The sequence below is a fragment of the Haladaptatus caseinilyticus genome, assembly GCF_026248685.1.
GTDB lineage: Archaea > Halobacteriota > Halobacteria > Halobacteriales > Haladaptataceae > Haladaptatus > Haladaptatus caseinilyticus.
The window spans coordinates 603,596-659,165 of record NZ_CP111036.1 but is presented as its reverse complement, the minus strand read 5'-3'; the positions used below and the strand labels follow the sequence as shown (position 1 = coordinate 659,165).

Genomic DNA, 55,570 nt, shown 5'->3' with positions numbered 1-55,570 from the left:
GCCGATGCTTCGCAGTTCCTTCACGCTGTGTTGGGTCGGTTTCGTCTTCTGCTCGCCGTTTTTCGAGTACGGGACGAGCGTGACGTGAGTCAGCAGGAAATCGTTCTCGTCCTGCTCCGTGGCGAACTGGCGCAGCGCTTCGAGGAACGGCATGCTCTCGATGTCGCCCACCGTGCCACCGACCTCGACGATACACACGTCGTGGCCTTCTGCAGCCTCACGAATTCGCCGCTTGATCTCGTCCGTGATGTGCGGGATGATCTGGACGGTCTTTCCGAGGTAGTCGCCCGCACGCTCCTTCTCGATGACGTGTTGGTACGCTTTTCCGGTGGTGACGTTGTGGTCGAACGTCATGTCGATGTCGAGGAATCGCTCGTAGTTGCCCAGATCGAGGTCAACCTCGCCACCGTCCTTCAGTACGTACACTTCACCATGCTGGTAGGGATTCATCGTCCCCGCGTCCACGTTCAGATACGGGTCGATTTTCACGGCGGTCACGTCGAACCCGGCGTTCGCGAGCAGTCGGCCAGTGCTCGCGGCGGTAATACCTTTGCCAAGTCCGGACATGACGCCCCCTGTGACGAAAATGAACTTCTTCCCCATCTCGGGGTCGTAGCCTGTCTCGGGGTCAGTCGGCATACTGACTTTCTGCAACGGTTGCTCAAAACCATTTCGGAGGGAAGTCGGTTCGGCAGAGGGTGGCATAGGTTGGCTGTGGTAGAGTTCGGTTTCGGGAGTGACTAGAACGTGGAGAAGTAGCCACGTCTCACTGGCGTTATCCGTCTCCCGTACCACTTGCACTGCTTCTTTTCAACGAGCGGGGGAAATCCCGTACCCATCGTAAATCCGCCGAACGAATCCTCGTTCCCGAATCAAAGCCGTTCGACGAAGAAATCGCCCAATCGCCGAGCGACCTTCTGCTCCTGCCCGACGAAGAAGTGGTCGGCACTGAACGCCTCCGTCTCGAATCCCAATTCCTCCGCGCGCTCCACCAGCGGTTTCCAGTTCGCGGTGTCGTCGCGCGTGGCGTAAAGAACTTTGAACGGAACGCCGATCGTCTCCAGAACCGCGACTGCGTCCAAATCGTCCGTCAGTCGTGAGGCGGGTGCGAGTATCCCGATTACGTCCGCGCCCTCGTCCGCCCCAGCAAGCGCCGCAACGCCGCCACCGAAACTGAAGCCGAAGATACCGACCGAATCGTATCGCTTTTTCGCCCAGCGAAGGGCGTTCCGGGCGTCCTCGCGCTCGCCGTAGCCCTCGTCCCAGTCGCCATAATCGAATCGCAAGCAGGCGATGCCGTGGTCGGTGAGGTGCTCGCCGAGGGCGACGAGTCGGTTGTCGTTTCGGTTGCCGTTGAACTGGGGATGTGGCGGACAGGCCACTACAATCCTGTTCGTTTTTCCCGCTGGAGCGTCCAGCGTGGCGCGAACGTCCCGTGTGCCGGGGACGACGACTTTGTTCGACTGCATGACGGCGTGTTAGCTTGGTGAGGATTTTAAGGGTCGGGTTCTGAATGTAGGAGTATGGGAGTACTTTCACGCATGTCGTACGTCATCCGCTCGAAGATAAACGCCGTCCTCAACAGGGCCGAAGACCCGACCGAGACGCTCGATTACTCCTACGAGCAGATGCGCGACGAACTGCAGGACGTGAAAAAGGGGATCGCCGACCTGACCACCCAGAAAAAACGCCTCGAAATCCAGAAGCGCAACCTCGAGGAGAACGTCGAGAAGCACAACGGGCAGGCGCGGGAAGCCGTCAAGCAGGGCCGCGAGGATCTGGCTCGACGCGCGTTGGAGAAGAAAAAACAGAAGATGAACCAGATGGAGGATTTGGAGGGTCAAATCGCGCAACTCCAGAACACGCAGGACAACCTCATCGAGAAGAAGGACACGCTTCAGAACCGTATCGAGGAGTTCCGAACGAAAAAGGAGAGCATGAAAGCCCGCTACGAGGCCGCCGAAGCCAACAGTCGTGTTTCAGAAGCCATGACGGGCGTCGGCGACGAGATGGAGGATGTCTCTCGCTCCATCGAGAACGCCGAACAGCGCACCGAGGAGATGGAAGCGCGCGCGGAAGCGATGGACGAACTCCACGACACGGGTGCGTTCGACGACGCGCTCTCGGACAAGGACCAACTCGACCGCGAACTCGAGGAGATGCGAACCGGCGGCGAAGTCGATTCCGAACTCGACACGTTGAAAGCCGAGATGGGTATCGAGGACGAATCCGAACCGGAAGCCGAAACAGAGTCCGACTCCAGTGAGGAGGAAATCGACCTCGCCGACCTCGAAGCAGAAGTCGCGGCGGACGAGGCCGAAGCCGAGTCGGACGCTGAAACCGAACAGGCTACCGAAGAGAACAACTCGTAACTCACTCCGGCAACAGCCTATTTGAAGCCGCTCTCCCTTTCGGCTACTATGAGCGATTCAGGTGGGAGTTCCCAACCCGGCGATACGATGCGGGAACGAATCGACGAGAGTCGGACGAAACTGTGGATTTTGATGGAAGCCAACCGGTGGGCCGTCGCCGGTGGTGTTTTGCTCGCCTTCTTTCTCTCCCTGCTGATTCTCGGTATCCTCGATCCGTCGCCGCTCCAGCAGTACATCGGCCCGAGCGATGACGCCGTTGACACCGTCTTTCAGGGATTCATCGGCGCGATTATCACCGGCGTGACGCTCGTCGTGACGCTGAACCAACTCGTGCTGTCACAGGAACTCGGACCGGTCGGCGACCAGCGAAATCGAATGAGAGGTGCGATGGAGTTTCGACAGGACGTCGAGGAGTTGCTCGACGTTCCGACCGCCCCGCCGGAACCGGCCTCGTTCATGCAAGCGTTGATGAACGAAACCGAAGACCGTGCCGAGGCGCTCGCGGACGCGGTCGAGGAGAGTCGCGACGAGGACCTCAAGGACGAGATTCGAAGCTACGTCGATGGATTGAGCGGAAATGCGAACGAAGTGAGCGAGACGCTCGAAGAGTCGCAGTTCGGGACGTTCGACTTGCTTTCGGCCATCCTCAACTTCAACTACTCGTGGAAGATCTTCCTCGCCCGCAAGATTCGCAACGAACACGCGGACGCGCTCACCGACGAAGTTGACGAAGCGTTCGACGACATCATCGAATCGCTGGAGTTCTTCGGCCCATCGCGGGAACATTTCAAAACGCTGTACTTCCAGTGGGAACTCGTCAACCTCTCGCGGGCGATGCTGTACACCGCGGTTCCCGCGCTCGTCGTCACCATTTCGATGATTATCTACTTCGACGCGAAGGCGGTTCCGGGCTACACGCTCGGCATCAGCAACGACGTACTGGTAGTGAGTTTGGCGTGTACGATTGCGGTTGTTCCGTTCGTCATCCTGCTTTCCTACATCCTCCGAATCGCGACGGTCGCAAAGCGGACGCTCTCCATCGGTCCGTTCATTCTGCGGGAGACGAAGCGGAGCGACGAGTTGGATTGAGAGAACGGAACGGAAAAACGGATGGATTTCCGATGGCTTCGACGGGTTGATAAATCGAGTGTTCAGTCGAGGAAGTCCGGTTCCGTGCGCTTCTCGTCGCGCTCGGATTCCAAGTGTTCGCGGAACGATTCGAGCGAGATGTCCTTCTCCTCGCGCTCTTTTCGGTCACGAACCGAAATCGTACCCGCCTCTTCCTCGTCGCCACCGACGACGATCATGTAGGGCACGCGGTCGTCGTGGGCCTGCTGAATCTTGCGCCCGACCGTCCACGAGCGGTCTTCGACTTCGACGCGGAAGTCGCCGAGTTCGTTTTTGATTCGGTGGGCGTAGCCGAGGTTGTCGTCGCTGACCGGAAGGATGCGAACCTGTTCGGGCGAGAGCCAGAGCGGGAACTTCCCGTTGAAGTGCTCGATGAGCACCATAAAGAAGCGCTCGTAGCTTCCGTACAGGGCGCGGTGAATCATCACCGGGCGCTCGCGCTCGTTGTCCTCGGTGACGTATTCCAGGTCGAAGCGCTCGGGCATGTTGAAGTCGAGTTGCACCGTCGGGCCGTCCCAAACGCGCCCGAGGGCGTCCTCGAATCCGAAGTCGATTTTCGGGCCGTAGAACGCGCCGTCGCCCGGTTCGATGTCGTAGTCCATCGAGGAGGATTCGAGGACGGATTCGAGTTGCGATTCCGCGTGCTCCCACAGTTCGTCGCTGCCGACGGATTTTTCGGGACGGGTCGCGAGCGCGACTTCCACGTCCAAATCGAACGTCTCGATGACTTCGAAGATGAGGTCCATGACCTGCCGAATCTCGCGTTCGATCTGGTCCGGCCGGACGAACAGGTGGCCGTCGTCGATGGTGAACGACCAGACGCGCGACAAGCCGGAGAGTTCGCCGCGCTGTTCCTTACGGTAGACTTTCCCGTTCTCGAAGTACCGAACCGGAAGGTCGCGGTAGCTCCACGAATCTTGGTCGAAGATGGTCGCGTGGCCGGGGCAGTTCATCGGCTTCAGGCCGTACTCCTCGTCGTTCACGTCGAGGAGGAACATGTCGTCCACGTAGTTGTCGTAGTGGCCCGATTTCTTCCATAGTTCGGTACGGAACAGGTGGGGGGTCTCGACTTCGTCGTAGCCCGCCTCGCGATTGAGTTCGCCCGCGAAGTCGGAGAGTTCACGCAGGATGGTTTTTCCGTTGGGGTGATACAGTGGTAGCCCCGGACCGGTCGTCTCGTCGATGGAGAACAGGCCCATCTCGCTCCCCAGTTTGCGGTGGTCGCGCTCTTCCGCTTCCTCCATGCGCTCCAGATAATCGTGGAGTTCGCCCTCGCTGGCGAAGGCGGTTCCGTAGACGCGGGTCAGCGTGTCGTTTTCCTCGTCGCCGCGCCAGTAGGCCGCCGAGGTTTCGATGATTTTGAAGCCGCCGATTTCGCCGGTCGATTCGACGTGGGGGCCCTTACAGAGGTCGACGAACTCGCCCTGTTCGTAGAACGAGAGTGGGTCCTCGTCCGCCGCCTCGGTGTCGAGCACGTCTTGCTTGTACGGGTTGTCCTCGTAGAGGTCGAACGCTTCCTCGCGCGACTTCTCGACGCGCTCGATGTCGAGGTCCTCCTCGATGATATCGTGCGCAACGTCTTCGATTTCGGCCAGATCGTCGCTGTCGAGTTCGACCCCGGCGATGTCGTAGTAGAACCCTTCGTCGGTCCATGGACCGATGGCGAGTTTCGCTTCGGGGTGAACTCGCTGGAGGGCCTGTGCGAACACGTGGGCCGCGGAGTGACGGAGGACGTCCACGTATTCGTCACTCTGGTCGGTGACGATGACGAGTCGGCAGTCCTCGGAGAGTGGTGTCGCCTTGTCGACGAGTTCACCGTCCACGACACCTGCGACCGTGTCCTTGCCGAGTCCCGGGCCGATTTCGTAGGCCACGTCTTCCACGGTTGATCCGTCCTCCATCTGGAGTTCGGAACCATCCGGGAGCGTGACGACGATTTCGCTCATGGGCGCAGATACGGGACAGGTGCAAGATAAGTGTGTTGAGACGGAAGCGATGACGGGGTTTGGTGGTCGTTTGAATCGCGAACTTTCTCGCGGAGTTCCTCGCTCCGAGGTCCGATTTGACGACGATCGTTCTGGCGCGTTTCGACAGGTCGAGATTGTATCATACAGTTCGCACGTACGGTCCTTTGTACGTGTGCCGACTGGTCAGAGCTGTTCATCACGGAACATCCGTCGGTTAGCTTCCGCGCGAGGTTCTGATATCGACGAACGTCATCCCAAAACCCTGGCCACCACACATCCGTTTCGGCGGATAACCTGATAACCAACTGAGTCGTATGGGGCCCATGCGACAAACGCCAATCGAAGACGACGAGGGCAAACCAGTGTTCAACGTGGACGACCAGAAGGTCGGCGTCGTCACGGATGTCGAAAACGGAATCGCGTACGTCGATCCACATCCGAGCCTTCTGAACGAATACAAGATGCTTCTCGGTTGGAAAGACGAGGCCAAGGACATCTACCCGCTTCCCGAGAGGGCGATCGTGGAAATTACGGATAGGGAACTTCGCTTGCGAATCCACGACTCGGAGCACGCAAAAAAGTGAGTTTCTCGCGTCCGGCTACCCCTGCACGCGGAAATCCACAGTCTCAAATACTACCCCTGCGTGACAACAGTTGTCAATGCGTGTCGAGACCGTCGGTGATGGGACACCGGAACTCGCCGTCGTCGCGTGTCTCCACGGGAACGAACCCTGCGGAAAGACGGCTATCGAGCGCGTGCTGGCCGAAAACCCCGCTTTCGAACGACCTGTTCGGTTCATCATCGCAAATGAGGAGGCAGTAAAGGAACACGTCCGCTCTATCGACGAGGATTTGAACCGGTCGTTTCCGGGCGACCCGGACGGAAGCACACACGAATCCCGACTCGCGGCGGAACTGCTTTCGCAGGTGCACGGCTGTGACGTGCTCGACCTCCATTCGACGCGGTCCCATCCGGAACCCTTTGCGCTGGTCTCACGGCTGAACGAGAGAACGAAACGACTCGCGCGGGCGACGGGCGCCGCCCGCGTGGTGGATGTCAGCTACATCGCGGGCGGCCTTATCGACCAGTCAAACGGGGTCGCAGTCGAGTGTGGATTTCGCGGAACACGACGGGCGGAACGAAACGCCGAACGAGTCCTCCGAAACTTCCTCGGCGTGATGGGCGCACTCGATACGCTTTCGGAGGAGGGAGATCCCGAACTCTACCGGATTTTTGACGTGGTAGAGGGATCGGGATACGAATTCATCGGAGAGAACTTCGTCCGCGTCGAGACGGGCGAAACCTTCGCCAGGCGGGATGGCGAAGTGCTCCGTGCCGAGCGACCGTTCTATCCGATACTGATGTCTACCGATGGTTACGAGGACATCCTCGGGTTTCAGGCCGAACGCGTTGGAAAACTCTAACGTCGTATCTATTTTCGCACGCCGGTTCCTGACCGTCCGGTTTCGAGATCGATGACTCCGTTCGGCATCGGGACACCCTCGTACTCGTCCTCGGCGAGCAGGAGCGAACCGTCCAGATCGGCGTAATCGAGTAAGGGGGCGAGATGGCACGCGGCGGCGATGCTCGCGTTGCTCTCTATCATACACCCGAGCATGACTTCCATCCCGTGGGCTTTCGCGGTGTGAATCATCCGCATCGCTTCACGGAGGCCGCCACATTTCATCAGCTTCAGGTTTGCGATATCCGCTTTTCCGGCGATCTGCGGGATGTCTTCGAGCGTCACACAGGATTCGTCCGCCGCAATGGGCAGCGCGGAGCGTTCTCGAACGAATCGCATCCCTTCGGGATTCTCGGCGGGGACGGGCTGTTCGACGAACTCCACATCGTACGTCACGAGCTCCTCGATTTTCCGCACCGCTTCGCGGGGGCTCCACGCCTGGTTCGCATCCACGCGAATCGTCGCGTCGGGGGCTTCGTCACGAATCGCCCCGACGATTTCCCCATCGCGGTCGGTGCCGACTTTCACTTTCAGCGTTTCGTATCCGGCTTCGACCGCTTCCGCAGTTTTTTCGCGCATTACGTCCGTCGTATCGATCCCGATGGTGAACGACGTTTCGAGCGTGTCTTCGGGGTCGAGTCCCCAATAGCGATAGAGTGGCAGGTCGGCGCGTTTCGCCACGAGGTCGTGGAGGGCAATGCTCACGGCACAACGCGCGGACGGGTTTCGGTTCACCGTTTCTCGCATCTCGCGCTCGATTTTGGCGAGTACGTGAGGATCGTCCACTGCCTCGACGACGCTCAGAAGGTTCGGCATGACCGCTTCCACCGTGTCCGCCGTCTCCCCGTAATGTTCGGACGGTGCGGCCCCACCGATACCGACGTTCCCTTCGTCGTCCTCGATTCGGACGATGACGTTTTCGGCGGTCGTCTGCGTGCTTCGGGAGATCGTAAAGGCGTGTTCGAGTGGGAGCGAGAGTCGCTCGTAGTCGGTCGAGAGGCTCATAGAATCGCCTCCAAAACCTCGTCTGCGTCGAATCGAACCGGGTCGGTTGCGGGTGCGCCGAGTTCGGATTCGTACGATTCGACCGCTCCTCGGGCCGATCCGTCCCCCTCGATTCCCGATGTGTTGATCGCCCCGGCGACGATTTCGGCCTCGTGAACCGGTCGGGCGAGGTTCTCGTAGAGCGAGACGTACTCCTCGATGGACGGGAGCGAGAACGATTCGTACCCGTGGATCGCTTCCTTTCCTGCCTCGTGACAGAGGACGAGTTTGTCGGCCATCGACCCGTGCAGAATGCCACAGGTCACGGCGGAGTAAGCTGGATGGACGATGCTTCCCTGTCCCTCGACGAAGAGGTAGTCGTAGTCGTCGCCACGCTCTAGAATCATCTCTTCGACCGCTCCGGCCGTGAAATCGCTCACCACGCGGTCGATGGGGTTCCCCCAACCGTCTATCATGATTCCCGTCTGGCCGGTCGGAATGAACCCGGCGCTTGCGCCCTGCTCTTTGGCTGCTTCGAGCAGTTCCAGCGTTGCGGTCATCTTCCCGACCGAACAATCGGTGCCGACGGTGAGCACGATTTCGGCGTCCACGTCCGTTGCCACGCCGTGGCTGACAGTGAGGTCGTCGTGGGGTTTTCGCACGTCCCAGATATCACAGTCGTTTTCCTCCGCGAGGCGGGTGAATTCGTCGTCGTCTTCGAGAAAGTAGTGGAGTCCGGAAATCACGTCACAGCCGCGTTCGAGCGCGGTTCGAACGTCCGAGCGCCACGATTCATCGAAGCCACCTCCGATCGGGGCAATCCCGATAACCAGCGCGTCTACGTCCGGAACGTCGTCCATTTCGGAGACGATCGGTGCGTCTTGTACGTCCGACAAGTAATCACTCACGCGCTCGCCGGATCGGTCACGGTCGAGAATCGCTTCGACCTCGTAGTCGGCGTAGCGCAGGATTCCGACCGCCGTCTTTGCACGGCCGGGGAACTTCTCGTGTGCGAGTATAGCCACCTGCATGCGTGTGCGGTGGTGACAGGGCGGCTTAAAGCCCCCCTTCCCGGTAACGAAATTTCAACGTGTTGTCCGTTTCTCGGCCGGAACGGTGGCGGTAACCGTCGTCGTCACTCGGCGCGTCGGATCGAAATAAAACAAATTTGAGAGGCGAATCGATTCGACCTTACAGTTCGTTGAGCTTTCGGAGCAGTTGGCCTTCGTACTCGCGGTCGCTCTGGAGTCCTTTCAGTTCGAGGACGTTGCGCTCAAGCGTATCTCGGGCGACGTTGAAAGCCTGTTCGGCACCGTAGCCTTCGCCAGATCCGGCGACCTGTCCGCGGTTGGTGCGGAGGCGAATCTTACATTGGATGAGGGGCGTCCCGCGAAGCTTTTCTTTGTGTTCATGGAACCGTACGTGCGCGTGGCGCACCTGCATGTCCTGATATTTGTCCGTTATCTCCTGAATGCTTTCTCTGATGGTCTGACGGGAGATGGTGTCGAGGAGGTTGATGTTCGTGATCTGCACGTCGAGGTGATCCTCTTCCGTGTACGTCAGTGCACGAAGCACGTCGGTTTTCGTGACGACGCCACCGACCACGCGGTCGTCGTCTTCGGGAGTGACCACGAGACCGGCGTAGTTTTTGTCGAACATCATTCTGACGGCGTCCTCGACGCTTGCGTCGAGCGAGATGGTTTCGACGGGACTGCTCATCACGTCGTACACCGGCAGGTCCAACATCCGGTCGCTGTCACCCATGCGTTCGCCCGTCGTCGGCTTGTCCATGTTCCGTGTCACGAAGTCCACGATATCGTGGGTCGTCACCATTCCCGTGAGAAAACCGTCCTCGTTCACGACCGGCAGGCGCGAAACGCTGTGTTCGCGCATGAGATTGATGACGCGCCCGAGCGTGGCATCTTCGGGAATCGTGACCGCGTTCTCGGTGTAAATCTGCTCGACGACGAGCGCATCGAGATTGTCGAGGACACCTTCGAGAATCATGTCCTCGTCGATAATGCCCCAGACTTTACCATCTTCAAACACAGGGGCGACCTTACTCCCGCCTTCGACGAGGGCGCGAGCGACTTCGCGCACGTCGTCGTTTCGGGCGATTTTCGGTGCGGGTTTGGTCAGCGTTGCCACCTTCGTTTGGTCCTCGATATGTGACTGTAAGAGCTGTTTCTGGGTGATAACGCCGTCGTACTCTCCCGCTTTGGTGACCACGATGCCCTTCGGGTTCTCCTCTTCGAATATCGATCGAGCCTGCCCGAGTCGCTCTTCCGCTTCGATCTCGAAGTAGTCGGTGGTCGCAATGTTAGAGATATCCATCGGCAGTTTGAGTGACGCGGGCATTGGTCTTGAACTTTGTCGCAGAACGGGCATTTCTGAGGGGTTTTTGACCTCACATCACGTTCCGTTTTAGTGTGTTACCTGACATCGGTGCGGTGTTCGGTTCGTACACCTATCTGGCCAGTGAACTGGTTTTCGGGTTGGTTGCGCTCTGGCTACTTCTCCGGGCGAACGCCCTCACACGCGCCGGAAAAACGATTCTCGTCCTCTATCCACTCGCCTACATCTGGGATTGGTATACGCTTTCCATCGGTGTGTTTTCGATCCCGCTCCGAACCGGTATCGAGATCGTCGGGATACCACTCGAAGAGCACATCTTCATTATCGTCGTTCCGGCCCTCGTCATCGGTGTTCACGAAAATCTGTACCACCTGGTGGAACGAGGTGAAACTAGCTAGTAATGGGTGGTTACCGCCAGAATGCGGCACGATATGAATCATCTGTCGTTTTCCGTAACCACTCGTTTACGGTTGGTAAATGGTGAATAACAAAGAACAAACCCGGTAATGTTTGAATCCATGCTGGGTTACGAGCAAGGGGTGGCAAGGTAATGAGCACAATCGGTGACTCCTCTGGCACGGGGAGCAACAACACCGAGAATCAATCGAGTGAGTCGGACTCAACGGTCGCCGAACACGTTTCAGACATACTCGAATCGAACGCGTCGCGGGAGCAACAGGAGACGCCTCTTTCCCGCGATATGGTCTTCGACGTATTGAAGAACCAACGACGACGGTACGCTCTCCACTATCTGAAACAGGCCGAGGAAACCGTTCAGTTGAGCGACCTTGCGGAGCAGGTCGCCGCGTGGGAAAACGATACCACCGTGGATGCTATTTCCGCCGCCGAGCGAAAACGAGTCTACACCGCTCTTTACCAGTCACACCTCCCGAAACTTGACGATGCAGGAATCGTGGAATACAATCAAAACCGGGGAATCGTCGAACTCGCCACCGCCGCCGAACAACTCGACCCCTATCTCGAAACGAACACACGGGACGACATCTCGTGGTGTAAACGATACCTCGGTCTCGCAGTCGCTGGCTTTGCCGTGCTTACCGGAGCATGGCTCGAACTTCCGCTTCTCGCCGGAATCGCCGATATCGCCCTCGCCTTGCTCGTGGTCGTTGCGTTCACGCTCGTCGCGGTTGCCCATACCTACGACGCGCGACATGCGCCCTCGACAGGTGAACAAGCACCGGATATTTCGAGCGAATAGCGTCCCGTTCTCTTTTTGATCGGACGACCTTCGGAACGCCGTCGGCACGGAGGAACGAATCCTCCCCTAACTTGCCGACAGGTGAGCAAAACAACCATCGAGTGCGTTCTCATCCGTGAAAACGGACGAGCGGGGCGGAAACGAGCGAGTAGTGGTGAAGATGGTACCTCGTTCCGTCTGTTACACGTCGTCTGTTTGCTTGCCGACGGTGGGAAGTGGAAACCGAGAAGTTTCGAGACGTGGGTTTGACCTGGCGTGAACAACGGTCGGTTCGTTCGTGTCGCACCCTGCTTCGAACTGCGAATATCGACAACGTTAGGACTCCAAAAAACGACTCCGTGAGAATTGAAGTGGGTTTGGGCAGATTTGAACTGCCGGCCTCCTCCATGTCAAGGAGGTGTCATAACCAACTAGACCACAAACCCAGTCGGCCTCCGTCGTACGCATTCCTTCGTTGGCCGCTTGGGTAATTGAAGGTTTCGAAATCGAACGCCGTAACTAGGTTTATTCCGTCCGAGACGGGCGACAGCTTTAAGTCATTGTACGAATTTGTACATTGTAACACGAATTCGTTCATTGGTGTTCCACTATGCAGGATTACATCGAACACGTCACCACCGGACACGACCTCACACTCACACAGGCCCGCGATGCGGCGAGCGCCGTTTTCGGCGGCGCGACCGACGCACAAATCGGCGCGCTGCTCACGGGACTGCGCGCGAAAGGGGAAACCGAAACGGAGATCGCCGGGTTCGCGCAGGGGATGCGCGACGCCGCGCGAACGATTTCCCCGGACCGAACCCCGCTGGTCGATACCTGTGGGACCGGCGGTGACGACTACGACACCATCAACGTCTCCACGACGTCGGCCATCGTCGCCAGCGGCGCGGGCGTTCCGGTGGCAAAGCACGGAAACTATTCGGTCTCCTCGTCTTCGGGCAGTGCCGACGTGCTCGAAGAAGTCGGCGTCGTGGTTGATTCGAAACCGCCAGCAGTGGAACGCACGATCGAAGAGCAGGGAATTGGATTCATGCTCGCGCCCGTGTTCCACCCCGCGATGAAGGCGGTTATCGGTCCCCGCCGTGAACTCGGGATTCGAACGCTGTTCAACGTCTTAGGGCCGCTGACAAACCCGGCCGGTGCCGACGCGCAGGTCGTCGGCGTCTACGACCCCGACCTCGTGCCCGTGTTGGCCCGCGCACTCGCCCACATGGACGTTTCCCACGCACTCGTGGTTCACGGGTCGGGTATGGACGAAATCGCCGTCCACGACGAAACCACGGTCGCGGAGGTCGACGGAAACGATATTCGGGAGTTTACGCTCGCACCCGAAGACCTCGGCGTCGGCCGCTACGACGTGTCCGCCGTCGCCGGTGGAACACCGAAACAGAACGCCCGTGACCTCCGCGGAATCGTGGAAGGCGACGTCGGCAGCGCAAAGCGCGATATTGTTTTGGCGAACGCCGGAGCTGCGGTGTACGTTTCCGGCCAGGCGACGTCCCTGCAGGACGGTGTCGAGCAAGCCAGACGAGCGATCGACTCCGGCCGCGCGGAAGCGCAACTGAACGCGATGACGAGGGCGGTCTCGGCATGACGCGCGTGAAAATCTGCGGGCTTACCCGGGAGGACGACCTGCACGCTGCTATCTCGGCAGGCGCGGATGCCATCGGTCTACTCGTGGACGTGCCCGTCGATTCGCCGCGAGAAATCGACCCACTGCGGGCCGCCGAACTGGCTCGAGTGGTGCCGCCGTTCGTGACGACGGTTCTCGTGACGATGCCGGAAACACCAGAGCGTGCGGTCGAACTCGCCGACACCATCGACCCCGACGCCGTGCAGGTACACGGAATGGGCGTCGGTGACCTCGCGTACCTCTCGTCCAGCATCGACGGGAACGTCATCCGCGCCATCGATGCGTCCACGGAGAATCCGGACCGCTACGATGCGGTTGCCGATGCACTCTTGCTCGATTCCGGAACGACGGGTGGAACCGGAGAAACGCACGACTGGGAGCGTGCACAGGAGGTAGCGAGCACGCTCGAGTCTCCCGTTATCCTCGCGGGCGGATTGACTCCCGAAAACGTCGAAGCGGCGGTCACGACGGTCGAACCGTTCGCCGTGGACGTCGCGAGCGGCGTCGAATCGAACGGGGGACAGAAAGATCACACTGCTGTTGAATCGTTCATCGTGGATGCGAAAGCGGCCTCGGAGGAAGGGAGGAAGACGAAATCGGGACCTGCTCTGCAACGATGAATCGGAACGAGTTCGAAGTCCTCGCCGAGAGCGACCGGCGGGTCGTCGTCCACATGAAGATCGATCTCGACGTGGAAATCGACCCCCTGACTGCCTATTCGGCCCTCGGAGGAAACGAGTACGATTTCCTCCTCGAAAGCGCCGAGAAGGTCGCATCCTCAGACCCGGATGGCGCGTTTAACCCCACGAGAACGGACGACCGTCGAGCGCGCTATTCGTTCGTCGGGTACGACCCGAAGGCGGTGGTATCGATTCAGTCGGACGAGACGGCCGTTCGAGTGTTGGACGATAGGTGGGACGAAGCGTTCGCCAGCAACCGAGATGACGGGGGTGACGTGCTCGATACGCTTCGGAACTCGCTTCCCGACGTGGAGCGACGAGGATTCCCGAACGAGGACGGGTTTTCGGGCGGACTGGTCGGCTTCCTCGCATACGAGGCGGTGTACGACCTCTGGTTAGAGGAGCAGGGAATAGAGCATCCCGAGACGGAACTACCCGACGCGCAGTTCGTTCTCAACACGAAGACGCTCGTATTCGACCACGTCGAAGAAACCCTATCGCTGGTGTTTACGCCCCTCGTTTCACCGGATGACGACCCGGGGAACATGTACGACCGACTGGCCACCGAGGCGGAGCGTGTGACCGACGTACTCGAATCGGCAACGAGGCCGAACTTCGGTGGGTATCGGCCGGAAGACGAGACGTCGGGGTCGCGGAGCGAGTACGAGAACGCGGTACGTCGGGCAAAAGAACACGTCTCCGCCGGTGATATCTATCAGGGAGTCATTTCCCGAAAAAGAGAGGTTTCGGGAACTGTCGATCCGTTGGGACTGTACGCCGCCCTGCGCGACGTGAACCCTTCACCCTACATGTATCTCCTCGGCTACGAGGACAGAACCATCGTGGGCGCGAGCCCGGAGACGTTGGTATCGGTACGTAGGGACGAAATCGTTTCGAACCCCATCGCTGGAACCTGCGCGCGCGGTGGAAATCCGATGGACGACCGTCGGCTGGCGGGCGAGCTCCTCGCGGACGAAAAGGAGCGGTCGGAACACGCAATGCTCGTGGATTTGGCTCGAAACGATGTTCGCCGAGTGTCCGAGTCCGGAAGTATCCGCGTCGAGGAGTTCATGAACGTCATCAAATACAGCCACGTTCAGCACATCGAAAGCACGGTGACCGGAACCATGGCGTCGGACCATGACGCGTTCGATGCGGTGCGTGTCACGTTCCCTGCCGGGACGCTCACCGGCGCGCCAAAAATTCGAGCGATGGAGATAATTCACGACCTCGAAGAAACCCCACGAGGCGTCTACGGCGGCGGCGTCGGCTACTTCTCGTGGACGGGCGATGCGGACTTCGCTATCGTCATCAGAACGGCAACCATCGAGCACGGAAACACGGACGAACGAAACAGCGCGGACACGATTACCGTGCAGGCTGGCGCGGGTATCGTCGCGGACAGCGATCCGACTGCCGAGTTCGAGGAGACCGAACAGAAGATGGGCGGCGTGCTGTCCGCACTGGAGACGATGGCGCGTGAATCGGACCACGACGACGAACCCGATCGTGACCACGAACCCATGGAGGCGTCCGGATGATTCCTCCGGAGGGTATCTAATGACCCGCGTGCTGTTCGTGGATAACTTCGATTCGTTCACCTACAACCTCGTGGAGTACGCCGAGGAAGCCCTTCGAGCGCAGAAGTCGAACTCCGCGGCCGTCGAAACCGAGGTGGTGAAAAACACCGTCTCGCTCGAAACGATTCGTCGAATGAATCCGGACGTGATCATCATCAGTCCCGGTCCGGGTCATCCCGAAAACGACCGCGACGTCGGCGTTACGAACGACGTGCTCCGCGAACTCTCGCCCGAAATCCCGACGCTCGGGGTATGCCTGGGGTTGGAAGCCGCAGTGCACGTTTACGGCGGAAAGATCGGGCGCGCACCGGAACCGATTCACGGAAAGTCGTTTCCGGTCGAACACGACGGAATCGGCGTGTTCGACGGTATCGAGCAGGGATTTCAGGCTGGCCGATATCACTCGCTCGTTTCGACGACGGTACCTGACTGCTTCGACGTGAGTGCGACGACGACCCACGATGGCGACGAACTGGTGATGGGTGTTCGCCACCGCGAACATCCTATCGAGTGTGTGCAGTTCCATCCGGAGAGCGTGCTCACGGCGTGCGGTCGGGAGATTCTCGAAAACTTCCTCTCACGTCACACCAATACGCCTGCCGCGTAGAGTGTAGCGACGACGAGAAGGGCGAGGACACCGAGACGCCAGACGAGTTTGACGGCGAAACGAACGGCGAAAATGAGCAGAATGATCGCAATGACGACGGCAACGAGTCCGATCGGTTCGATGGCGAGCGGTATCATACCCGAAATGACTGCGTACTGAGTGGTAAACGTATCGGTGATGTCGGATTCTCCGTTCGCTAAAAATCGATGACGGCGGTCGAGTAATGGGTCATTACCGGAAGAAAGCTCCTTATATCGGTCACTTTCGCTCCGGTCTGAACACTCTTATAGTCCCCGAGGTATTACTGTAGGGTAGGAAGGGAACGTTTTCCAGAGGCGTCACTATACAAACAAACTTGCGCTAAAGAAAGTAAACTTAATTGGGGTTGGGTCAAATGCATTCTTCGTCACGAATGAAACGGGTCTACACACGAAACGAAAGACGAATCGCTACACAGAGCACGGGAACAGCGGTGGTGGCGTCAGTATGAGCGGCGCGCACGAAACCGACGCCGACGAGGTCACGCTCCCCGTCAAGCGAACCGAGGGCGACACCCTCGAAGACAGGATGACGGGGAACGCATATCAGAACATCCTCCCGGCACGCTATCTCCGCAAGGACGCCGACGGCAACCTCGTCGAGACGCAGGAGGATTTGTTCCCGCGCGTCGCGAAGAACATCGCGCTCGCCGAGGTCGTCTACGAGGCTGAAAAACGGGGCGTCGAAATCACCGTCACGCCGGAACAGTTGAAACCCGGTCACCCGCGACACGACGAACTCGCTGCGGAGGTGTTCGGCAAAGGGACGACGACCGAAGACGACGCCGAGACGGAACTCACCGTCTACAACGTCAACAAATTCGCTTACGAGACGGTCGTTCCGGAACTCCCCGAGGATATCCGTGAACATGTCGAATCCGTTCGGGACGAGTTCCGCGAGATGATGGAAGGGCTGTCGTTCATCCCGAACTCGCCCACGCTGATGAACGCTGGCGACGAACTCCAACAGTTGTCCGCTTGTTTCGTTGACTCCCCGGGCGACGACATCACGGACATCCACCAGACCGCGAAGGAGGCCGCCGAGGTCTTCCAGTCCGGCGGTGGGATGGGCTATGCGTTCTGGAAACTCCGCCCCTACGGTGACGCAGTCGGTTCGACCGGCGGCATCGCCTCCGGCCCGATTACGTTCATGCGCACCTACGACCAGATGTGCGAAACCATCGCGCAGGGTGGTGCACGGCGCGGCGCACAGATGGGCGTCATGCGTGTTTCTCATCCCGACGTCATCCAGTTTATCCACGCGAAAAACAAGGACGTCAGCCTCGCCAACACGCTTCGCCTGAACGACCCCGACGACTACACGCACACGTCGTTCAAGGACGCACTCGAAGAGGCTCGCGAACTCATCGACGAGGACGGACGCGTCCCGAAACACCTCCGAAACGCCGCCGAAGGCCATCTCTCGAATTTCAACATCTCGGTCGGCGTCACGGACGACTTCATGGACGCCCTCTACAACGACGAGGAGTTCGTCTTCACCAACCCGCGTACGGAAGAACCCCACGTCGCCACCGAACACACCGAGGAGCTCTACGATATGTTCGGCCTCGGCGAGTATGTCACGGCTGGCGAAGTGCTCTCCATCCCGGCCGACGTCATCTGGAACCGCATCGTGGAAGGCGCATGGGAGAACGGCGAACCCGGCGTTATCTACCTCGAACGAGTGAACAAACAGCACTCCTTCGACGTGGAAAAACACCCCGACCACCGGATTCTCGCGACGAACCCGTGCGGCGAACAACCGCTCGAAGAGTACGAGGCGTGTAACCTCGGACACATCAACCTCTCGACGCTCGCGGACGGCGAGGCTCCCGACTGGCGTGTCTGGTACGAACAGAACGGCGACAGCTACGGTTCCCTGTCGGAAGCCGTCGATGCGTTCCTCCGGAACGCCATCGATTGGGACGAGTTCGACTACCGTATCGAATACGGCACTCGGTTCCTCGAAAACGTCGTCACGATGTCCGACTTCCCGGTCGAAAAGATCGAACAGAAGGTTCGAGACATGCGAAAGATCGGGCTCGGAATCATGGGACTCGCCCAGTTGTACATCCAACTCGGCGTCCGCTATGGAAGCGAGGAGGGCAACGAAATCGCCCAGCAGTTGATGACCCACATCAACCACGAGTCGAAGTGGGCCTCCCACGAACTCGCCGAGGAGCGCGGGTCGTTCAACGACTGGACCGATTCCAAGTTCGCGACCCCGACCGACTATCCGGAGTGGTTCGAACATCAAACCGGTCTCGACGCCGAAAAGTGGAAAGACGGGTTCTCGGTTCGAAACCACAACACGACGACCATCGCGCCGACCGGCACTACCTCAATGGTCGGCAACACCACGGGTGGCTGTGAGCCGATTTACAACGTCGCCTACTACAAGAACGTCTCCGACGACGTGCAGGGGGACGAGATGCTCGTGGAGTTCGACGACTACTTCCTCCGCACGTTGGAGGCGAACGAAATCGACGTGGACGCGGTCAAGGAGGAAGCCCAGGAGCAGATGGCGAACAACGAGTTCTCGGGCGTCGAGGGACTCGACACCGTCCCGGACGCCATCGGCGAACTGTTCGTCGTGACGGGCGACCTCACCGGCAAGCAACACGCCGCGGTGCAGTGTGCCTGCCAGCAGGGTGTCGACTCGGCCATCTCGAAGACCTGTAACTTCCCGAACTCCGCCAGCAAGGAGGACATGGACGAGGTGTACCGGTACATCTACGACCACGGCGGCAAGGGCGTCACGGTCTACCGCGACGGTACGCGCTCGAAACAGGTACTCACCACACGCGCCGACAACGCCGAGTTCGCGGACGAGGACGAGGCGGCGGAAACCATCGCGGAACAGATCGAGGAGGTCTTCGGCGGCATCGAGAGTTTCATCGAGAACGACGAAGTACAGACCGTTCTCGGCGACGAACTCTCCAGTCTACTCGACGAGGGTGTGACCGGCGGTGCCTACGCCAAAGAGCGTCCGCGTCCGGACGTTCTCCACGGTGTGACCCAGCGCATCGATACCGGGTACGGCAAGATGTACGTCAACATCAACGAGGACGAGTCCGGCGAACCGTTCGAACTGTTCGCCACCATCGGCAACTCCGGTGGCTTCACGAACTCCTTCACCGAGGCACTAGCGAAGGTCATCAGCTATGCGCTTCGGAGCGGCGTCGATCCGAACGAAATCGCGTCCGACCTACAGGGTATCCGTAGCCCGAAAGTCGCGTGGGATAAGGGTGAACAGATCAACTCCATTCCGGACGCCATCGGTGTGGCGATGCGGCGTTACCTCGACGGCGAAATCGAGAAGGCCTACCCACAGCAGGTGACGCTCGAGGAGACGACGGACGAGAGCGAGACCGACGTCGGAGCGGTCGACGACGAAACGGACGCCTCCCAGTCGCTCATCGACGCGGGCGAGAGTCCCGAATGTCCCGAGTGTGGGTCGCTCTCGCTGTACTTCTCGGAAGGGTGTAAGACCTGCGAGTCATGTGGTTGGAGCGAATGCTCGTAATCGGTCCATAGCGGTTCGACCGAGGGTTCGTCGTTTTTTCATTTTCGTCGAATGGCCGGAACTGACAAGTAGGGAGACATCCTCTCAGAGAGGGAGTTACTGGTGGTCAAGGAATGCCGAAACGGGGGTTATGGAGCAAAGGTGGAATCGGGAGGATGATGCATGGTTTCCTGGGGTGATACGACGCGACGCGGACTTCTCCTCGTTGTTGCAGGCGTGTTGCTCGTCGGTGTAACCTTCGGCGCGAGTTGGGCGTTCGCGCCGAACACGAGCGTAACGCCCGGTGACGAGACGAACACGACGACACTCGTCGGTGTCCAGGGCCCCGGATGGGGTGGAAGCGTCGTCGAACTCGACAGTAACGGAACGACGATGTGGAGTGTCGGGAACGCCATCAGCTATCAGGACGTTACGCAGTTGGACAACGGAACCGTTCTCGCGACGTACGCGGACAAATACAGGGCGTGCGGGCCGTACAAACCGCCGTGTAAGCGAACGGGCGTTCGCTTCATCGATCCGCAACCCAACGCGAAGGTTACCGGCGAATGGAGCTATCCGGTTCGGACCCGAAAGGACAGCGAGGTTCACGACGCGGAAATGCTCCCGTCGGGAGAACTGCTCGTCGCGGACATGGAGTACGAGAGCATCTACACGTACAACTTTTCGACCGGGAAGCCCTCGTGGACGTGGAACGCGAGTCAGTACTACGACACACCGTCTGACCCCACGAAAACCGACTGGCTCCACATCAACGACGTGGACCGAATCGGCGACGGACGATACCTCGTCTCCGTTCGAAACACGAATCAATTGATCATCATCGAGCGTGGAAAAGGGGTCGTCGAAGTGATAAACAAGGATCGCGACCCGTCGATACTGGATAAGCAGCACAACCCGCACTGGCTCGGGGACGGTGCCGTGGTCGTAGCGGATTCGGAAAATCATCGGGTGGTCGAACTTCACCGAAACGAATCGACGGGGAAATGGGAGGAAGCGTGGACCGTCTACGAAGTGGACGGAATCCATCTCGATTGGCCGCGTGATGCCGACCGCCTTCCGAACGGAAATACGCTCATCACCGACAGCCGAAACAACCGCGTGGTGGAAATAACACGAAACGGAAGCGTGGTTTCCAGCTACGATGTTCCCGACCTCCCCTACGAAGCGGACCGCGTTCCGTTCGGAGAGGCGTACGGACAACCGTACGGAACTGAGGGGGATTACAACGTCCTCGGTGAACGGAGCGTGAACATCCCGGTACTGTCCACGCTTCTCATCGGGGCTCGTCACGTCGTCTCGCTCCCGTTCTGGGTCTCTGAACTCCACGTCCTCGTCATCCTCGTCGCGGTCGGCCTCTGGATCGTCGGTGGCGTACTGCTGCTGAAAGGCCGATATTCCTGAGGACGGAGAAACAATCAAACGGGTCGAATTCGGTAGTATCGGTATGGATGAAGAACCGAGCGGGCGGCCCTGTCCGCTCTGTGGTGAGTCGATGTATCACCGCCACTGTAAGTACGTCTGCCCGCGACACGGCGTCGTCTACGACTGTTCCGATACGTTCTACTGAGGGTGCCTAGCCGTTTTCCCGCTCCCCCGCGAAATGTCGATACGCCGGTCCTGCTATCAGAAAGAGCGCCGCAACTCCGGCGACCGCGACGAGCATCCAGTTCTTCCCGAGTTTTTCTATCGACAGCGAATCGAATGAGCTTCCGGCCACCACCGCCGCGACCATCCACGGTATTTCGCCGATGGCCGTTCCGAGTACGAACGCCCGGAGCGGAACGCTCGACAAACCTGCGGCCGCCGAGACGGCGTCCGAGGGGGCGGGTGCGAGCCGTGACGCGACCATTCCGCGAACGTTTCCGGTCGTGTCGAAAAACCGGTCCCCCGAATCACCGAGACGGCCGAAAATACCAGTCCCAACGTTGAAATGACGCGCCGCGGTGAACGGGACACAGGCACTCGTGGTCGCTCCCGCGAGTGCGATGGGAAATCCGACGATCGGTCCGTACACGTAGCCAACTGCGGCGGCCACCACGGTCGTCGGCCACGCGAAAAACGGGCGAACGAGGTAGATGAAGACGAATAAACCGGCGGCCAGCAACGGATTTTCGGTCACGCGTCCGACCTGTCGAAAGACGAATCGTGGTGAGATGAGAACGCCCGCGACGGCCACCAGTGCAACGACCGCAAACCCGGCGACGTGCCGTCGGTTCTGCATGAAACCCATTCTCTCACAGAGAGTCGTGGGAGGAGCTAAATTCTTTCCACCCGACCGCGCAACGTTTAATCCGCTCCGTGTGGGACACGTAGTCGATGGACGAGGACGATGCCGTCGCGCTGGGGGTGGAACTGTTGAGTAAACTGGAGCACCCCGAACTGTCGGTTGCGGAGGCGGTAGACCGCATCGAGACCATCACGACCAACCCGTCGGTGACGCGGAAGATTCTCGACGTAGCGGAAAAACGCGGCGTCATCGAACGTGAAAACGGAATCATCCGACCGAAAGGAGGTGGGTTCGTGCGGTTCGAAAGTGACGTCGTGACGAAGGAGGGGGATTTCACCTGTCGTCGTTGTGGGACCGGCATCTCGACGGGATACTTCATGAAACTCGACGTTGGCGAACACGGACCGTTCGGGTCGTCGTGTATCCGAAAGGTGACCGGCCGCGAGTGAGTTGGAAACTTCCGACGAGAAGCGATCCTCACCGACCACGACCGAGTTCTTCGATGAGTCGCTCGATGGTGCGTTGTTGTTGTTCCAGAAGGTCGTTCTGCCGTTCGACGACTTCGGTGAGTGCAGCGAGTTGTGCCTCCATCGGGTCGTCTAAATTTTCACTCGCGGATTCGAAACCCGAGTCGGCAAAGCCGGTGGCCGTGTTGGACTCGGACGATCGTGCTTCGACAGTTTCGGACCTTGCCGTCTTTCCTTCGACCGCATCGGATTCGGTGTTCCGTCGTTCCGTCGTCGTCCGTTCGGTGGTCGCGTTACTGGCCGTCTGCTCGGTGGTTGCCGAGTCGGCAGTCGCTCGTTCGACTCCGTTTTCGTCGAGTGGGTCGGTGGATGGGTCCTCGGCGATTTGGCCGCGATCGTCGAGTTCGGGGGGATTCGCGTTGAGTGGTTCGACGCCACTGCCAAACACGTCGTCGTCATCGGCGAGTGAGATGGTTTCCTCGGCCGCGGGTTCCGAGTCGTCGGGTACGACTGACCGTTCGAACTCCTCGTAGCTACCGGCGTCGTGGTACGCGAGGAGCGATTGTTCGATCCGTTCGCGGACTTCACGGGTTCGGTCGCTCGGCGTTTTGATCCGCTGTGGGCGCCCGTTGACTTCGATGATGATTTGTGAGGAGACGGTGCCCTCTTCGACATCGAGGCGAGTTACGTCGGCGAAGTGAAACTGCTCGAAATCATCGTCCCAAATCGCTTCCCCGACGTGTTTCACGACGCGTGCGCTGGTGAGGACGAGGGTAGGTTCGCTGAACTGGTACGTCTGGATGACCTGTTCGTTCGCGTCGGTGACCCCCGCGCCGTTCAGTACTCCCGCGATAACGGGGTGAAGGGCGTCGTGGAGTCGCTTCGACGGAATCTTGAACTCCTTTGCCCCGTCGATGCCGTAATCGAGGGTGATGGTCGATTTTCGCCGCCCGTCGGAGACGGCGATTCGTTCTGCATCGTGTGAATACTCGTCGACGGATTCGTCGCTCAACAGGCCATCGGCTCGATAGATGAGTGTTCGTGTCGGTGTCACGAAAAGGACATCTTCGCCTCCGAGCGATACTTCTGCGGCAACATGTTCGTCTTCAAGACTGGACTGGACGATTCCCGGAACGCTCATGCAGGGAATGGTTAGGCCCGTATCTTAAAACCGCCGGGTGAACACGACACGGACAAGACTGGTCATTTTGATTCGATTGTCAAATAATTGTCTGACGAAACTCCGTCCGCTGGCCATCCGGGCTGGAAGACGGCGTCGCCGTCGTGCTATGTAGCCGTGTGTCATCCGTCGTCGGAGATGAGAACTTTAAAGAGTACCACATCCCTACCCGTAATCGAGCCCGGGTGGCTTAGCTGGACATAGCGCCGCACTCATAGGGTTCTGAGATTTGGCGCTCAGGCCTTGGAAGCCTCCCCATGTGCCCGTGAGGCCCCGCCAGGCCTCGAACCTGGGACATGCGGAGATCGAGGGTTCGGAGCCCTCCCCGGGCATTCTCTACACGTTTTGGAATACGGATGAATCCCTGACGCGTGAAACTATCCGTCTACTTCATGATGCGCTCGTCGAAGACAGCGAAAGTCGATTTTCCACGGCGACTCGCCGACACGAGATGTCCGTATTGTGGCCAGTACTGAAATGTACTGGCGGCTGTCTCATATGGTGGATATAATGGAATCCGACACGAACTACTGGGCGACAGTAGAACAATCTGATATCTGATACGTTCGAAACATAAATATTCGAAAACATCTCCAAATTCGGTTTTAAAAGGTCTAAACGTTTTTGAGGGCGTTGTAAAATGTCGGAGAACCGAGTGAGAATCATAAAAACGCGTAAATTTCCCTGTATGCTCACCTCGTTATATGACCCCTCCAGTCGTAGCAAGAGATACATCCCAGAGTAATCATGTCGAGTCCTCCAACGATACAGAACGACCGCGCATCGGAATTCGAGCCCCCTGCCCCCCGGAACGTCGCCGAGGCTGCGGCACAAAAGCTCTTCACGCCGGTTCAGTTCCTGAGTTTCTGGACGGCAGTTGCACTTCCCTTCGGGTATGTGCCACTTCTATACCACGGAAATTTCTCGTCGACTGCCGGATTTCTCCCCCTGCTCCTCGCCCTGAACGTCGTCGCCATGGTCGTCGGTCACGGCTACAAGCGCGACTGAGGGATCCGCAATAGGTACACGCGACGTGGTCCCCAACGGATGTTTTCGCAATGGTCGTCGTTTTGTCCAAACAACCCAGACGGTCGTCGATCCCTCATCGCTGAAAACGGTTCGGTCGAAGATATCCACCGTTTCGTCCCCGCTACACGTTCACCACGAACCGATTTGAACCATCGGCAGCGCTCGTGGGGCACCGGTTCGACGCATCCCATGATGTCAAAAATATCTTTCTATCTAAAAACTATCTTGACGTCTGCCCACATTCTACTTTTAGGTTGGCCAAAAAAGTAAGGGCGATGATAAGAATTATCCTCGCCGCGTCCCAAGTGTGAATATGGAGTTACTCGGCAATCTGATGCTGGTGTTCGTGGCAGGGCTGATTACGGCACTCGCGACCGGCATCGGGGCCCTCCCCTTTTTTCTCGTCGACGAGGTGAGCGACCGCTGGAACGTCGCGCTTTGGGGACTTGCCTCGGGAATCATGGTCTCTGCGTCCGTTTTCGGACTTATATTTGAGGGAATATCGAGCGCGAACGGCGGCAGTATCTCCGGCGTCGCCATCGGTATGCTGGTCGGTGTCGCACTCGTCGTCGTGAGCCATCACGTCATCTCCGGGGCAGAAGTGAGTCCGAAGAAGTACGAAGAAGCTGATTTCAAGAAACTCGTACTTATCCTCGGTATTCTCACCGTGCACAGCTTTCCGGAAGGGGTTGCCATCGGCGTCTCGTTTGCGGAACTGAACTTCGGAAACATCGAAGGAATTGCACTCCTTGGCTTCTTCATTCCGCTGTTGGCAGTTTTCATGACCGTCGCGATTTCGATTCACAACATCCCCGAAGGCGTCGCCATCTCCATTCCACTTCGTTCGATGGGCGTGAGCAAATGGCGAATGGTTTGGTGGTCGATCTTCTCGAGCCTTCCTCAACCAGTCGGCGCGGTCATCGCGTTCTACTTCGTGCGAATCGCACGGGATTTCCTCCCCATCGGGTTCGGGTTTGCGGCGGGGGCGATGATATACCTCGTCGCATCCGAGTTCATACCGGAAGCCCTCGAAGTCGGCGAGGGATTACCGGGTGGCGGTCACCGCGAACTGTTGTCCGGACTCACTGCTGGCGTTCTCCTCATGGTTCCACTCGCATTCATCTGAACACGTCTCGCTCGAATCGCTCGACTCGCCATCTGAATTTATGCGCAATTCGGGGAACGGGCTTCGACGAAACTGTCTCAAAAACGATTTTAAATCGTTTAACTGATTCACGTCGTCGGAAAGAACAATAGACAGTTCTGTTCATCGAGGGTAAACGGTGTGAATCCAACCCAACGCTCTCTACGCTATAAGGTCGCTCCTGTGGACGGCATAGGTGGGCACGGGTGTGTTACAATGTCGGGAACTCCCCCCTTCGAAAACGACGGCAATGCGGTCGCCAGTCGCACCGCTGTTGGACGCCGGAAACTCACCGCACTACACGCGAGGTACAGTGAACACACGCTCACGACACCGATTCAGTTCGTCGCCTTCTGGTCGGCAGTCACGCTGCCGTTCCTCTACGTACCCCTCCTGATAAATGGTCTCGCTGGCGCAGAACTCACGGCCTTCCTCTCCCTGCTGGCGTGCCACATCGTTGCCCTCTTTGCCGGACACTCCTACCGACAGGAGTGAGCGCCTTCGGTCGATTTAACCGTTTCCTCGAAAAGGAGTAGACATGGGACTCGAAACTGTGTCACTCGGTGATACCGGCACGAAAGTGAGTGAAATCGCGTTCGGAACGTGGCGGTTCGGTCGCGAGAACGACGACGGTGCGGTCGAAATCGGCGAAAAACGGGCCCACGAACTCCTCGACGCCTACGCGGACGCGGGCGGGAACTTCATCGACACCGCCGACATGTACGGTGACGGCGAAAGCGAGCGCTATATCGGTAACTGGCTCGCGGACCGTGACCGCGAGGATTTCGTCATCGCGTCCAAAATATACTGGCCAACCCGGAAGGACGACCCGAACGGACGTGGCCTCTCCAGAAAACACCTCCGTCGGCAGATGAATCTCATCCTTGACCGTCTCGGTACGGAGTACATCGACCTGTTGTACATTCACCGCTGGGACGACGAGACACCCGCGGACGAATTTATGCGAACTCTCGACGGTTTCGTCCGGGACGGCAAGGTGAACTATATCGGAACCTCGACACTCGAACCGAACGCCTGGAAAGTCGTCAAAGCGAACGAGATGGAGTACGAACCGTTCCGCCTCGCACAGCCGCGATACAACCTCGTCAACCGGGAAATCGAGTCGAACTACCTCCCGATGTGCGAGGATTACGGCATCGGCCTCATCCCGTGGTCCCCACTTGCTGGAGGGTTCCTGACGGGCAAGTACTCCCGAGACGAGGAACCGCCGGTAGGCACCCGCGGTGCGACCGACCAGCAGTTCCGAAACTCCTACCTCACCGACGAGAATTTCGACGTGTTGGAGGAAGTCGAAGCGGTTGCCGAGGATATCGACACGACTCCCGCGAAGGTCAGCCTCGCGTGGCTGCTGAAACACGACGCCGTCACGGCACCTATCGTCGGCGCACGAACGGTCGAGCAGTTGGAAGAAAACATCGACGCGACCGAGATCTCGCTCACGGACGAACAGTTCGAGCGACTGGCGAACGCGAAGTAAATCGATCCCCACGCCCGAGCCAAGCGTTTTTGACGGATACCGAACAATCACCTGCATGGACGAAATCTCGCTCGTCGTTCCGAACGCTATCATCGAATCGCTGCCAGAAGACGGAGACAACGCGGCCCGTGACATGCGCGAGGCCGTCGCAGGATGGGAAGCACGACTCAACCGTTTCTCCGAGGTCGATTCGGACGAAGAGGTCGCCGCCGCGGTCGTGGACGTGGTCGAACGATTCGAAACGCGTTGGGAGCAGTACGACGACTTCGTCGCCGAACTACGTGCGTGGGGACAGTCGCCTATCTACGCGATGGCGTGGCGCGACCTGCAGACCGCGCTCATCCAGCAGTTGTACGACCACGACGACCTGTCGGAACATATCGACCGCGAGCGCAACGCCCGTCTCGTCAACGACGGCATCCGATTCGGGAAATGAGCGACGACCGACCGCTGTCTCGCGTTCGACGGGCGAAGAGTCGTCGATCGCCCACGTCTCGTCTGGACGGCGGTGCGGTTGCGGTCGGGATGGTTGTCGTCCTCGGAGCGCATCTCGTCCCGGCGTTGCTCCTTCTCTTTGGAACGTCGGCAGCCCTCGTCCGTGCAACGGCGCTTGCCAGTACGGGTATCTTTCCGTTCGGGAGCTACGTCGCCGGTCGCTATGCGGGCGGTAACTGGGAACGCGGCGGATTGCACGGCGTATTCACCGCGGGGTCGTCGCTCGTCCTTCTCGGGGTTTCGGCCATCGCCCTCGTTGGTGTCGATCGAGCACTGGCCGAATTCGGTCGGATACTCGTTGCAGAAACGGAGTTGGGCTTCGGTCCGACCGGCGGGTCGCCGTTACTCGCGGGGACGGTCGTTTTTTTACTGTTCGCTGGCATCGTCGGTGGTGCCCTCGGTGGGAGATAAACGCCGTTGGGTCCCTCTCAGCGGAAAGAAAACGCCAGTGAGCCTCGCTCGGGGAAGCAACCGTCGTCGAACACTCGTACAACGCGACAACCGTTCCGCAGTCTGAGCGTTTATAATCCGGGCGTGCCATATTCCGGCATGGAACTCACGCTCCGGTTCTTTGCGAATTTCCGCGAAGATGTCGGACAGAAGGAGCTCGAACGGGAGTTTCCCGATGATTCGACCGTCGGTAACGTTCTCGAATCGCTCACCGAGGAGTACGGCATCGACGTGTTCGAGGGCGGCGACCTCCGACCGCAGATCTCGATCATGAAAAACGGGAAGGACGTCGTTCACCTCGACGGTCGGGAAACCTCGCTTTCGGACGGCGACAAGTTGAGTATCTTCCCGCCGGTCGCAGGTGGATAGATGCGACGCGAAAAATCCTTCCGGGGAATCAGCAAACGCCTCGCCCGCCACTATCTCGAAAACCTCGGCGGCGAGGTGCAAGACGACGGCAGTGTCGAGGGGGATGACTGGCACGTTTCGCTCTCGTCCGAGAAGGTGAGTATCGGGCCGACCGTCGAATTGACGGAGGTTACAGTCGTCTTCGAGGGTGACGAGGAGAAACTGGATCCGCTCGTCGAAGAGTTCTCGCAGAAAGCAATGCGCGCTGGCGGGTGATTTTCACTGGGCCCGCTCACGACGTTCGCTCACGGAGGAAGCCTGAATGACTGACGACGAACCGAAGCATCCGATCGAAGGCCAAATCGTCTTGCTGGCGGGAGCGAAAGCCAGCGTCCCACTCGAACGCCTTTCCGAACTCCTCGCCGAGACGCAGACCGATCTCGGCGGACGGATGGAGGAGTACCGACAGCAGTACGAATGTGTGTACGAAACAGCCGAGATGAGCGTCTTTCTGGTAGAAGAGGGGCACTGGAAGACGGTCGGAAATCGACTCGGATTCGACCGACGCGAATGGGACGCGGTTCGGCGAGCGCACGAACAACAACTCCACCGAACCGGACGGCGTGAGGGTCGTCGGTCGGAGTTCGTCAGCGCGCTCGAAATTCGGGATGTGGTGCTGATTTCGAACGAGAAGTGATGGCGGTCAAACGGTTCGATTCTGTTTCGGTGGCCTGGTGTTTGAAAGGCGAAATCGATTGGCGGGGGGGTGAGAACGGCAGCGGTGCGAAGGTGGTTTCGATCGGAGACGGAGATACCTCGCAGTACGGAATCGAACGCAGTAGTCGGGACATCGCGAGAGGGTGATTCTCGTGAACGCACCGCCACATGGACCCATCTCGAATACATCCTATTCGACGACTTCGAACGCGGATTCCAGGTCGGCGAGCAAGTCCCGCGGATGTTCGACGCCGACGGAAATCCGCAGGAGGGAATCACTGATTCCGATTTCTTCGCGTTCCTCGGGGGTCAGTGGCGAGTGCGTCATGCTCGCTGGATGTTCGATGAGCGATTCGACGCCGCCGAGACTGACGGCCAGCGCGAAACGGTCGAGTTCGGCGACGAATCGTTCAACCGCTTCGAGTTCGCCGTCGAGTTCGAAGGAGACGACGCCGCCGCCGCCGTCCATCTGGCGCTTCGCGAGATCGTACTGTGGGTGGGATTCGAGTCCGGGGTAGTAAACTTCGGAAACGCCCTCGTGCTCGTCCAGATAGGCTGCGATTTCGGCGGCGTTCGTTTCGTGTTGGCGCATTCGAAGCGGGAGCGTTTTCAGGCCGCGAAGGGTCAGGAAGGCGTCGAAGGGGGCGAGCATGTTCCCCATACCGACCTGCTGGAGGAAGCCAATTTCCGCCGCCAGGTCGTCGTCGCTGGTGACTACGGCACCGCCGATGGAGTCGCTGTGGCCGTTTAGATACTTCGTCGTGCTGTGGACGACCACGTCCGCACCCAGTTCGAGCGGTTGCTGAAAATACGGCGAGAGGAAGGTGTTATCCACGCCGAGGGTCGCGCCGACAGATTCGGCGATGGAGGCGATGGCTTCGATGTCACAGAGTCGGAGGAGCGGGTTCGTCGGCGTTTCCATCCAGATAAGGGTGGTCCTGTCGCGCACGGCATCCGAAACGGTATCGGTGTCCCGAGCGTCTACGAAATCGACTGCCACGTTCAGTCGCTCGCGGAACAGTTCCTTGAGCATCGTCTTCGTTCCGCCGTAAAGGTCGTCGAACGCGACGACGTGATCGCCCGGCGAGACGCATGCCGTGATGGTGGCGACGATTGCGGAGGTACCGGATGCAAACGCCATGCCATGGTCACCACCTTCGAGGGCCGCCAGTCGCTTTTCGAGTGCGTGCCGAGTTGGGTTCGAGAGACGCGAGTAGAGATACTGGTTTTCGTCGGGGTCCAAATCTTCGAGTGCGATGTCGGGGTCGATGCCACCGACCTCGTAGGTCGAAGCGAGATGGATCGGCATCGTTACGTCGCCCGCTCGGTCGTCGTGAGTCGGCTGTTCGGCGTGTGTTACCGCCATCGTTTCGAATTTTTCTTCGTCGCCAGTCCGGTCAGTCATTCCACCCTCACGTTCGATGACCACACTTAGAAACTTTCGATGCGGCAGGTGTTGCCATGCACCGAGTGAATGGTGTTCTGCTGTGAATTATCGTGGAGCATCCGAATGACATTTTACGGATACGTATTGGCTAATCTCAGGGCGAAACGATCGGATATTGTCCCCCCCCGTCCGGTCCGCGCGCGGGTGACGAGAACCGCGCGGTTCCAATGGGTCTGATTCGCTCGATGGCGAAAGTTACTATCGGGTTGGTATGAAAAACGAACTTTCGACTGTTCGACCTAGTCGTCGCCGGAGGCTGCCGCACCGCCGCGACTGACGCCGGTTCCGGGACCGACGTCGATGCCGAGTTCGTCCAACTTTTCGTCCGGCACGACGCCGTCTTCCCAGCCGCGAACGTTGTAGTACTCCTCTTTCATCTCGTCGAGTTCGGCGAGTTGGCCCTCCGATCCGCCCTCTCCGGGGATGGCATCGGGGTGCCCCTCGACGAACCGCACCGGCAGGTCGTCGTCGTCGCCGTCGAATCCGACGAGGTTGTTGTAGTACCGTTCAAGGTTGTAGATACGCTCGCCGGACTCCATCAGCTCGTCTTCGGACACGTCAAGGCCGGTCATCCCGTTGTACTGAAGGACGTACTCCTCGACACCTTCCGCGAAGGCGTTGAACTTGCAGATGTCGAACGAGTCGCTGACGGCGTGCATATCTTGGAAGGTTGCGCACAGCTCGCCCTTTCCTTCCCACGCGGCGGGATCGACCTTCTCCGGAATTCCGAGCAGTTCTGCGGCGGGTGTGTACCCGCGCAGATGGCAGGCACCACGGTTGCTGGTCGCGTAGCCGATCGCCATGCCTTTCATGGCGCGTGGGTCGTAGGCGGCCATCGTCTGGCCTTTCACGTCCAGCGCCATCTCCTCGTCGCCGAGTTCGGTTGCGGCGCGGGCTGCACCTTCCGCGAGCAAGTCTGCCAGTTCGTCCTCGCGGTGGGCTACGCGGTCTATCATATCGACCATCGTTTCCACGTCGCCCCATTCGAGACCGTCGTCCAACCGACCTTCCTCGGTGGCTTCCATCGCCATCGCCATGGTGTTACCCATCTCGATGGTGTCGAGTGCCACGTCGTTACACCGGTCGATCATCAACGCGACCTTATCGCGGTCGTCGGTCATCGAGTTCGGTCCGAGTGCCCACGCGGACTCGTATTCGTAGGACTCCATTCGCACGTTCATGTCCTCACCCTTGTGGTTAACCTGCACCTCGACTTCCTTCTTACAGGCGACCGGACAGGAGTGACAGGTCGGTTCGTCAACGAGGATGTTTTCGCGGACGTTCTCGCCGGAGACGTTTTCGGCATCGATGTCCCGTTCCGGGGTTCCAGCCTCCGCCTCTTTGCTGGTACTGGTGTATTTGGCGTTCCGAGTCGGAAGACCGTCCATCTCCTCCGTGACGTTCATCAGGACGTTCGTTCCGTACAGCGAGAGACCACCTTCGTTCGGGGCCGTTACGTCGGACTCCTGAATGGCCTGCATCGCCTGTTTGTGGCCTTTCTGGAACGTCTCCTGGTCCGCGGGCTTTTGCATCTTCGTCGTGGATTTGATGACGATTGCCTTGAGGCCTTTCGACCCCATTACGGCACCGGTGCCGCCGCGACCGGATGCTCGGTCGTCCTCGTTGATGATGCAGGCGTATCGAACCTCGTTTTCGCCTGCTGGCCCGATAGCCATCATGGAGAGGTTCTTGCCGTACGCACCATCGACTTCCTCTTCCAAGGTGTCGCGGGTTTCGTGGACACCTTTGCCCCAGAGATGCGACGCGTCGCGGAGTTCGATTTCACCGTCTTCGACGACCACGTATACCGGGTCGTCGGATTCGCCTTCGAACAACAGACCGTCGAATCCGGCCCATTTGAGTCGTGCGCCCGACCACCCACCATGGTGGGAGTCCGTCACAGTGTTCGTCAGTGGCGACTTCGTACAGACCGCGATTCGGCCACTCATCACCGTCTGTGTACCCGTCAGGGGCCCATTCATGAACGCCAAGAGGTTGTCCGGTCCGAGCGGGTCAACGTCCGCCCCCTGGTCGAACACGTACTTGACACCGAGTCCGCGCGCCCCGATGTATTTTTTTGCGTCGTCGTCATCGACGCTCTCGTAGTTCACCGAACCGTCCGAGAGGTCGACGCGAGCGACGTGGTCGTGAAAACCGCCTAAGTCAGTCATGGTAAATTCCAACAGTTATATTAGGCCGCTATCGTGTTAGCCGTTGCCACGTAGCCGTAACTGATTTTGGTTACGTGGACGGAACCAACACGCCGTACCGAAAAATCGAGAAAAGACGCTATCAGGGTCGACCGAACGAATGTAACTAGTTCGTATTCCCGGTGTAACGGGTTCCGTCTTCGACTATCGGGGCGTGTCACAGTATCTCTAACGTCTCGGACTGCAGCCACTTGCCACCGCTTCACGAAAACGTGTTGTGCCGAATCTACTCGTCGCGGTTGAACTTGTGGACGTAGCCGTCGATAGTGTTCTGGTAGATTGCGTTGTCGGTGACGACTGGCGCGCCGTATGCGTCACCAGTCGTCTGCCACGTCTTCTGTTTCGCACCAGTAGCGGCATCGAAGGCAGTGACCTGCGGACCGTATCCAACGTAAACGCTTCCGTCCTCGGCGGTCGATTCTGGCACGAAGTTGCCGTTCTCGGCTTTGAACTCCCACTCTTGGAGAGCATCGTGCGTACTGATCGCGACGAGATAGAAACTCGAATCGGAATACATACTGAGGAAGAGATGGTCCTCGGTCGCGGTCACGTGCTGGGCAATTTCGTAGTTGCCTACCGACTCCCACCACTTGACCCCTCCGTCGTCCGTGTCGAGCGCGATGACGTTCGGGGCGTCTTCGACGGATGAGTCGCGTGACACGCCGACGTAGAGGCTTCCGTCGGCGACCGAGAGGCCGCCGATGGCCGAATAATTGTTGTCTTCGTACGACCACAGGACTTCCCCGTCGTCCGCGTCAAGTGCCCAGACCGTCAGGTCGTGGGCGATAAAGATTTGACCATCTTCTTCCGTGATAGCACTGGTCACGCCGGAACCGCAGTCGTCGACGCTAAACGTCCATCTGGTCTCACCTGTTTCGGTATCGACAGCGTACAATACTTCCCCCGACGTCAGGTTGTCAGTCGGATAGTAGGCGGTTCCGCCGGCGACGATCGGCGACTGAACCGGTCCGTTTTGAACTCTCTTCTGGTCATCGAGTTCGCCGGTGTCGGCCACGTAGCTGGACAGTTGATATTCGTCGTTGTCGTATTCACCACCAACGTACACGCCGCCATCCGAGTAGGTGAGGCCGAGATGGTCTTTCGTTCCAGCGGAATCGTTTTCCCACGCGAGCGTTCCGGTCGAACAATCGATCGCACGGAGGGTACCATCATCCGAGCCGAGGTAGACCAATCCGTCGCCGACCGCCGGAGACGACTGCATTCTCCCGACAGGGCCATATCGCCAGCCAGTTGCGTGCGTTTCCACCGAATCAGTGTCCGCGAGCTCATCTTGCACTGTGAGAGGTTCGGCACGATTTTTGCTGGCTGTGTTCGCACTGACGACCCCTGCAGTACCGACGGCGATACCCACCGCCTTGAGGAACGTTCTGCGTGTATTTTTGGACATACAGGTTACAGCAGAGGAGGAGTACTATTTGCTATTCAGCTTCTAATTCGTTTTTCCTCATTTTGCTCGATTTCATGTGTCCGATTGTAATCGTTTTTCCGGTGAATCGTTGCCCACGACTGTGATTTAAATTTGTCATTTATGGCTGTGTCATCATACCTCCCTGAAACCACCGATAGTCGGATTATTACCTCCGTCTCCGTTTCGACGAACACGAATGTCGAACCTTTTGGAATAACTGACGACAGTAAACTCCGGTTAGTTATCCGATAAAATAGAATAGTTCGGGAAGTTTGGTCGAAGAAGTGATTCTCTCCCACGTTGGTCCACGTAACTCGGGTCGAAGGCTGCCGCGGCGATGGTACAGGGGTTGTGAACCACTTCATAATCGAGCCGTAGCTGCTACAACGGTTGATGGACGAACACGACGATAGAGGGGTTGTATCCTCGGGTTACCCTATCGAGTCACCCCCAAGGAGTAGAGGGTGTCACCGCTAACCGTGGACACGGTTCCGCTATCGGCAACGGGAGAGTGACCGACTCGTCCGAATCACCGTGCTTATCTTTTCCACGCCATAACCCGAACGAATGGCTGCGCTTCGTCACAGGGGACTATCCACCGACTGGCTTCTCGCCCTCATCCTTGCGGTCGGTATCTGCTACTTTTCGGTGTTTTCGACCCCGGACGCTGGCGTCTCTTCTCTCGGCCCACTCGGACTCGTCGGAATGGACAAGTGGTATCACGCGGTTGGGTACGGCGCGTTAGGCGCGCTACTCGCAATCGCGATGTCGAACGACGACAGGATGGCTACCAGCGTGGTTTTCATCGCGCTGATGGCCATCGCGGGAGCGACTGGATATGGTATCCTGATGGAAATCGCCCAAGCGTTCGTTCCGGTTCGACACACCGGAATCGGAGACGTGATTGCTGATGCAGTTGGTGCGAGCCTCGCAGTCGGGATATGGTGGGTCACAGTTCGCTGGCTCGCTGCTCGGTGAGACGAAGCCGATTTACGCGCGTAACTGTTCTTCCCGGACAATGAGTACGCCGACTCCCGAGAGCTACGAACAGGGCAAGGGGATGGATGCCCACAATTCCGTGATGCGCGATATCCGCGCTCGGAAGGAGAAACACTACGATCCACACGAACCGACCCGAGTGTGGTTGGACGAGGACAACACGCCGGACGGCGTCTACCAGAGCCTCACCATCATCCTCAATACTGGCGGCTGTCGCTGGGCGCGGGCCGGCGGTTGCACGATGTGTGGCTACGTCGCCGAATCGGTCGAAGGCGGAAGCGTCGCCCACGAGGCGTTGATGGACCAAATCGAAGTCTGTCTGGAACACGAACGCGAGAACACGGACGAAAAGAGCGGCCTCATCAAGATCTACACCTCCGGGTCGTTCCTGGACGAACGCGAGGTCGGGGCCGAGACCCGACAGGCCATCGCCGAGACGTTTTCCGACCGCGACCGTATCGTGGTCGAGAGCCTTCCGGACTTCGTCGAACAGGGGAAGTTGGAGGACTTCACCGGCGTCGGTCTCGAAACCGACGTGGCGATCGGATTGGAGACGGCGAACGACCGCGTTCGAAAGGATTGCGTGAACAAATATTTCGACTTCGACCAGTTCATCGAGGCCAGCGAACACGCCGATGCCGTCGGCGCAGGCATCAAAGCTTACCTGTTGATGAAACCGCCGTTCCTCTCGGAGGCCGACGCAGTACAGGATATGAAGGAGTCGATTCGAAAATGTGCCGAATATGCTCACACGGTGTCGATGAACCCGACGAACGTTCAGCGGTACACCATGGTAGACGAACTCTACTTCCGGAACGGCTACCGGCCGCCATGGCTCTGGAGCGTCTGTGATGTGCTACAGGACACGGCTGATGCGCCCGCAATCGTCGTTTCCGACCCAGTCGGCCATGGCTCGGATCGGGGCGCGCACAACTGTGGCGAATGCGACGACCTCGCACAGAAAGCGATCAAGGATTTCGACCTTCGGCAAGACCCCTCCGTGTTCGACGAAGTGTCGTGTGAGTGCGAACACACGTGGGAAGCCGTCATGGAGCGCGAGAAGAGCTATAACCTCCCACTGGCACGCTAGTCAAGCCCATCTTATCCGGGCTACGACGTGGATAACAAAGTACGCATCCCCCGACCAGACAGGTGGGGTGAATGGACGCAGACGAGTGTCCCCAGCGATGACGAATTCACGGGACCAATACGAGACGGTCTTCTGTCAGAACGGGTGGGTCGAAATCCGGAACCCGGAGCAGGGGGACCAATGGATCGCTATCGACGTACCGACCGAGGTACGGCGATGACCCTCGTCGGAGGGGCGACAGGTGTCGAACTGGAGGTGGTTCGGGGGTTGATGTCCGTCGCCGAACCGGCGACCGTCGCCGGACCAGTCGTCCTCTGGCCGCTTCTTTTGTTGTTCATCGGCGGCCTGCTGGTCAGTGCCGTGTGGTCGCTGCTTCGCGGACGACGTGGAAACTAACGACGAGGGGGTACCAAGTGCATTACGCTTCTAAATGACAACCGGTCGGTTCGCGACTCTCGCCGAACACTGCTACGAATTCGATACCACCGACGACTACGTATGCCCGTATTTACAGTTTCCGGGCCATCATGACTTCGTCCACGAACTCGTCGTCGATGAGATAATGGTCTTTCCTGACTGCTTCGGTCTCCCAACTGAAATCCTCGAGCAGGTCGATGGCCGTCTCGTTCGTGGCTGGAACGCTCTGGTAGACTTTCTGGTAGCCAACGTCGTGTGCCCACGCCATGGCACGCTCGAGCAGTCGGCTTCCGACGCCGTGTTTCCGATACGGACCGCGGACGCCCACCGTCAGCTCGGCGGTATGGCGCAGTTTGTCGAGTTCCGGTGCATCGATGTGAACCCACCCTGCGATTTCGCCCTCGTTTTCCCCGTCGCCGACGGTCGCCACGTAGAACATCCGCGACCGCCGGTCGTTGTTGCGGAGTAAGGCTCCTTCGTCGTCGATATCGGCTGAAACCCGCTCCGCGGCGATCGATGCACCCTCATCGGCGACCTCACGAATCGCGGTTTCGATTCCCCGACGGTCGAACTGATGGGCCTGCCGGATTCGATACGAAAGGCCGTCTTCGTCGTACTCCTCCACGTCGCTATCCAGCGCGAGGTGGAGTTCCCCCTCTCGCTCGACGAGGTGTCCCGCGTCCAGTAATGCGGAAACGTACTCGCGGAACTCCTCCGGTGGGATCCGAACCTGGGGTTCCGTCGTCCCCGAGCGTGCTGGTTTCGACCCTGACGGCGCATCGACACGAACTTCGTCGCGGACTTCCTCGATAGAAACAGACCCACTGCGTTCGACCTCGTCGTAGATACGTTGTTGAATCGCGTTTTCGAATTCGATGGTGGCGGGTACTCCCATAGTCGTGTGTACCGACGCGGAGAAGGTTATTATTTATCGCCTAATTTCCGACCCGTTTTCGAGGGTGTATCGATTTCGGGCTTATCCCACCGCTAACGTCGCCCTTCCGGCCTCACTTCTCTTCGACGTGGCGAACGTCCGCGGAAACGCCGCGCGTCGATTCCACCATCTCCGGTCCGGACATCTCTGCGCGACCGATTGCGAACGCCTTCGGTCCCTCGATGACGACCTCGTCGCCGACGCGAATGTCGTCGTCCGCGTCCACGATTCCTGGTGCGAGAACGCTCCCGTGAGGCGCGAAGGCGTCGATTTCGACCCGCTTTTCCGGCACATCGCTTTCGACCCACTGGCGCGCTCCGGCCAGCGTGAACGAGAGCGTGCCGTACTGCGGTACCATCGCCGCGAGTTGTTCGTCGTCCTCGTCGTGAACCCGGAGTTTCGGGTAGCGACTCTCGATGTTGATGGACGAGAAGAGTTCGTCACCTGCACCCTCGCCGAACTGGTAGTCGGCGATGGCCCGAACCGTGTTATGCTGGCGCTCACGCTTGCCGTATTTCAGTTCGCCGGAGAGCGTGCTGGCGAGGTTGGCGAGCGATTCCGTGCTCGTCGGATGGCCTTCCACGGTGTACTCGAACGTCACGTCGAGAGCCGCCTCGACCCGCTCGCATACGTCGCGGTAGCCTTCTTCGGGAACGTGCGCGATTATGCGGGGATACTCGTTTCGTTCCAGATACCGGCGTAGGACTTCGGCGACGAACTCCTTTTCGTCCTCGCTCCAGCGCCCCGTAACGACCGAGTCGTAATGCTGTGCGGGATAGGTGAGTTCGAGTTCCTGTGGCACGACACCGATTGGACTCGTCATCGACACCTTGTGCGCTCGGAACTGGATGGCGTCGTGATACTGGCCGTGGCTCTGTGATTCGCTGTAGGGCTTTTTCGCGGAGCACGGGAGCAGAACCAACGGGTTGTCGAAACGACTTCCGTAGCGTGACGTTACCCTCTCCGCGAACCGCTGAATCTCGACTCGGCGAAGGCTGTCTTCCGTAGCCGCGGCGAGTTCGGTGTTTCGGATGATGGGAGTGCGTTCCTCCACGTACCTCCACTGCTGGTCGAACTCACGAAACGCGGCGGTGAGCCACTGTTCGTGGCGCGCCTGTCCTTCGATATAATCCCGGAGTCGTCCCGACCGGATTCGCTGGCGGACGATGGCCAATTCGGCTCGGAGCGCGTTGACGTTGTGGTCGACGCAGTGCTCGCGGGTAAACTCGCCAGCCGGACGCTGGCAGGCGGGGCAGGAACACGGGAGTTCGTCCAGTTCGTCCAGATGGTACTCACCTTCCGTCGTCAGGTATTTTCCTTGGGTTCCCGTGACCACGGCGCGGTCCGCGTCCACGAGGTCTACCCCAGCGTAGACCAGCGTGGCGACGTTTTTCGGCGTGGCGACGCCGGATAGAAAGAGCGCACTGTCCGAGGGAATCGCCTCACGTGTTTCGATGATCGCCTCTCGAAAGCCCGCCCCGTGGCCGACGACACCCTGCGCGCCCGAGAGGACGTAGGCGTCGGTTCCGAAATCCTCGGCCGTCTCGGGTGCGACGACTGCGGCGCTCGGGAACTCCACGTCCGGGTAGTTCACCGCGAACGATTCCATCACTTCCTCGTCGGTGCCGCGTGGGAACGCGCGGTGTGGGAGGACGGTCAGTTTCGACTCGTCACCCTCGGGCATCTCGCGCTCCTTGAACCAGAGGCTTCCAGCGTCTTCCACTACGTCGTCGGCGAGTCCGGGCGTGGTCACGGACTCGGTGAGGCGGAGTTCCCCGATTCGGGCCGCCCCATCCCGGCCGTGAACCTCGAAATAGTCGGTCATACCCGTCTTTCGGGGCAGCGGATTCAACTATCTTGCGTAACGCCGTGAGTTGCGGTGTAGATGTGGTTTGGTTGCGCGACACTGTACGACGGGGCTCCATATGGTCGGCGATGATCGCTATTTCGAGACGAAGTTCACGCAGCAATCAGCACGGTAGCAAATCCAGAAACACCGGAAATACCGACCCATCTGTATTCCATGCCCTACCGCTACACGTCGTCCAAATCGACGATGTGAACGGTTTGTGGAACGTGGCGAATCGCCGATTCGGGCCAGCCGCGATGGGCGAGCGTGAACTCGGTTTCGGGGTTTTCCTCCACCAGCCTGGCCACACCGCGGGCCGCCGATTCGAACCCGTCCACGTCCATTCGGTCGGGCACCTCCGCCGTCAGGGGATACGTCTCCGAGAGTGCACGAGGGAACGGACCGAACGGCGGGACGACGTTCCACGACTCGTCGTAGCGACCGCTCGGGTTGCCCTCCGTGAGGAGAACCCTTCCTTCCGGATTCAGGCGCGACAATCGCTCGTGGTGACGCACGACTTCGGGGCGGTAGGCGCTCTCGCTGGAGAGGTAGAAAAAGGTCCCTTTCGAGGCCGGGTCGGCGCGTTCGAGTTGCGACGACTGTTCGACCAGCGCGCGGTAGCCATCGAGCATGGCGGGATGTGCACGGGCGCGGTTTTCGACAAGTTCGAGGAGGTTGCCCGACCGAATCGCCTGCTTGATGGTGCGAATCTCCTCGTACGTGACGTGGAGGTTGTGCTCCGCGAGTTGCTCTTCTCGCTCCCTGTCGTCCAAACTCCGAATTTCCTCCGGCGTGTTGTTCGCACAGATGGGACACGAACAGGGGAAGTATTCGAGGTCGTCCAACTGCTCCGTTCCGCGAACCGTCAGATAGCGGTCGTCACGGGCATAGAGGGCGTACGCCGCCGAATCGAACAGGTCACAACCCATGGCAACCGCCAGCGCGAACATCATCGGATGGCCCGCGCCGAACAGGTGAACCGGGGCGTCGGCACCGAGTCCGCGCTTCGCTCCGGCGACCATTTCCACCATGTCGCCGTATCGATATTCGTTCATCAGGGGGACGACTGCACCGACGGGGAACACGTCGAGCGAGGTCCCGTAAGCGTGGCGGCCCGCTTCTTCGCGAAGGTCCGGGTAGGTCGAACCTTGCACTGGCGCGTTAACCAGCATGTCGCCGACATCGACGGTTTCGGCCAGTTCGAGGCGTTCCTGCGTGACCGCGAGTTCGTCCTCGGCCTGCTCGTGGTCCACGTCCGGGGGAGTCGGGATGTCTACGGGGGTTCCGATGTCCGAACCGATGTCGTGTTGAAACTGGAGGATTTCCTCGGTCGTCACGGTGATTTCGCCGTATTCGGCGAGTTGGAACGACCCGGAGTCCGTCATGATCGCGCCGTCGAATTCGAGGAGTTCGTGCAGTCCCACGTCGAGTGCTTCGTCGCGGAAATCATCGCTCTTGTAGAGAATGTAGGAGTTCGTGATGAGGATTTCCGCGCCGAACTCCGATTCGAGTCGGGAGGGCTCGACCGTCACGACGTGTGGGTTGACGACCGGCAACAGTGCGGGGGTTTCGACCGTCACACCCGCACGCGGGACGGTGAGCTCCCCGATTCGACCCGCCCCGTCCTGTGCGCGGAGTTCGAAGATGTCTCGTTCCATTACCGCGTCGTTGCCACGGTGACGGTGTAAGAATTGCGCTATTCGGTCACCGTACGACTATCTACCCGTCGGCGCCGATATCGTTCTCGTCCGCACGGGACAGTTCGTAGTACGACACGGCGAGCACGGTTCGCCCATCGTAGACGCCATCGCCGTCGATCTCCGCCTTTAGCTCGTCGAGCGTCGTCGTCGTCGAGCGGATGCTTTCGTTGTAATCGAGTTCCTGCTCGGCGGTCGGGACGCAGTCGTACGCGACGAAGTAGTGCATCACGGAGTCGGCGATGCCGTTCGCGGGTTCGACCGTCGTGAGGTGAGTGACACGGTCCGCAACGTAGCCCGTCTCCTCGGTGAGTTCGCGGCGTGCCGCCGACGCGAGGTCGTCGTCTTCGGGTTCGACCCCGCCGACGGGCAGTCCACGCGAGATTCGCGAGACGGCCTGTCGCCACTCCTCGATGACGACGACGTCATCGTCCTCGGTGAACGGCAGAATGGCCACGCTTTCGGGTTCCGAGAGGTAGTCGAAGTCGGTTTCCGTTCCATCGGGGAGGCGAACGTCCTCGTGGCGGACGTCGAATCCTGGACATGTGTACGCGATGTCGGAGTCGAGCGTCTCCCATGCGAGCGGGTCGTCGGACATGTGAATCAGTAGCGAGTCGGTCCTGAAAAATCGAACTACCTGTCCGCGGCGCACTGCGGAGCGTTTCTCGATCGCTTCCCTCGAAATCGAGAGAACGAGTCGAAAACCACGCTACCCGGCCGACTCTGCCGACGTGGTATCGATTTTGCTCAGTCCGAGTTAGTCGGCCGGTTTCGACGGTTGCCGTCGGTAGGTTCGGGATACTCCGCACCGTCCACGTACCGTCACGGTAAGCCATCGTTGCCACTGAGGGTAGCAAACCGAACGATTCTCGTGTTTTATTCCGTCGCCCCTCGAATCCGGGGAGACGATTCATGAAACCACGTTTGAGCCGCCGTAACGTGCTCTCTACCACCGCACTGTTGTTGGGCGGATTGCAGGGATGCCGGGCGGCGGGGATGAGAACCGGAGCGAATCAGATGACCAACCACATCATCATTTACGGTGGCGGTTCGCGGAACGTTATCCAGTACGCCTTCTCGGTCAGTGGCCAACTGGAAAAAAGTGGCGAGGCTGGTGGAGCACCGATTTCGGACAGCCACGTCGGCGTGAACGACGAAGATACCATCTCCCGCGACGGAACTCACGCGAGTGGGGCGGTCGCCGGCGGCGGGGACGCATATTGGTTCACGGGGCGTCTCGTTCGGTTTCGGGTTTCGTTGTCAGCCGAACGTCTGAAGGAGGTCTCGGTTTTTCTGAACGGTCAGCGAGTCCGACTAACAGAACTCGGAGACGCGCCGGCAGTAGAGACGCCCATCGAATTTCTCGACTGCCGAACCGTACGAGTGACGGGGGACTTCCGTAGCGTCCGAATGCACACGAGTTTCTGGGACGGGACGGGACTCGGCACGAACTGGCTGTTCGATGGACCGATTCGAGGAACGACACTCATCAGTCCCATCGACGAACATGCACCGTACCCGTTCGCCATCGACTCGGTGAGCATCGATACACGGGAACTGCAAACACCGGGACAGCCGGCACAGTTCACCGCGGATAACCCGTTCGCAGGACCATGGTGTCGGGAACACGACATGGCGGCCTCGGCGAAGCATCCATTGGAGACGCTCCCGAATCACCTCGTTATCGTCGGTGGGAGCCCTCGAAACCCCATTCGGTACGAATTCGCCGTTAGCGGCCAGGTCGAAAAGAGCGGCAGCGGCGGCGACGCACCGATTGCCGACCGACACGTCACCATCGACCGGGAGGACAGGATTTCGAAGCGACGCGTTCGCGGTGTCGTCGCCGGGGGAGCTGACGCGTATCGGTTTTCCGGCGGAATCGAACGATTTCGAATCGGGAACGGTGCGAGGGTGTTCCTGAACGGTCGCCGAATAGACCCGGACGACTTCGATATGCAGGCGGACGACACCAAACCACTGAACGACGAAGACGGCCCGTCGAGCGATATCGAATTCCTCGCCTGCGACCGAGCCCGTGTGACGGGTTCGTTCGAGCGAATCACGACCAGTTCGTCGTGGTACACGCCGGAGGGAATCGCGACGTCCTACAACGAAATCGGCCCGGTGCGTGGACGAACGATGATCGACGAGTCGAACGTCGGCGACGTGGACGGCGCCGCCGGGTTCGTCATCACCGACGTCAGTGCGTACGAGTCGGGTGCAGCACGACCGACGATTTCGAAGCGACAACCGAACACGAACGCCTGTGATCAAGCGATCCGCTCCACGCAACAATCGACGACAGAAACGACGACGGAGAGGACGGAAACCACGACGGAGGGGCCGCCGTCGACGACGGAATCATCCGATTCGGCGACGGAGTCGTCCGGGCCGACGGCGAACTCGTTCGATTCGACGACTGAGCGACAACCTTCAGAAACGACACAGGGTCGAACATCGAAACCGTCGGACGCGGTGACTGGGTCGCCCCCGGAACCTTCGGAACCGACGGTTGAACCGGCAGCCGATACCGCCGAGAGCGGCGCCGAACCCGTCTCCGGAAACGAATCCGGATAAACCGCCGGTTTCAGTTCGCTTGGCACGCCATCAGCCGATTTCCATCAGGATCTTCGAACGTGACGAACGTCACGCTGCCGACGTTTTCGGGCCCCATTACGACCGAAATACCCCTTTCGCGGAGAAAATCGTCAGTCACCTCGACGTCGTCCGTCCAGAAGTAACAGAGCGGCTGTGAGGAGTTTTCGACAGGTCGATTCGAATCGAGTGTAAGCGTAACGTCGCCGGCCATCTCGAGGTCATAAATCGTCCCCTCGTGGCTCGATTCGTCGATCGGTAGGTCGAAGAGGTCGGAATACCACTCGATTGCGGTCCGCATATCCGAAACGGGGACGAACACGGAACCGATCCGATTGTCGATTGGAGAGTTCTGCATTGCCGAAAACTCCCAGTCGAACGAAATAACTGTACGGACCGTGGAGTGGACGTCATATCCGAACTCCAGCACCACGATACCCGCGACGAGAAATCAGACCGAGGTCGTGAGACCGCCATCCACTCGAACGTTTTGTCCGGTTACATAACTCGCCGCCGGTGAGAGTAGATACGCGACGGTGTCGGCGATTTCTTCGGTAGCTGCCGGACGCCCCATGGGTATCCTCTCTTTCGTTTCCGTATCGACTTCGTAGCTATCCACGAATCCGGGTAACACGGCGTTCATGCGAATCCCATCGGCGGCGAATCGGTCCGCACAGAGTTTCGTGAAACTACCAAGTCCTGCACGGAGGACCGACGAAACGGGAAATTCGTCGCTCGGCTCGAACGCCGAAAACGTGGAGATGTTCACGAACGCACCGCCTCCCTGTTCCTGCATTATCGGGGTCACGAGTCGTGCCATCCGAACCGTGTTCAGTAGAACGAGGTCGAGTCCGTCGTGCCATTCCTCGTCGGAGATATCCATGAGGTCACCGGTCGCCGGATGACCGGTGTTGTTCACGACGGCGTCGATTCGTCCGTATCGCTCGTGGGTGGCCTCCACGAGCGCCGAAAGGTCATCTCGGTCGGTGACCGACCCTTCGAACCCGACTCCGCCGATATCCTCCGCAACGTCAACTGCTGCACCGGATTTGGACAACAAAACGGGAGTGTATCCATCGTCAGCGAGTCGTCTGGCGCATGCCGCTCCGATTCCGCGACCTGCGGCGGTGACGACCGCGACTTCGTTCGAATCCATACCGATATATCGTTCGGCGTGGGGTTTGTGCGTTCTGGAATGGGCGAGAATCGGCGTCGTACTCCGATTTTCATCGGTCTTTCGACTCAGAGAGTGACCTTCGACAGATCCGCTTCCAACTCGTCCACGTGGTCGTTGTACGCTTCGACGAATCCCCTAAAATCGTCAGCGAGTTCGCGTACGTCGGGTGCTGATGGCGGTTCGTACTGCGAAACGAGATAGGTACCACTCTGTCCTCCGACGCGAAGGTAGGACGCTGAGCTATGGTCGCGCTTCAACTCCCATCGCTGGCCGCTCACTCGTGTCGTGAACGTTCCGTAATCAACGCCGTCGTATCGGTGGAGTTCCCCGGCGATGGTGTCCGCGATATCGCGGATACGCCCGACGATACGGTCCCGCTCGGCGACGACCGACTCGGTTGTCGAAATCGGCGGAAAATCGGTCGAGACATCGTCCAGTACTCCGTCCTTGGATCCGACATACCGGTTGTACGCCCTCACGAACGCCTCGTAATCCCGCATCGCATCCGCGAGATCTTCCGGGTCCGGTGGCTGCTTTGACGAGACGACGTATGTTTCGCCGCCGGAGTTCCCCTTGAACCGGAGGTACTGAATGTCGCCTGCTTCGTATTTTAGCGTCCACTCCCCGCCGTTTGTCTCGAGCGTCGTTTGGCCGTAGTCGCCACCCTGCAGGAGTGCGAGTTCACGCGCGATTTCACCCGCATGTTGCGTGACCGCCGAGACGACCGCGTCGCGTTCCTCGGCGACGCGGTCGGTTTCCGTAATATCGAAATCGAGACCGTGACTCATTCCGGGACGGTAGGGGTGTGGAGGGCATAACCGTGGTGACTCGGGTTCGATGCCGAGCGCCAGTGCTGTTTCGTGTTCGAGCCCCGCAGTCGGCGCGGCTGTCCACCGAATGTGGTGACGTGGACAGAGTACACCCATCACCAACGCAGCCGAAATAAGACCGGTAGATTCACCGTCCCGGGACAGACCGACTACTGGTTTAACCCCTCGCTTTTCAGAGGTGAAGCCGGAGTCAGCTATACGCTGTTGGAGTTGGATGATCCGGAACTGCCATGCGTGGCGCTCTGGGAGTCGGTTTGAGAGTGCAGGAACGTAGTGGTCCGACACGGTTCGACTCACCACGCTGGTGACTCGTTTCGCTCGTCAGGGAGCGACGTGAGGTAGAAATGGGCCGGCGCGAATTCGAATCGCGGTTACGGCCACCCGAAGGCCGAAGGATACCAGGCTACCCCACCGGCCCGCGACTGGAAAATGGCGATACCTGCCTTTAACGGTTCCGGAATTAGGGTGTCAGTAGTCCGCGTACCCGTCCGTGTCGAGATAGTTGTGGACCACCGTCATCGCGTGATTTCCGTGGAGTAGCTTCGGCCCCAGACGAACGCGCTGGTCGGATTCCTCGGCGAGCAGGGCCGCCTCTTCGTCGGTGAAATCGCCGTGGTCGGAGAGAACGAAGAGGGGGTTTTCGGGCGCTTCGACATCGATCACCGGACTACCGTCCTCGTGCAGTTCGACCACGGTCGCATCCCTGCTGGCATCGGTGAGGACTGCCTCGAAATCCCGCTTAGAAACGTATACGCCCGGCGTGCTTTCGGCTTCCATGTGGCCGATCGCTTCCGACTTCGCTTCCAGTGCCTTTCGAATCAGGGCCGCCGTACTTCGCTCGTCGGGGTTGAGTCGCCGGAGTTCTCGTCCCTCGAATCGAACCGTCAGTTCGTCTTGGAGGACGAGAAAAAGGCGAACATCGCTCCGGAAGTCGTGCGAGAGAAAGAAGGCACTGTTGACACATCGGCAGAGGGCGTCGAGTCGGCCTGCCGCACCTGCGAGGTCGTCGAGTGAAAAATCGGGCGTTGTCGGGGCGTCGTGACCGAGGACGATGAACTGTCGCATAGTCGGATGCTGTGCACGGTGCGATAAGTCGCTTGCTGAATCTCGGTAGCACGACGACAGACCACTGCACGTCGATTCGACCCCGTCACTGGACGGAATACACCGTGTTCGGCGAACGCGGACTACCCGTCACCTTCGCCGAAATGCTCGTATACCCAGCCCGCGGTGGCAGAGAGTCGTTTCATGTAGGCGATGAAAAAGAGCAAGAGAACTTCGTACGTCGTCAGCGATGCTGCTGAAGTGACTCGTTTGTAGAACCGGATCGGGTGGGGCGGAAGATAGTTCCGCGGGTTCAGCAAACTCGGTTTTTCGACCCGCTCGGGATGATATCGCTGCATCTGTGCGCGACCCCGACCCAGTCGGAAATGCTTTTTGAGGAGTTCCGGGAGGGACGAACGGGCTGGATGGTACATCGTGATCGCGGGCTGGTAATGCTGATCGAACCCGGCGTCGTACACCCGGTTGCCGAACTCCTGGTCCTCGCCGGAGAACAGTCGTTCGTCGAAGTCCCCGACTTCTTCGAACACTTCACGCCGGACAACGAGACAGCCGGTCCCGGAGAACTGCTGTTCCTCGATATACTTCCGGATCGGGAAACCGAATATTTGGTTGTATTTTGCGGTGAGAGTGTCCTTACCGTCCTCGATATAGATTTCGACGTCACAACCCATGTAGTCCCAATCGTTGGACTCCATCGACGCGACGGCGTCTTCGAGCCAGGTTTCCTCGACGGTCATATCCGCGTCGATGAACGCGAGCAGCGACCCGTTCGATTGTGGAATCGCCTCGTTTCGGGCGGCGGCAGGACCCTGTACCTCGTCTTCTACGAGTAAGGTCACGAGATCGGGAAATCGTTCGGAGTATTTCCGAACAACGTCTCTGGTGTTGTCAGTAGACCCATTATCGACGACCAACACCTCGTATTCCGTAGAAGAATACGTCTGATTCGTGACGGCATCAAGAGTCATGCGAATCCCCCTCGGGTCGTTATACACGGGGATGATGACGGAGACAAACGGCCGCTCGGAATCCATATCCTCACACTGTTCTAGCACGCTTATAGCCCCTTCGATTCGATAAACGCAGTGCTCATCAAGTCCGATACCACTGTCCGTGATGTTCGTCCGGTCAGATGGCCTATCTTTCGGGAACGATCATGTTCGTCTCTCGCCCATTCGATACACGGACCGTCACTTCGGTTCTCGTATACTCGCATCATCTGGTACGCTACTGCGACGCAGTCACTCGTTTCCGCCCGATGTTGAGCCGATCGTAAGCGACGCTACTCCGGAACCGAGTATAAAAATTGTGGCAGGAATTGATAATTAGAAAACGACAGTTCTGGCGGGTTTGACCGACCCAATCCCCGATTTGGATCGAAGCGGTCGTCTGCGAGGGGCGTCTTTCCATGTCGCACCACCGGCGCCGCCCAGTATCGTGACGACACCGACACCAATACCAACGGTCTACAGTCGAACTGCTCGACCGCACAACGGAGGCGATCGATGCGAAGATGACCGACGACTGCGCTGGCGGGGACCGCAACGAGCGTCGTCGATTCGATTGCCGGAGCACCAGTATCGTGCCATCATACTGCCGCGGGAGGCGGCAGGAATCGGAGGGGGGTGCTACTCACGATGTGAATCCGCCGTCGCATGGCCGCCGAGAGTGGCGACGTCACCGTATTTGAACGTTCGCCGTCGAGTGCCGGGGAAATCATTCGTTTCGAATTCGGCGTTTCGAGCGCCATTCACTGAATATTAATCAGACATATTTCAACCAACAGTTCGATGCGTCCATCAGATACCGAACTGAGTTCCGTCGACATCGGTCCCGTTCAGTTCGATGTTTCCGGTTCATCGGAACTGCGCTCCGCCATACTGTCCGTTCCTATTGCCTCGTAATACAGTCATTTTAACGGATATTTAATCCGGTTATCGAACGAGAACAGCCCAATCGCGTTCGTTTAACGTCTAGATAGTAAGGTTACACGTCTGTTTACGATAAAATGCGTCAATCGAACGGTTCGATGTTGGCGCCCCGCACGAGTTGAAACCATGATACTACACTGGAGTAAACGATAAAAATGAATCGAAAACGAGCACGAATCGGGGTACTTCTAGCCCTTCTCGTCGTCATCTCGTCCGTATCGTTCGTCACGGCGACGACGCCACAGTCCCCGGCGCCGGCGAACAACGACTGGTCGTCCGACCGTGCCGACTCGGGACGGACCGGTGCGACGAACGACGCCGGACCGTCTCCGTACGCGGCCGAGGACTGGAACACGAGTTTTGATGCTCGTGCCGAGTCCGTTCCGGCCGTCGCCGATGGCACGGCGTACGTGTCGGTAACGACCAACGTGGAACTGCCTGCTACTGGCCGCATCATCGCTTACGACACGGAGGCCGGCGAGGAGCGATGGACGAGTTCGAAAGTCGGTGCGGCGAGAGGTTCGCCCGCCGTCGCTGACGGCGTGGTGTACGTGGCGACGCGCGGCACGAGCGCCGACGGGTACGAGAACTACGGCGGTCTACACGCCCTCGACGCGGAGACTGGCGATGTCGAGTGGCGCGTCAAAAACGCGCCAGATGGGAGTCCCATCGTCGCCGACGACACCGTTTACGTCGGTGGGACGGCGTACAACGCTGAGACCGGCGAGGAACTGTGGACCGCTCCCGGTGAGATAATCGGCGTCGTAGACGGAACGGCGTACGCGAAGAACGATACGTCCGTGATGTCGCTGGACGCCGAAGATGGAACGCCGAAGTGGAACGCACAGATGCCAGCTACGGCAGAATCGTACGCGGTCGATAGTGCGGTCACGAGCGACCGCATCTATCTCACGGTCGAAACCGACCGCGAGACGCAGCCGATTTACGCGCTTTCGACCGAGGACGGAACCGTCGAGTGGAACCGTTCGGTTCCACGAGCCGAAACCCACGAACGGGACCTGATTTCGGAACCGGCGGTGAAGGACGGGTCGGTGTACGTCTCTACCCGTGGGAACGATAGTGGGACGGTTTACTCCCTCGACGCCGAAACCGGCGACGAGCAGTGGACGTACGATACGTCAGCCGACCATCTCTCGGCACCGACGGTCTCCGATGGAACGGTTTACGTCGGCGGACGCTTCTTCACGAAACTGGCCGACACCGACGATATAGTTCGCCCGGCGGCACCCGCCGTGTACGCCATCGACGCGAGCAACGGGGAAGAACGCTGGAACTACTCGATTCGAGAGGCAGGTAGCCTCGTCGCATACGCCCCCGTAGTGGACGACGGCAAGGCCTACGTCACGGTTCGTGAATGGAACGGAATCTTCTCCGATGAAAGCGAGTTGTTCGCGTTCGAATCGAGCGACGAAAAGCCGCCTGTCAATCATCAAGTCGCTGAAAATAAGCCGGAAGACCCGAGCGTCGCCATCGAAACGTCCCCGGAGGATGCGGAGGAACGCACCTTCGAGGAAAACCGCACTGTCGTTCTCCGAGCGAACGCTTCGACGGCCGAGAACGACGAAATCGTCCGCTACGAATGGGACATCGACGGTGACGGCGAATACGAGAAGACCGGAAACGAAATCGAGATACACACGGACTTCTGCGGTGAGCGTACCATCACGGTACGGGTCGTCGATGACGACAAACTCACGGCGGACGATTCCGTGACGCTCACTCGACGCTGAAACCGGCAGCCTTCTTTTTTGAACCGAATCGGAAACCGGTTTACCGTGTGACTCCCACGGAACCAACATGGACGTACTTTCCGCGGCACGACGGGTCATCGACGAGGGGCCGGTGTGCGACGCCTGCCTCGGTCGTCAGTTCGCAGACCGGAGCTTCGGCCTGTCGAACTCGGATCGTGGCCACTCGCTTCGGGTCGCCGTCGCATTGGAAGACGACGCCGATTTCGAGGAACCGAACGAGGAATGCTGGGTCTGTGAAGGGCTTACCGACGACTTCGAGGTGTACGCGGAACAGGTCGCGGACGCCCTTTCCGACATCGACTTCGAGACCTATCAGGTCGGGACGCGCACTCCGCCGCTCATCGAGGAAAACGAGGTCCTCCTCCGCGATTTGGCCGACTTACCCGAGGACACGGGCGAACTCTTCAAGTCTGAATACAATCGCGAGGTCGGAAAGCGAGTCGGTGCCCTGACCGATACCGAGGTCGATTTCGAGCGACCCGACGTTCTCGCCCTCCTCAATCTCGAACGTGGTGACGTGGACGTGCAGATAAACCCCGCCTTCGTCTTCGGGCGCTATCGAAAGTTGGAGCGCGACATTCCACAGACAGAGTGGCCCTGCCGGGAATGTGGCGGGTCGGGCAAGCAGCTCGCCGAAGGCGGCGGCGAGGAACCCTGTGACTATTGCGGCGGCGACGGCTACCTCTACAGCAAGAGCGTGGAGGAACTGACGACGCCTCCGGTGCTCGACGCGATGGACGGCGACGAAGCGCTCTTCCACGGTGCAGGGAGGGAGGACGTGGACGCCCTGATGCTTGGAACCGGTCGTCCCTTCGTCATCGAAGTCAAGAAACCGAGACGGCGAACCCCCGACACCGATGCCCTCGAAGCCGAAATCAACGAGTTCGCCGACGACAGGGCGGAGGTCGAAGGCCTCCGTCTCGCCACCCACGAGATGGTCGAACGGGTGAAGGAACTCGACGCGAGCAAGACCTATCGAGCGCAGGTCGAGTTCGACGCCCCGGTTTCCGAGGACGACCTCGCCAACGTTGTCGAGGAGCTTCAGGGTGCGACGATCGAGCAGTTCACCCCCAACCGTGTGGACCACCGTCGGGCGAACCTCACTCGCGTCCGCGAGGTGTACGATATCGACGGACATCTCGAAGACGAAACGCACGGCGAGGTCGAGATTCACGGTGCTGGCGGCCTTTACATAAAGGAGCTCGTGAGCGGCGACGAGGGAAGAACGGAGCCGAGTTTGGCGGGACTGCTCGGTGTCGGTGCCGAAGTGACCGCGCTGGACGTGATTGCCGTCGAAGGGGAGAACGAACTCTTCGACGACGACGAATACCTGCGCGAGTGACCTCGGGTTTGTCGGTGAAACTGAGATGCGACCGATCGTCGTGCCGATACGACGAACGCGATCGCTAGGCGCAAGCCATACTGATTTTCCATCCACAATTCGACAACTCCCCCTCACAGGTCGAATCAGAAACGCCAATGTAGCGGGACGACGATCATCTCGTCGTGTTCGGGGTAGACGAAGCGGGACGAGGGCCGGTGTTAGGATCGATGTTCGCTACGGCAGTCGTCATCGAAAACGTAACCCACCTCCCAGCGGGTATCGACGATTCGAAGCATCTCTCGCCGGAGCGTCGCGAGGAACTTGCGGGATTGCTTCGCGCGGACGATTCCGTTCGGGTCGGCGTGTCGGAAATTCCGACGACTCGCATCGACGACCCCGAGACGGACATGAACAGTCTCACCGTCGAGGCCCACGCGGAAGCCATCTCGAAGGTTGCGAACGACGGCGCGCAGGGAATCGTCGACGCCTGTGACACCAGCGAAAAACGATTCGCCCGACGAGTCACGGAGGTAACTGAACCGACGGTCGAAATCACGGCCGAACACGGCGCGGACGAAACGCACGCGATCGTCGGCGCGGCGAGCATCGTCGCCAAAGTCGAACGGGATGCGCACGTTGCCCGTCTCGCGGAAACGCACGGCGAAGTGGGAAGCGGCTATCCGAGCGACCCGAAAACTCGGGTCTTCCTCCGCGAATACGTCGAATCCCACGGGGAGCTCCCTAACTGTGCCCGCGCTTCGTGGCGGACGAGCAAGGACGCACTGGCCGCCCGCGAGCAGTCCGCACTCGACCAGTTTTGATCTCGAGTCGCTGGCTTCGAATCAGCGATTCGTTCCGGCGTCCGATCCGTTAGTTCCCCGTAGGGGAACCGAATGGTGGAAGGTTCCATGCCTGCAAAACCCGCCACAAGGCGAGGACGACGAGAACGATTCCCGCAGCGGCGAACAGCGGACTCGATGCGGAGGCTAATCCCATGATGATGAACATGAGCCCCCAGTACAGAGCGATCGTCGCCAAGAGCGTCCAAAACAGACGCTCGCCGAGGACGCGCAGTTCTGCGCGAACCGCTCTGCGAACTACGGGTTCCAATCGCTCGTCGGAGATGTCGTTTGACATGGCTTCTAATGTATTCGAAGTTGATATTATTGTTTTGAATCCAACAATTTCTGACAGGAAAGTGGAACAACGCGACACGACACGGATTACCGGCCGATCACTGCCGACACGGCGCGCTTCACTGGTGCCGAAACTGGGTGAGCAACCCCACCGACGGTGTTCGCCACGTCGCGGGCGAACGGCTTCGGGTCATCCACCGAGAGGTAATCGAAGTTCGGTTCGGCGAACAGCGACCCGAGCACCGTCGCGGTTGCGCCGGGCACCGAGGGTCGTTCGACGTGGTCGTAATCGTCACGGAGAAGGCTGATGAGGTAGACGAGTTCGCCCCGCAGGACGTGGCTTCCGACGCCCGTTTCGTACCCCGAATCCGGTTCCGTGACTCCCTGTGCCAGTTGATAGTAGCGGTACGGGAAATCGACGCCGGCGTGGACCGCGAGCTGGAGCGACCCCCAGAAGCGCGGGTTCACTTCAAGTAGTTTGAATTCGCCATCGCGCGGGTCGCGTCGAAACTCCACCATGGCGGGACCGTGCCAATCGAGGGCCGACAGCAGCCGCATTCCCTGCTCGTGGAGTTTCGGATTCGACACCGACTCGCGGAAGACGCTCGCCCCGCCGGAGTACGTGTAACTGCGGATACGGCGATGCTGGAAGGTCACGACCGGCTCGCCGTGGTCACAGAGGGCGAAAAACCCGAACTCATCCCCGTCCGGAATACATTCCTGAACGATGGGGTCGTGGCCCATCTCCCGCGTCAATTCGTCGATATCCGGTTCCCCGGAGACGAACTCGACACCAGGGTACATCGTTCGATTGTCCCGAACCAGTACCGTGTATCTGGATTTGACGACCGTATCACGGGACCAGTCGTCCCACTCGGAAAGGAGCCGCGTTTCGGGTGCCGAGACATCGACGTCACGTGCACGCCGAAACAATTCGTTCCGGTCGCGAGCGAACCCCATCGTCTCGAAATCGGGCCAGGGTGTGGCGATGTGCTCCGCGAACGACGCTCGAAACTTCGAGAGGACGTAACACTCTGGTTCCCGAAGTGGAACGATAGTCTCTACATCGGGTCGTTCGGCGAGCGAGAGGAGCGCGTCCCGATATCCCGAAACGTCCTCGGCAGGTGCGGGTGTCCGAACCCTGTCGGCGACGTACTTCGAATCGAACGCGGGCGAATCGGCCGATTCGCCCGCCGCAATCACGGAAACTCCCTTGCGCCCTAGCGACCTGATGCAGGCAAGGCTGCTGCCCGCCGCAATTGCGGGCACGACGACGCTCATCGGTCCTCCACCGTAGTGAGAAACTCATCGACGCTACCGGTTACTTCCCCGTAGACTCGCCGAAACGTCGATTCGTCGGTGCTGTAGGGGTCCTCGATTTCGTATTCGCCGTCATCGACGAACGACCGGAGGAAGTACGCTTTGTCGAGTTCCTCCGGGTACTCCCCTTTCAGATACCAGTAGTTCCACGCGTCCATCAGCAGGACGAGGTCGCTCTCGCGAAGCATGTCGATATCGACACACTGTGACCGATGGTCGGTCAAATCCACGCCGAACTCGCTGGCGACGGACACCGCAGCGTCGGGGCTCGAACGTCCTTCCTTTTCGATGAATCCCGCGGACCGAACCGTCGCGCAGTCGAAATCGACGGACGACAGTCGCGCTCGGAAATATCGCTCCGCAAGCGGACTTCGACAGATGTTCCCGAGGCAGAGAAAGCAGATCGACGGTTCGGTCGGAAGCGAGCGAATCGCGGCGGTCGTGTTTCGCGGATGGGCGTCCGAACCGAGGCGGAGACGCTCCATCTCCACGGCGAGTCGCCGTCTGCCGTGTCGGAGGTGTTGTAGCATCGTCGGAGGTTCGACACTGTCGGTGTTATAGACACAGCACTGTTGCGAGAACAAACAGTCCCTACAGCGTTCGTAGGGCGTGGATACCCGAAACAAAACCGTGACGAAGGCAGTTATTTATCCGTCAGCAGATATCGCAGGATATCACCGTAGGCCGGACGCGTCACCAGCACACCGATGAGCACGCCGAGGATGGTGATGATGGCGAATCCTTGGAGGTCGCCGAGCGAGAGCACCGCCAGCGGACTCATGGCGATGATAGTCGTCGCGGCGGCGGCCCCGATAACCCAGAACGCCTTGCGGAAGCGCGACTGGAAGACGCGCGAGGAGTGAACGTCCCCTTCGCTCATCACCTCGTCCGCGATGATAATGAGGTCGTCCACCCCGGTTCCGATGACCGCGATGAATCCCGCGATGTGTGAGAGGTCGAGCGGTAACTCGACTGCCGCGGCGAAGCCGAGCAGGATGACCACCTCGGAGAGCGCAGTGACGATCATCGGCAGCGCGACCTCCTTTCTCCCGTATCTGACGAAGACGGTGCCGCTCACGGCGAACACCGCGGCCAGTCCCGCGATGAGCGAGTACGTCTTGAACTCCGTGGCGAGGCTCGGCGCGAGGTAGGTCGTCGTTCCCGCCTGCGTGTCGAGTGCCGCCGGGAGCGCCCCTGCGCGGAGGTTGATCTGCAGTTGGCGGGCTTCAGACATGTTCGTC

59 protein-coding genes and 3 tRNA genes (2 of these 62 cut by a window edge) are annotated in these 55,570 nt (G+C 59.4%); 34 read left to right on the top strand and 28 right to left on the bottom strand.

Annotated features, from left to right (window positions below):
- Positions 1–639, bottom strand: partial view of a CTP synthase gene (locus OOF89_RS03725; protein ID WP_266078575.1) — the beginning only. Its footprint begins 1,005 nt before the window's first position; the window shows 639 of its 1,644 coding nt (coding positions 1–639); it begins with the start codon at positions 637–639; its stop codon lies off the left edge, out of view.
- Between the two features lie 233 nt (positions 640–872).
- Positions 873–1,469: an alpha/beta hydrolase gene (locus OOF89_RS03720; RefSeq protein ID WP_266078573.1), complete on the bottom strand. Its 597-nt coding sequence runs from the start codon at positions 1,467–1,469 to the stop codon at positions 873–875.
- Positions 1,470–1,523: 54 nt separating this feature from the next.
- On the opposite strand from OOF89_RS03720, the gene OOF89_RS03715 reads away from it, so the two are divergent.
- Both OOF89_RS03715 and OOF89_RS03710 read left to right on the top strand, forming a co-directional pair.
- Positions 1,524–2,372, top strand: a complete 849-nt coding sequence (locus OOF89_RS03715) for a PspA/IM30 family protein (RefSeq protein WP_266078572.1) — start codon at positions 1,524–1,526, stop codon at positions 2,370–2,372.
- A gap of 48 nt (positions 2,373–2,420) precedes the next feature.
- A complete protein-coding gene (locus OOF89_RS03710; protein ID WP_266078571.1) occupies positions 2,421–3,461 on the top strand; it encodes a hypothetical protein in 1,041 nt (346 codons plus the stop codon).
- A gap of 62 nt (positions 3,462–3,523) precedes the next feature.
- Here OOF89_RS03710 and thrS read toward each other — a convergent pair whose 3' ends face one another.
- Positions 3,524–5,446, bottom strand: coding sequence for a threonine--tRNA ligase (gene thrS, locus OOF89_RS03705; protein ID WP_266078570.1), 1,923 nt, complete (start codon positions 5,444–5,446; stop codon positions 3,524–3,526).
- A 344-nt stretch (positions 5,447–5,790) separates the two neighbouring features.
- Here thrS and OOF89_RS03700 point away from each other — a divergent pair, with 344 nt between their 5' ends.
- The gene (locus OOF89_RS03700; protein WP_266078568.1) at positions 5,791–6,051 is read left to right on the top strand and encodes a PRC-barrel domain containing protein; all 261 of its coding nucleotides are present in this window, start codon (positions 5,791–5,793) and stop codon (positions 6,049–6,051) included.
- A 76-nt stretch (positions 6,052–6,127) separates the two neighbouring features.
- The gene (locus OOF89_RS03695) at positions 6,128–6,892 is read left to right on the top strand and encodes a M14 family metallopeptidase (RefSeq protein ID WP_266078563.1); all 765 of its coding nucleotides are present in this window, start codon (positions 6,128–6,130) and stop codon (positions 6,890–6,892) included.
- An 8-nt stretch (positions 6,893–6,900) separates the two neighbouring features.
- Here OOF89_RS03695 and OOF89_RS03690 read toward each other — a convergent pair whose 3' ends face one another.
- The 3 genes from OOF89_RS03690 to OOF89_RS03680 all read right to left on the bottom strand — a co-directional run bounded on the left by OOF89_RS03690 (position 6,901) and on the right by OOF89_RS03680 (position 10,248).
- A complete protein-coding gene (locus tag OOF89_RS03690; RefSeq protein ID WP_266078561.1) occupies positions 6,901–7,935 on the bottom strand; it encodes a dipeptide epimerase in 1,035 nt (344 codons plus the stop codon).
- A complete protein-coding gene (locus OOF89_RS03685; RefSeq protein WP_266078559.1) occupies positions 7,932–8,945 on the bottom strand; it encodes a DUF1611 domain-containing protein in 1,014 nt (337 codons plus the stop codon). Before OOF89_RS03685 ends, OOF89_RS03690 begins: the two co-directional genes overlap by 4 nt.
- Before the next feature lie 160 nt (positions 8,946–9,105).
- Positions 9,106–10,248, bottom strand: a complete 1,143-nt coding sequence (locus OOF89_RS03680) for a CBS domain-containing protein (protein ID WP_266079848.1) — start codon at positions 10,246–10,248, stop codon at positions 9,106–9,108.
- A gap of 95 nt (positions 10,249–10,343) precedes the next feature.
- On the opposite strand from OOF89_RS03680, the gene OOF89_RS03675 reads away from it, so the two are divergent.
- The 3 genes from OOF89_RS03675 (at position 10,344) to OOF89_RS03665 (ending at position 11,737) form a co-directional block, all read left to right on the top strand.
- Positions 10,344–10,667 carry a lycopene cyclase domain-containing protein gene (locus OOF89_RS03675; RefSeq protein ID WP_266078557.1) on the top strand — a complete coding sequence of 108 codons (324 nt, stop codon included), beginning with the start codon at positions 10,344–10,346 and terminating at the stop codon, positions 10,665–10,667.
- Positions 10,668–10,819: 152 nt separating this feature from the next.
- Complete coding sequence (locus OOF89_RS03670; protein WP_266078554.1) at positions 10,820–11,488, top strand: DUF7344 domain-containing protein; 669 nt, start codon at positions 10,820–10,822, stop codon at positions 11,486–11,488.
- An 81-nt stretch (positions 11,489–11,569) separates the two neighbouring features.
- Positions 11,570–11,737: a hypothetical protein gene (locus OOF89_RS03665; RefSeq protein WP_266078552.1), complete on the top strand. Its 168-nt coding sequence runs from the start codon at positions 11,570–11,572 to the stop codon at positions 11,735–11,737.
- A gap of 102 nt (positions 11,738–11,839) precedes the next feature.
- Here the strand turns inward: OOF89_RS03665 and OOF89_RS03660 are convergent.
- Positions 11,840–11,913: transfer RNA gene (locus tag OOF89_RS03660), tRNA-Val, on the bottom strand.
- A gap of 164 nt (positions 11,914–12,077) precedes the next feature.
- On the opposite strand from OOF89_RS03660, the gene trpD reads away from it, so the two are divergent.
- From trpD to trpG, 4 genes are read left to right on the top strand one after another with little or no spacing between them, the layout of a single operon-like run.
- On the top strand, positions 12,078–13,082 hold the full coding sequence (trpD, locus tag OOF89_RS03655; protein ID WP_266078550.1) for an anthranilate phosphoribosyltransferase: 1,005 nt from the start codon (positions 12,078–12,080) through the stop codon (positions 13,080–13,082).
- A complete protein-coding gene (locus OOF89_RS03650) occupies positions 13,079–13,741 on the top strand; it encodes a phosphoribosylanthranilate isomerase (RefSeq protein WP_266078548.1) in 663 nt (220 codons plus the stop codon). Before trpD ends, OOF89_RS03650 begins: the two co-directional genes overlap by 4 nt.
- A complete protein-coding gene (gene trpE / locus OOF89_RS03645; protein ID WP_266078546.1) occupies positions 13,738–15,342 on the top strand; it encodes an anthranilate synthase component I in 1,605 nt (534 codons plus the stop codon). Before OOF89_RS03650 ends, trpE begins: the two co-directional genes overlap by 4 nt.
- 19 nt (positions 15,343–15,361) lie before the next feature.
- Positions 15,362–15,988, top strand: a complete 627-nt coding sequence (gene trpG / locus OOF89_RS03640; protein ID WP_266078544.1) for an anthranilate synthase component II — start codon at positions 15,362–15,364, stop codon at positions 15,986–15,988.
- On the opposite strand, the gene OOF89_RS03635 is transcribed toward trpG, so the two are convergent.
- Complete coding sequence (locus OOF89_RS03635) at positions 15,964–16,125, bottom strand: hypothetical protein (RefSeq protein WP_266078542.1); 162 nt, start codon at positions 16,123–16,125, stop codon at positions 15,964–15,966. The genes trpG and OOF89_RS03635 overlap by 25 nt on opposite strands.
- 349 nt (positions 16,126–16,474) lie before the next feature.
- Between OOF89_RS03635 and OOF89_RS03630 the strand changes: the two genes are divergently transcribed.
- The 3 genes from OOF89_RS03630 (at position 16,475) to OOF89_RS03620 (ending at position 21,119) form a co-directional block, all read left to right on the top strand.
- Positions 16,475–19,552: an adenosylcobalamin-dependent ribonucleoside-diphosphate reductase gene (locus OOF89_RS03630; RefSeq protein WP_266078540.1), complete on the top strand. Its 3,078-nt coding sequence runs from the start codon at positions 16,475–16,477 to the stop codon at positions 19,550–19,552.
- Between the two features lie 162 nt (positions 19,553–19,714).
- A complete protein-coding gene (locus tag OOF89_RS03625) occupies positions 19,715–20,953 on the top strand; it encodes an arylsulfotransferase family protein (RefSeq protein WP_266078538.1) in 1,239 nt (412 codons plus the stop codon).
- Positions 20,954–20,996: 43 nt separating this feature from the next.
- Positions 20,997–21,119: an HVO_2523 family zinc finger protein gene (locus OOF89_RS03620; protein WP_266078536.1), complete on the top strand. Its 123-nt coding sequence runs from the start codon at positions 20,997–20,999 to the stop codon at positions 21,117–21,119.
- A 6-nt stretch (positions 21,120–21,125) separates the two neighbouring features.
- Here OOF89_RS03620 and OOF89_RS03615 read toward each other — a convergent pair whose 3' ends face one another.
- Positions 21,126–21,782, bottom strand: a complete 657-nt coding sequence (locus tag OOF89_RS03615) for a TVP38/TMEM64 family protein (protein WP_266078534.1) — start codon at positions 21,780–21,782, stop codon at positions 21,126–21,128.
- An 86-nt stretch (positions 21,783–21,868) separates the two neighbouring features.
- Between OOF89_RS03615 and OOF89_RS03610 the strand changes: the two genes are divergently transcribed.
- Complete coding sequence (locus OOF89_RS03610) at positions 21,869–22,228, top strand: DUF5830 family protein (protein WP_266078532.1); 360 nt, start codon at positions 21,869–21,871, stop codon at positions 22,226–22,228.
- A gap of 28 nt (positions 22,229–22,256) precedes the next feature.
- Here the strand turns inward: OOF89_RS03610 and OOF89_RS03605 are convergent, their stop codons facing one another.
- Positions 22,257–23,387: a DUF7115 domain-containing protein gene (locus OOF89_RS03605; protein WP_266078530.1), complete on the bottom strand. Its 1,131-nt coding sequence runs from the start codon at positions 23,385–23,387 to the stop codon at positions 22,257–22,259.
- Between the two features lie 218 nt (positions 23,388–23,605).
- Here OOF89_RS03605 and OOF89_RS03600 point away from each other — a divergent pair.
- The 11 genes from OOF89_RS03600 (at position 23,606) to OOF89_RS03550 (ending at position 29,254) form a co-directional block, all read left to right on the top strand.
- Positions 23,606–23,758 (top strand) — tRNA-Met (locus OOF89_RS03600).
- A gap of 415 nt (positions 23,759–24,173) precedes the next feature.
- On the top strand, positions 24,174–24,434 hold the full coding sequence (locus OOF89_RS03595) for a hypothetical protein (RefSeq protein WP_266078528.1): 261 nt from the start codon (positions 24,174–24,176) through the stop codon (positions 24,432–24,434).
- Positions 24,435–24,768: 334 nt separating this feature from the next.
- Entirely contained in the window at positions 24,769–25,581 is an 813-nt protein-coding gene (locus OOF89_RS03590; protein WP_266078526.1) for a ZIP family metal transporter, read from the top strand.
- Positions 25,582–25,815: 234 nt separating this feature from the next.
- On the top strand, positions 25,816–26,094 hold the full coding sequence (locus OOF89_RS03585; protein ID WP_266078524.1) for a hypothetical protein: 279 nt from the start codon (positions 25,816–25,818) through the stop codon (positions 26,092–26,094).
- A 43-nt stretch (positions 26,095–26,137) separates the two neighbouring features.
- Positions 26,138–27,097: an aldo/keto reductase gene (locus OOF89_RS03580; protein WP_266078522.1), complete on the top strand. Its 960-nt coding sequence runs from the start codon at positions 26,138–26,140 to the stop codon at positions 27,095–27,097.
- 55 nt (positions 27,098–27,152) lie between these two features.
- A complete protein-coding gene (locus OOF89_RS03575; protein ID WP_266078520.1) occupies positions 27,153–27,533 on the top strand; it encodes a hypothetical protein in 381 nt (126 codons plus the stop codon).
- Entirely contained in the window at positions 27,530–28,003 is a 474-nt protein-coding gene (locus OOF89_RS03570) for a hypothetical protein (protein ID WP_266078518.1), read from the top strand. The genes OOF89_RS03575 and OOF89_RS03570 overlap by 4 nt, the downstream gene beginning before the upstream one ends.
- A 138-nt stretch (positions 28,004–28,141) precedes the next feature.
- On the top strand, positions 28,142–28,411 hold the full coding sequence (locus tag OOF89_RS03565) for a ubiquitin-like small modifier protein 1 (protein WP_266078516.1): 270 nt from the start codon (positions 28,142–28,144) through the stop codon (positions 28,409–28,411).
- A complete protein-coding gene (locus OOF89_RS03560) occupies positions 28,412–28,666 on the top strand; it encodes a hypothetical protein (protein WP_266078514.1) in 255 nt (84 codons plus the stop codon).
- Between the two features lie 46 nt (positions 28,667–28,712).
- Complete coding sequence (locus tag OOF89_RS03555; protein WP_266078512.1) at positions 28,713–29,087, top strand: hypothetical protein; 375 nt, start codon at positions 28,713–28,715, stop codon at positions 29,085–29,087.
- The gene (locus tag OOF89_RS03550) at positions 29,087–29,254 is read left to right on the top strand and encodes a hypothetical protein (protein ID WP_266078510.1); all 168 of its coding nucleotides are present in this window, start codon (positions 29,087–29,089) and stop codon (positions 29,252–29,254) included. Before OOF89_RS03555 ends, OOF89_RS03550 begins: the two co-directional genes overlap by 1 nt.
- Before the next feature lie 43 nt (positions 29,255–29,297).
- Here the strand turns inward: OOF89_RS03550 and OOF89_RS03545 are convergent, their stop codons facing one another.
- The 3 genes from OOF89_RS03545 to OOF89_RS03535 all read right to left on the bottom strand — a co-directional run bounded on the left by OOF89_RS03545 (position 29,298) and on the right by OOF89_RS03535 (position 34,172).
- Positions 29,298–30,473, bottom strand: a complete 1,176-nt coding sequence (locus OOF89_RS03545; protein ID WP_266079846.1) for a trans-sulfuration enzyme family protein — start codon at positions 30,471–30,473, stop codon at positions 29,298–29,300.
- A 320-nt stretch (positions 30,474–30,793) separates the two neighbouring features.
- Positions 30,794–32,725, bottom strand: a complete 1,932-nt coding sequence (locus OOF89_RS03540; RefSeq protein WP_266078508.1) for an aldehyde ferredoxin oxidoreductase family protein — start codon at positions 32,723–32,725, stop codon at positions 30,794–30,796.
- Between the two features lie 265 nt (positions 32,726–32,990).
- A complete protein-coding gene (locus tag OOF89_RS03535) occupies positions 32,991–34,172 on the bottom strand; it encodes a PQQ-binding-like beta-propeller repeat protein (RefSeq protein WP_266078506.1) in 1,182 nt (393 codons plus the stop codon).
- Positions 34,173–34,760: 588 nt separating this feature from the next.
- Between OOF89_RS03535 and OOF89_RS03530 the strand changes: the two genes are divergently transcribed.
- From OOF89_RS03530 to OOF89_RS03515, 4 genes are all read left to right on the top strand, one after another.
- Positions 34,761–35,171 (top strand): VanZ family protein, encoded by a 411-nt coding sequence (locus OOF89_RS03530; RefSeq protein ID WP_266078504.1) that lies wholly within the window; start codon positions 34,761–34,763, stop codon positions 35,169–35,171.
- Between the two features lie 40 nt (positions 35,172–35,211).
- Complete coding sequence (locus tag OOF89_RS03525) at positions 35,212–36,282, top strand: archaeosine biosynthesis radical SAM protein RaSEA (protein WP_266078502.1); 1,071 nt, start codon at positions 35,212–35,214, stop codon at positions 36,280–36,282.
- A 97-nt stretch (positions 36,283–36,379) separates the two neighbouring features.
- Entirely contained in the window at positions 36,380–36,502 is a 123-nt protein-coding gene (locus tag OOF89_RS03520) for a hypothetical protein (protein WP_266078500.1), read from the top strand.
- On the top strand, positions 36,499–36,678 hold the full coding sequence (locus OOF89_RS03515) for a hypothetical protein (RefSeq protein WP_266078498.1): 180 nt from the start codon (positions 36,499–36,501) through the stop codon (positions 36,676–36,678). Before OOF89_RS03520 ends, OOF89_RS03515 begins: the two co-directional genes overlap by 4 nt.
- A gap of 112 nt (positions 36,679–36,790) precedes the next feature.
- Here the strand turns inward: OOF89_RS03515 and OOF89_RS03510 are convergent, their stop codons facing one another.
- The 4 genes from OOF89_RS03510 to OOF89_RS03495 form a co-directional block, all read right to left on the bottom strand.
- Positions 36,791–37,594 carry a GNAT family N-acetyltransferase gene (locus tag OOF89_RS03510; RefSeq protein ID WP_266078496.1) on the bottom strand — a complete coding sequence of 268 codons (804 nt, stop codon included), beginning with the start codon at positions 37,592–37,594 and terminating at the stop codon, positions 36,791–36,793.
- Positions 37,595–37,706: 112 nt separating this feature from the next.
- Positions 37,707–39,458 (bottom strand): archaeosine synthase subunit alpha, encoded by a 1,752-nt coding sequence (gene arcS, locus OOF89_RS03505; RefSeq protein WP_266078494.1) that lies wholly within the window; start codon positions 39,456–39,458, stop codon positions 37,707–37,709.
- A 209-nt stretch (positions 39,459–39,667) separates the two neighbouring features.
- A complete protein-coding gene (gene tgtA, locus OOF89_RS03500; protein ID WP_266078493.1) occupies positions 39,668–41,140 on the bottom strand; it encodes a tRNA guanosine(15) transglycosylase TgtA in 1,473 nt (490 codons plus the stop codon).
- Between the two features lie 61 nt (positions 41,141–41,201).
- Complete coding sequence (locus OOF89_RS03495) at positions 41,202–41,777, bottom strand: NUDIX hydrolase (protein ID WP_266078492.1); 576 nt, start codon at positions 41,775–41,777, stop codon at positions 41,202–41,204.
- Between the two features lie 314 nt (positions 41,778–42,091).
- Here OOF89_RS03495 and OOF89_RS03490 point away from each other — a divergent pair, with 314 nt between their 5' ends.
- The gene (locus OOF89_RS03490; RefSeq protein WP_266078491.1) at positions 42,092–43,756 is read left to right on the top strand and encodes a hypothetical protein; all 1,665 of its coding nucleotides are present in this window, start codon (positions 42,092–42,094) and stop codon (positions 43,754–43,756) included.
- 10 nt (positions 43,757–43,766) lie between these two features.
- Here the strand turns inward: OOF89_RS03490 and OOF89_RS03485 are convergent, their stop codons facing one another.
- The 7 genes from OOF89_RS03485 to OOF89_RS03455 form a co-directional block, all read right to left on the bottom strand.
- Positions 43,767–44,132, bottom strand: coding sequence for a VOC family protein (locus OOF89_RS03485; RefSeq protein WP_266078490.1), 366 nt, complete (start codon positions 44,130–44,132; stop codon positions 43,767–43,769).
- A 93-nt stretch (positions 44,133–44,225) separates the two neighbouring features.
- Positions 44,226–44,930, bottom strand: coding sequence for an SDR family oxidoreductase (locus OOF89_RS03480; protein WP_266078488.1), 705 nt, complete (start codon positions 44,928–44,930; stop codon positions 44,226–44,228).
- An 86-nt stretch (positions 44,931–45,016) separates the two neighbouring features.
- Entirely contained in the window at positions 45,017–45,739 is a 723-nt protein-coding gene (locus OOF89_RS03475; RefSeq protein ID WP_266079845.1) for a hypothetical protein, read from the bottom strand.
- A 387-nt stretch (positions 45,740–46,126) separates the two neighbouring features.
- Positions 46,127–46,199 (bottom strand) — tRNA-Pro (locus OOF89_RS03470).
- A 50-nt stretch (positions 46,200–46,249) separates the two neighbouring features.
- Positions 46,250–46,846, bottom strand: a complete 597-nt coding sequence (gene trmY, locus OOF89_RS03465; protein ID WP_266078487.1) for a tRNA (pseudouridine(54)-N(1))-methyltransferase TrmY — start codon at positions 46,844–46,846, stop codon at positions 46,250–46,252.
- Positions 46,847–46,968: 122 nt separating this feature from the next.
- The gene (locus OOF89_RS03460; RefSeq protein ID WP_266078486.1) at positions 46,969–47,880 is read right to left on the bottom strand and encodes a glycosyltransferase; all 912 of its coding nucleotides are present in this window, start codon (positions 47,878–47,880) and stop codon (positions 46,969–46,971) included.
- A gap of 554 nt (positions 47,881–48,434) precedes the next feature.
- Positions 48,435–48,596: a hypothetical protein gene (locus tag OOF89_RS03455; protein WP_266078485.1), complete on the bottom strand. Its 162-nt coding sequence runs from the start codon at positions 48,594–48,596 to the stop codon at positions 48,435–48,437.
- Between the two features lie 336 nt (positions 48,597–48,932).
- Here OOF89_RS03455 and OOF89_RS03450 point away from each other — a divergent pair, with 336 nt between their 5' ends.
- From OOF89_RS03450 to rnhB, 3 genes are all read left to right on the top strand, one after another.
- A complete protein-coding gene (locus OOF89_RS03450) occupies positions 48,933–50,528 on the top strand; it encodes an outer membrane protein assembly factor BamB family protein (RefSeq protein WP_266078484.1) in 1,596 nt (531 codons plus the stop codon).
- A gap of 67 nt (positions 50,529–50,595) precedes the next feature.
- A complete protein-coding gene (locus tag OOF89_RS03445) occupies positions 50,596–51,891 on the top strand; it encodes a tRNA pseudouridine(54/55) synthase Pus10 (protein ID WP_266078482.1) in 1,296 nt (431 codons plus the stop codon).
- 164 nt (positions 51,892–52,055) lie between these two features.
- A complete protein-coding gene (gene rnhB, locus OOF89_RS03440) occupies positions 52,056–52,694 on the top strand; it encodes a ribonuclease HII (RefSeq protein WP_266078480.1) in 639 nt (212 codons plus the stop codon).
- Between the two features lie 49 nt (positions 52,695–52,743).
- On the opposite strand, the gene OOF89_RS03435 is transcribed toward rnhB, so the two are convergent.
- The 4 genes from OOF89_RS03435 to OOF89_RS03420 form a co-directional block, all read right to left on the bottom strand.
- Complete coding sequence (locus OOF89_RS03435) at positions 52,744–53,010, bottom strand: hypothetical protein (RefSeq protein ID WP_266078478.1); 267 nt, start codon at positions 53,008–53,010, stop codon at positions 52,744–52,746.
- A gap of 86 nt (positions 53,011–53,096) precedes the next feature.
- Positions 53,097–54,290: a carboxylate--amine ligase gene (locus OOF89_RS03430; RefSeq protein WP_266078476.1), complete on the bottom strand. Its 1,194-nt coding sequence runs from the start codon at positions 54,288–54,290 to the stop codon at positions 53,097–53,099.
- The gene (locus OOF89_RS03425; RefSeq protein WP_266078474.1) at positions 54,287–54,859 is read right to left on the bottom strand and encodes a low molecular weight protein-tyrosine-phosphatase; all 573 of its coding nucleotides are present in this window, start codon (positions 54,857–54,859) and stop codon (positions 54,287–54,289) included. Before OOF89_RS03425 ends, OOF89_RS03430 begins: the two co-directional genes overlap by 4 nt.
- Before the next feature lie 113 nt (positions 54,860–54,972).
- Positions 54,973–55,570 carry the end of a preprotein translocase subunit SecD gene (locus tag OOF89_RS03420; protein WP_266078473.1) on the bottom strand. The gene runs 959 nt beyond the window's last position, so 598 of the gene's 1,557 nt are visible here — the last part of the coding sequence; its start codon lies beyond the right edge, outside the window; its stop codon occupies positions 54,973–54,975.

Coding starts and splice junctions, on each gene's coding strand:
- OOF89_RS03695 (WP_266078563.1), top strand. CDS start 6,128: ATGCGTGTCGAGACCGTCGGTGATGGGACACCGGAACTCGCCGTCGTC.
- OOF89_RS03580 (WP_266078522.1), top strand. CDS start 26,138: ATGGGACTCGAAACTGTGTCACTCGGTGATACCGGCACGAAAGTGAGT.
- OOF89_RS03670 (WP_266078554.1), top strand. CDS start 10,820: ATGAGCACAATCGGTGACTCCTCTGGCACGGGGAGCAACAACACCGAG.
- OOF89_RS03435 (WP_266078478.1), bottom strand. CDS start 53,010: ATGTCAAACGACATCTCCGACGAGCGATTGGAACCCGTAGTTCGCAGA.
- tgtA (WP_266078493.1), bottom strand. CDS start 41,140: ATGGAACGAGACATCTTCGAACTCCGCGCACAGGACGGGGCGGGTCGA.
- trpG (WP_266078544.1), top strand. CDS start 15,362: ATGACCCGCGTGCTGTTCGTGGATAACTTCGATTCGTTCACCTACAAC.
- OOF89_RS03575 (WP_266078520.1), top strand. CDS start 27,153: ATGGACGAAATCTCGCTCGTCGTTCCGAACGCTATCATCGAATCGCTG.
- OOF89_RS03570 (WP_266078518.1), top strand. CDS start 27,530: ATGAGCGACGACCGACCGCTGTCTCGCGTTCGACGGGCGAAGAGTCGT.
- OOF89_RS03530 (WP_266078504.1), top strand. CDS start 34,761: ATGGCTGCGCTTCGTCACAGGGGACTATCCACCGACTGGCTTCTCGCC.
- OOF89_RS03625 (WP_266078538.1), top strand. CDS start 19,715: ATGGTTTCCTGGGGTGATACGACGCGACGCGGACTTCTCCTCGTTGTT.
- trmY (WP_266078487.1), bottom strand. CDS start 46,846: ATGCGACAGTTCATCGTCCTCGGTCACGACGCCCCGACAACGCCCGAT.
- OOF89_RS03565 (WP_266078516.1), top strand. CDS start 28,142: ATGGAACTCACGCTCCGGTTCTTTGCGAATTTCCGCGAAGATGTCGGA.
- OOF89_RS03715 (WP_266078572.1), top strand. CDS start 1,524: ATGGGAGTACTTTCACGCATGTCGTACGTCATCCGCTCGAAGATAAAC.
- arcS (WP_266078494.1), bottom strand. CDS start 39,458: ATGACCGACTATTTCGAGGTTCACGGCCGGGATGGGGCGGCCCGAATC.
- OOF89_RS03510 (WP_266078496.1), bottom strand. CDS start 37,594: ATGGGAGTACCCGCCACCATCGAATTCGAAAACGCGATTCAACAACGT.
- OOF89_RS03520 (WP_266078500.1), top strand. CDS start 36,380: ATGACGAATTCACGGGACCAATACGAGACGGTCTTCTGTCAGAACGGG.
- OOF89_RS03700 (WP_266078568.1), top strand. CDS start 5,791: ATGCGACAAACGCCAATCGAAGACGACGAGGGCAAACCAGTGTTCAAC.
- OOF89_RS03720 (WP_266078573.1), bottom strand. CDS start 1,469: ATGCAGTCGAACAAAGTCGTCGTCCCCGGCACACGGGACGTTCGCGCC.
- OOF89_RS03460 (WP_266078486.1), bottom strand. CDS start 47,880: ATGGATTCCGAGCGGCCGTTTGTCTCCGTCATCATCCCCGTGTATAAC.
- OOF89_RS03450 (WP_266078484.1), top strand. CDS start 48,933: ATGAATCGAAAACGAGCACGAATCGGGGTACTTCTAGCCCTTCTCGTC.
- OOF89_RS03555 (WP_266078512.1), top strand. CDS start 28,713: ATGACTGACGACGAACCGAAGCATCCGATCGAAGGCCAAATCGTCTTG.
- OOF89_RS03525 (WP_266078502.1), top strand. CDS start 35,212: ATGAGTACGCCGACTCCCGAGAGCTACGAACAGGGCAAGGGGATGGAT.
- OOF89_RS03445 (WP_266078482.1), top strand. CDS start 50,596: ATGGACGTACTTTCCGCGGCACGACGGGTCATCGACGAGGGGCCGGTG.
- OOF89_RS03490 (WP_266078491.1), top strand. CDS start 42,092: ATGAAACCACGTTTGAGCCGCCGTAACGTGCTCTCTACCACCGCACTG.
- OOF89_RS03680 (WP_266079848.1), bottom strand. CDS start 10,248: ATGGATATCTCTAACATTGCGACCACCGACTACTTCGAGATCGAAGCG.
- trpE (WP_266078546.1), top strand. CDS start 13,738: ATGAATCGGAACGAGTTCGAAGTCCTCGCCGAGAGCGACCGGCGGGTC.
- OOF89_RS03485 (WP_266078490.1), bottom strand. CDS start 44,132: ATGCAGAACTCTCCAATCGACAATCGGATCGGTTCCGTGTTCGTCCCC.
- OOF89_RS03685 (WP_266078559.1), bottom strand. CDS start 8,945: ATGCAGGTGGCTATACTCGCACACGAGAAGTTCCCCGGCCGTGCAAAG.
- OOF89_RS03550 (WP_266078510.1), top strand. CDS start 29,087: ATGGCGGTCAAACGGTTCGATTCTGTTTCGGTGGCCTGGTGTTTGAAA.
- OOF89_RS03475 (WP_266079845.1), bottom strand. CDS start 45,739: ATGAGTCACGGTCTCGATTTCGATATTACGGAAACCGACCGCGTCGCC.
- OOF89_RS03590 (WP_266078526.1), top strand. CDS start 24,769: ATGGAGTTACTCGGCAATCTGATGCTGGTGTTCGTGGCAGGGCTGATT.
- OOF89_RS03540 (WP_266078508.1), bottom strand. CDS start 32,725: ATGACTGACTTAGGCGGTTTTCACGACCACGTCGCTCGCGTCGACCTC.
- OOF89_RS03585 (WP_266078524.1), top strand. CDS start 25,816: ATGTCGGGAACTCCCCCCTTCGAAAACGACGGCAATGCGGTCGCCAGT.
- OOF89_RS03515 (WP_266078498.1), top strand. CDS start 36,499: ATGACCCTCGTCGGAGGGGCGACAGGTGTCGAACTGGAGGTGGTTCGG.
- OOF89_RS03620 (WP_266078536.1), top strand. CDS start 20,997: ATGGATGAAGAACCGAGCGGGCGGCCCTGTCCGCTCTGTGGTGAGTCG.
- OOF89_RS03455 (WP_266078485.1), bottom strand. CDS start 48,596: ATGGCGCTCGAAACGCCGAATTCGAAACGAATGATTTCCCCGGCACTC.
- OOF89_RS03535 (WP_266078506.1), bottom strand. CDS start 34,172: ATGTCCAAAAATACACGCAGAACGTTCCTCAAGGCGGTGGGTATCGCC.
- OOF89_RS03495 (WP_266078492.1), bottom strand. CDS start 41,777: ATGTCCGACGACCCGCTCGCATGGGAGACGCTCGACTCCGACATCGCG.
- trpD (WP_266078550.1), top strand. CDS start 12,078: ATGCAGGATTACATCGAACACGTCACCACCGGACACGACCTCACACTC.
- thrS (WP_266078570.1), bottom strand. CDS start 5,446: ATGAGCGAAATCGTCGTCACGCTCCCGGATGGTTCCGAACTCCAGATG.
- OOF89_RS03430 (WP_266078476.1), bottom strand. CDS start 54,290: ATGAGCGTCGTCGTGCCCGCAATTGCGGCGGGCAGCAGCCTTGCCTGC.
- OOF89_RS03425 (WP_266078474.1), bottom strand. CDS start 54,859: ATGCTACAACACCTCCGACACGGCAGACGGCGACTCGCCGTGGAGATG.
- OOF89_RS03690 (WP_266078561.1), bottom strand. CDS start 7,935: ATGAGCCTCTCGACCGACTACGAGCGACTCTCGCTCCCACTCGAACAC.
- OOF89_RS03635 (WP_266078542.1), bottom strand. CDS start 16,125: ATGATACCGCTCGCCATCGAACCGATCGGACTCGTTGCCGTCGTCATT.
- OOF89_RS03710 (WP_266078571.1), top strand. CDS start 2,421: ATGAGCGATTCAGGTGGGAGTTCCCAACCCGGCGATACGATGCGGGAA.
- OOF89_RS03650 (WP_266078548.1), top strand. CDS start 13,079: ATGACGCGCGTGAAAATCTGCGGGCTTACCCGGGAGGACGACCTGCAC.
- OOF89_RS03560 (WP_266078514.1), top strand. CDS start 28,412: ATGCGACGCGAAAAATCCTTCCGGGGAATCAGCAAACGCCTCGCCCGC.
- OOF89_RS03615 (WP_266078534.1), bottom strand. CDS start 21,782: ATGGGTTTCATGCAGAACCGACGGCACGTCGCCGGGTTTGCGGTCGTT.
- OOF89_RS03605 (WP_266078530.1), bottom strand. CDS start 23,387: ATGAGCGTTCCGGGAATCGTCCAGTCCAGTCTTGAAGACGAACATGTT.
- OOF89_RS03545 (WP_266079846.1), bottom strand. CDS start 30,473: ATGGCGGTAACACACGCCGAACAGCCGACTCACGACGACCGAGCGGGC.
- OOF89_RS03595 (WP_266078528.1), top strand. CDS start 24,174: ATGTCGAGTCCTCCAACGATACAGAACGACCGCGCATCGGAATTCGAG.
- OOF89_RS03630 (WP_266078540.1), top strand. CDS start 16,475: ATGAGCGGCGCGCACGAAACCGACGCCGACGAGGTCACGCTCCCCGTC.
- OOF89_RS03480 (WP_266078488.1), bottom strand. CDS start 44,930: ATGGATTCGAACGAAGTCGCGGTCGTCACCGCCGCAGGTCGCGGAATC.
- OOF89_RS03610 (WP_266078532.1), top strand. CDS start 21,869: ATGGACGAGGACGATGCCGTCGCGCTGGGGGTGGAACTGTTGAGTAAA.